A 57671-nucleotide genomic window follows, 5' to 3' on the forward strand; every position below is an offset into this window, starting at 1 on the left:
GGCGCAAACCCTTTAGAAACAAGGGGAAAAAGAAAACCCGTCACCCCGGAGAATGACCCCAGAGAGACGGGTTTGTCTTTTCTAAATGGTGGAGGCGGGGGGAATCGAACCCCCGTCCGAGAATCTTCAGCCGCGTGAGAACTACATGCTTATCCTGGTTTCTATCCCGCCGGCGACGATCTTACCAGGCAAACTCGCCGTCGGCCCGCCCCCTTTTTCTCGCCTGCGCGTCGGAGACAGCCGCGCAAGCCAGCCCGCTGAATGACGGTCAGCCCCTCCCCACGGGCGAGGGCGAGGTGACCGTGGTGCCTTTAATTAGGCAGCCAGAGCGAGGTTGTTGTTGGCAGCTATTTTAGCTTTCCCGATTTTTACGGGTCAGGAAACCCGGCATGCCTCACGGACCTCAATCACTCCCGTCGAAACCGGATCGCCCCCGTGTGTTCGACGCGTCCCGCCCCGCCGCCCTCGCTCCCGGCGCCGGGGCCTTTCAAAGAACCTGCCTTTATTATAGATGCGGTTGGGGGGAAAAGGTAGGGAAATCTCGCGTAGCTGCCGCGAAAAGGGGCCACGCCCGCGAACGGCGGGAGAAGGGGCCTCGCCCGCGAATCACGCGAATGAACGCGAATCAGAAATTGATGCGTTTGCAAAAAGTCGGGAAACGAAGAGCAAAGTGTATGTAAGGCCTTTGTTTGAGCCATCACCCAGAGGGTGATGGTACTTTTTATGGTGCCGTGAAACTTCGGGAAAACGGCGCCCTGTGCAGCAGAATCACGCCTATCCCTCCGGGATAGGATTTCCAGGTTTTTCGAGCAGGCAACGGCGGATTGACGCAACGGGGTTGACGCTCCCCGGCGTTGGGCGGCGTCATGCCTGGACCAAAGCGAAAAACGGGCGGCATCGGGCTGAAGCCGGCGCCCCGGCCGAGATGCAGGCGCAGCCGTGGAACAGGGCGGGACCGGGAAATCTTCCCACCTGTTCTGGAGATTGTCCCAGATTCAAATTCCGCGTCCCGCGCTATAGTGAAGCTGCAGACAAACCGAAGACCGCCGGGCGCTGCGACCCGGCGAAAACGGGACTATTTCGTCTCCAGGAGGAGTTATGCGCCAAAGCTTGATTGTGTCTTTTTTCCTGGCCCTCACGGCGGTTCTCTCCGCGGCGTCCGCGCCGCCCGGCGCCACCGCGGACCCCCTGTTCACAAGCTGGTCGCCCGTGGACTCCGCCCCGGCGCCCCTGCCGGAGCTGGTCCCGCCCGCGGTCCGTCACCTGGCGGCGAAACACGCCGGGGTGATGGACGCCGCGACGGTGACCTCGCTGCGGCCGCTCTTCGCGCCCGACGGCACCCGCGTGGAGTTCTACGAGGCCGTCTACGCCGACGACGCCGGGGCCTGCAAGGGCTATGCCGTCATCAGCGCCACCGAGCGCAACACCCCCGTCCCGGCCTTCTCCGAACGCGAGCCGCTCTCCGCCCGGTTCGACCGCCGGGTGAGCGTCCCCTACCGGATCGTCTGGTACGGTCCCGGTTACGCGGCCGCCGAGGACCTCTCCGGGAAGCTCCTGGCCGAGATCGGGGACCGCCCCGGCCGCCGGGTGGGTCCCGTGCGGCCCGGCACCGCCGCCGAACCCCTGGACTACGAGGAGATCAAGTCCCGGGCGCGGGCGGAAGGGATCGTCCTCTCCGCGCGGGCCCGCACCATCCGGGCGGAGTGGGACGCCCTCCGGGAACACCTCCGCAACGGGGCCCCCGCCCCGTCCACGGACGCGCTCCAAACCACCTGGATCTACGAGGCCATCGGCCGGGACGGGACCAACCGCTTCCGGCAGATCCCGCCCGACACCCACCCCAACGACCGGGATTTCTATTCCGGCTGCGGGCCCACGGCCTGGGTCAACCTCCTGGCCTGGTGGGACCTCAACGGGTGGGCCAACGTCCTCCCCAACCTCTGGATGGACAGCGAAGGCCACAGCGTCACCAGTCCGGACGACTACATCGGGCACCTCTCCATGGACCTGAGCTACCAGGTGGGGACCTGGAACCCGCCCACCACCGACGTCGGGTCCACCTGGCCCGACCGGATGCCGGACGCCCTCGACTACATCGAGGACACGCTGAACTACGACGTGGTCATGGACCACCGGATCGACATCGACCTGTTTTGCGAGAACGACGAGGAGACGCAGGAGATCCTGGGTCTCATCCGGGACGGCATCCAGGCCCACCGCAAACCCGTCATCATCGCCTACTTCCCCGGCGGGTCCTTCGACATCGCCAACTCCCACTACGACATCGGCTACAAGCTCAAGGACCACAACGGGAGCTACGGCTTCCACAGCTGGGTTTACACCGACCCGCACGGCTACATCAGCCGGAACAACGTGATCGCGGTGTACACGCCCTACGCGCTGGAGCGGGACGACAACTGGCTGCCCAACGGCGGTTTCGAGGAACTGGACCTCTCCGATTGGAGCATGTGGGCCAACAACCCGTGCTTCGCGGAGGGGTGGAGCACCTTCGGCGGCCCGGACGTCGCGGAGATCCGGACGAGCCAGGCCGCGGACGAGGGCCTCAACTGCGTCCGGCTGTGGAAGTCCGCGGATGGCAACGTCGGCGTCTACCGGGATTTCTTCCTTTTCCCCGGCAATTACGAGATCTCCGCCCGGGTCTACGCCACCGACACCGGGACGCTGGGGAAGCTGTCCCTCTCCAGCGGGTCCTTCTCCCGCACCCAGTGCTACAACGTGACGACGGCCACCGCCTTCAACCAGACCCAGGTGATGCGCCTGGTGGTCCCGAGCACGCTCCCCGACGCCTCGGACCTCCCGTGGATGCAGGGCTACAAGAAAGTCCGGCTGCAGGCGGGCCACTACAACGTCGGGCCCTTCGTGGTGCCGAACTACTTCATCGACAACGTCCGGGTGACCCTGGTCGCCGGCCCCATGGTGGACGACCCCGGCTTCGAGCAGCAGCTGACGTCCACCCTCACTGTCCCCTGGCATTTCCAGGGCAACGGCCGGCACGCGGGTTCCATCGTCAACAGCAGCTCCACGGCGGTTTCCGGGCTCAAGTGCGCCCGCATCGTCAGCACGCCCGGGGACGCCCAGTGGACGGTGGGCGATGTCTGGCAGGAGGTGAAGGTGAAACCCAACACCAACTACCGGGTCGGCGCCTGGGTGAAGACTTCCGCCGCGTATTACGTCGGGGCGGTCCGCGTGATGAGCCCCGGGACCGACTACGCTTTCGCCTCCACCGCCTTCGGGGGAAGCAGCGCCTGGAAGTACGTCACCGTGGACTTCAACTCCGGAAACCGGAGCGCCGTGAAGATTTCCGTGGCCAACCAGGGTTCCCCCTCCTCCGCCTCCAACACCCTCTTCATCGACAACGTCTCCATCAGCCAGCGCTGAGCGGAGCCCACCTCCCCCCCGGCGGCCGGCCCGCCGCCGGGGGGCCTTCCCCGCGCCGCGCCGCCCGGTCCTGGTCCGCCATCGCAAACCCGCTTCCCTATCCCGCGACCCCCCGCAGTCCGAGGCCATTTTCCCCGCGCCGCACCGCACCGGCTGAAGCCTCTGCCGCGGCGGCGCCGCGCCCGGAAAGAAGATGGGCCCGCGAACCGGTTGCCCGAACGGCGGACCCGCGGTAAAATGGAAAAGGAATTCATCCAGCGGGGCGCCGGGCGGGAGGTTGGCAGCTTGCGGTTCGAACCGGGAACGCACCTGGGACCGTACGTGATCACGGCCGGGATCGGCGCGGGGTCGATGGGCGAGGTCTACCGGGCCCACGACCCGCGCCTCAACCGGGACGTGGCGATCAAGGTCCTCCCCCCGGAGTTCGCCGACAGCCCCGAGCGGCGGGCCCGCTTCGAGAAGGAGGCGAAGGCCGCGGGGATGATCAACCACCCCAACGTCCTGGCGGTTCACGACTTCGGCGTTTCCGAAGGCAACCCCTACGTCGTGACGGAATTCCTGGAGGGCGGCAACCTGAGGAGTCACCTCGCCAAGGGCCCGCTCCCCTGGCGCAAGGCGGTCGATTTCGGCCTCCAGCTCGCGAAGGGCCTGGCCGCGGCCCACGGCAAGGCGCTGGTTCACCGGGACATCAAGCCGGAGAACATCTTCGTCACCGCGGACGGGACGCTGAAGGTCCTGGACTTCGGGCTGGCCAAGCGGGAGCGGGAGGGCAACGAACCCACCTTCACGCCGGGTTCGGAAACCTTCCCCGGGTCCGTCCGGACCGAGCCGGGGATGATGGTGGGGACCGTTGGGTACATGTCCCCCGAGCAGCTCCAGGGGGAGACGGTGGACCACCGGAGCGACCTCTTCGCCTTCGGCGCCGTCTTCCACGAGATGCTCTCCGGCCGCCGCGCCTTTGCCGGGGCCACGCCCGTGGACGTCATGTTCTCGATCCTGAACCGGTCGCCCGAGCCCCTGGGCGATGAACTTCACCTCCCGCCGGGGCTCGACCGGCTCGTGCTCCGCTGTCTGGAGAAGGAGCCCGGACAACGCTTCAAGACAGCCGAGGACCTCGCTTTCGCCCTGGAACTCTTCGCCGGCAGCGGCACCCGCGCGTACCGGCGGCGCCGTCGTCTGCGCGGCCGCTTCGTGCGCCGGCTGCTCCTGACGGGGGCGCCCGCGCTCCTGGGGTTGACGGCGATCGCCCTGTGGGTGTTCCTCCCGCCGCGGCAGGCAGCCCCGCCGGCGGTGGAGCGCGCGCCCGGCGCCGCCGTCTACCGCCAGCTGACCTTCCGCCGGGGGACCGTCTACTCGGGCCGCTTCGCCCCCGACGGGCGGACGGTCGTCTACAGCGCCTGCTGGGAGGGGGAGCCCCTCCAGGCGTACGCCACCCTGCCGGAAGGCGGCGGGTCGCGGTCCCTGGGCTGGACGTCCTCCGACGTCGCCTCGGTGCTCGACTCGAACGACGTGGTTTTGATCCGGCGACCGATGCCGGGGTTCTACCCCGGCACCCTGTCCGTCGCCCCCTTTTCGGGCGGCCCCCCGCGCGAGATCGCCGCGGGGGTTTCCTGGGCGGACCGGCTCCGGGACGGTTCCGACTTCGCGCTGGTCCGCCACGTCGGGGAAGGGTTCCAGCTCGAGTATCCTTCGGGACGCGTCGTGTACCGGACTCGGGGGCATCTGGGCTACCCCCGGATTTCGCCCGACGGCGCCCTCGTCGCGTTCATCGACCACCCGGACGACGACACGGACGCAGGTGACCTCGTCGTCGTGGACCGGCAGGGTGGCGCGAGGAAGCTCTCGGCCGGGTGGAAGAGCATCGAGGGCCTGTCCTGGGCGCCCGGGGGGAAGGAAGTCTGGTTCACCGCCACCCGCGAGGGGATGGCCCTCTCCCTTTTCGCCGTGGACCTCGCGGGGAGGGAACGGCGTCTTCTCAACGCCCCGGGGAGACTGGTGCTCCACGACATCTCCCGCAACGGGACGGTCCTGGCGGAGCGAAACTCCCTGCGCAGCTTCATCAGCCGCCAGGCCCGCGGGGAGAGCCGAACGGCGGACTTCTCCTGGCTGGACTTCTCTGAACTGGCGGATGTTTCCGCCGACGGCAGGACCCTCCTCTTCGGCGAGTCGGGCGACGGGGCCGGCAAACAACCCCTCGTCTGTCTGCGCCGCCTCGACGACAGCCTCCCGGTGCAACTCGGAAAGGGAGTTCCCCTGGCCCTGTCGCCCGACGGCCGCCAGGCCCTGGTCCTCCGGACCCGGCTGGAGCCGGACCTTGTCCTGCTGCCCACCGGGGCGGGCGACTCCCGCCCCCTCCCCCGCGGCGAACTCGCCGACGTCCTGTCGGCGGCTTGGTTTCCCGACAGCCGGCGGGTCCTGCTGCGCGGGACCCGCGGCGACGGGCAGACCCTCCTGTGCACCCTCGACACCGTGGAGGGGACCCTCCGCCGCGTGGGCCCCGGCCGACCCGCCTCCGCTTCCTCCCTCCCCGCTTTCGACGGCACGTCCGTGCTGGCGGCGGACGGCGACGGTTTCGCCCTCTTCCCGCTCGACGGCGGGCCCCCCCGTCGGCTGGGTTGTCTCACCCCGACGGACAGGCCCCTGGGATGGACGAGGGACGGACGGTCGCTCTTCGTCCGGGACGGCAGGGGAATCCCGGCCCGGGTCGTCCGCGTGGACCTGCGCTCCGGGGCCCGGGAACCCTGGATGGACGTGGGACCGCCGGACCTGGCGGGGGTGATGGCCATCTCCCGGGTCTGGATCTCGCCCGACGGGAAGGAGAGCTTTTTCGGGACCTACCGTCTCCTCTCGGACCTCCACCTGGTCGACAACGTACGGTAAGAGAAGACTCGATCGGCGGTTATTACGATTTCGCTGGAAAACAGCCCGTCTTCCCAGTAGAATACGCCGCTTGAAACCGGCCGCGATTTCCGGCGTATAGACGCCGAGGTGGCCGGAAGACGCGGGTGAGGAAATCCGGCGCATGAACCCGGCCACCGAAAAACGAAGGATACTGCTGATCGCGCTCATGTGCATTCTTTTCCTGGGCACCGCCGCCGTCACGCTCACCGACCTCGGGTGCACGTACCGGTCCACCGTGGCCAAGGCCTTCGACCGGCTGGAGAAGGAGTTCCACGCCGCCCTGGTCCGCTGCCTGGACGACGACCCCCGGGTGCCGGCCGAGCAGGGGGCCCTCCTCCGCGAGCAGCTGAACCGGTTCCCGACCCTGGCGGCGCGCCTGGAGAAAGCCTACTCGCCGATGACTCCCCCGGCCTTCCGCTTCGTCGAGGGCCACCGCCCGTCCCCGCGGTGCACCGTCTTTCTCGAGGCCGTCAAGAGGGCGGAACGCGACGGCCTCGAACCCGCCCTGTTCCGCTACGACGAGCTGAACGCCCGGGCGAAGGCGCTGCGGGAGCGGCCCCTGGCCCTCCCCGTCCCCGTCCTCGACCCGGAGGAGCGCGCCGCCATGATCAGCGCTGTCGCCGAGGGCGCCGCGGACCTCCCCGACCTGGAGCCCGCATCCCTTTTGAAGTGGCTGGCGCTCCCGGCCCGGAACGGGAAGTACCCCCGGTTCCGGGCGGCCTGCGAGAAAGCGTGGCTCGCCTTCCGGGACCGTGCCCGCGAGGAGTGCCAGGCGGAACTGGATTTCGCCGTGGAGTTCTTCCGTTACCTGGAGGAGATGGGGACCCCGGCGGACCGCATGGAGGAGAGCTGGCGGGAGGCCGCCGGGGACATGGCCCGGATCCTCGAGGGCCTGGCCCCTTCGGATACGCGCTACGTGCGGCTCCGGGCGGAACTGGCCCGCTACCGGCAGCTGGCGGAGGCTCACCCCGACGTCCCCCGGCTCCGCGTGGCCCCGGACGGCAAGCTCAAGCCCGGGACCTCGGGGTCCGACGTGGCGGCCCTGCAGGAGCGACTGGCCCTGGAAGGGTACTTCCGCGGGACGGCCAGCGGCTTCTACGACGAGGAGACGCGGGACGCCGTCAAGGCCTTCCAGCGGAACCACCAGGTTGCCGACGACGGCGTCACCGGCAAGGACACCGTGGACTCCCTCAACGTCCCCTTCGGGCGGCGCGTGGACCAGATCCGCCTCGCGATGTCGAAGCTGCGGAAATCCCCCACCCGCCGGGAGCCTTTCTACGTCCGGGTGAACATCCCCGAGTACATCGTCGAGGTGGTGGAAAAGGGCCGGGTCCTGCGGACCCACCGGGTGGTGGTGGGGAACCTGCAGGAGGAGAACCACACGCCCGAGCTGCAGTCCACCATCGAGAAGATCGTGTACAACCCCGCCTGGTACATCACCAAGCGGATCTTCGAGAAGGAGGAGTACGTCAGCTACCTCAAGGACAAGAACTATTTCGCCAAGAAGGGCTACGTCGTCAAGTACTCCGCCTCGGGGCGGCCGGTCAGCGCCTTCGAGCCGCCCGGCCCCGGAAACGCCCTCGGGAAGGTGAAGATCCTGTTCCCGAACAAGTACGACGTGTACATGCACGACACGCCGAAGAAGGCCCTCTTCGCCACGGTGAACCGGGCCTACTCCCACGGCTGCATCCGGCTGCAGAACCCGCTGGAGCTGGTGACGGACCTGCTCCGCCGGGAAAACAACCCGGTCCTGCCCAAGGTCCCCAAGATCCTGGAGGGCAAGAACACCCACTGGGTGACCCTGAAGCAGAAGATCCCCATCTTCCTCGAGTACTGCACGGTCTCCGTGGGCGCCGACGGGCGGGCCCTGTTCCTTCGGGACGTGTACAAGCGGGAGCAGCCGAAGCTCGCCGAGATGGAGCTTCGACGGGAGAAAATCGTCGCGGCGCCATAATCGGCTTGACAGATATGGAATGATGGGTTAAAAATCGACGGTCGATCTGATCCGCGGGCAACGAAGCGAAGCGTCGAGACTGTCACCAGCCCGTCGGAAAATCATTCTCAGGGGGATCGATGAAGCGAAAACCAGGACCGTTGCTCCTTCTGCTGTGGAGCACCTTCCTCTTTTTTGCCTGGGGCCTGGCCAAGGATGACCACCCGGCGGTCCCCGACCGGGAGGATTACGACAACGGGGACATCATCGAGGATGACGTCCCGGAAAACGAGGAGAAGGCAACCGGCCTGCCCAACCCGTACGACATCGACCTGACGGGCCAGGACCTGACGGAGCTCCCCTGCCTCTCCTGCGGCTCCCCGAACCGGGGCCGGCTCATCAACGGCATCAAGATGCAGTCCGAGCAGGGCATCCGGGTCCGGAACGAGGACCGGACCTGGGGGACGCCGGAGACCATCGCCGCCATCCGTTTCGCCGTGGCCAAGGTTCACCAGGAGTTCCCCGGCACCCCCGACATCCTGGTGGGGGACATCTCCCGCGAAAACGGCGGCCGCCTCGGCACCCACAAGTCCCACCAGTCGGGGCGGGACGTGGACCTGAGCTATTACCCCTCGGACGGCTCCGACCGGCAGTTCTTCTTCAACGCCAACGAGAAGAACATGGACGTTCCCCGGACCTGGAAGCTGATCGAGGGCCTGATGGCGGACGACAAGACCCAGTACATCTTCATCGACCGCAGCGTCCAGAAGGTCCTGTACAAGTACGTCCGGGACGAGCTGCAACTCCCAGAGGACGAACTGCAGTCCATCTTCGGCGCCGTCTCCAGGAGCAAGTCCGCCAAGATCCGCCACGCCCGGGGGCACAAGAACCACATCCACGTCCGGTTCACCTCCCCGGAAGCCGTCATGGCTGCCATGCAGGGCAATTTCGACTTCAGAGGCCACAAGCACTACCCGACGCGGATCAACGCGTCCTTCGACATGCGGCTGTCCCAGGCCCAACCCGCGCCCCACATGGTGTCCGAGGACACGCCCGCGGGGGCGGTCGAAAAGGTCCAGCGGATCCGGTGGGCGAAGGTGCGAAAGGGGGACAATCTCTGGCTCATCGCCCGCCGCAACGACACCACGGTGGAGAAACTCTGCAAGCTCAACGGAATTTCCAAAAAGGCCCGGTTGCAGCCCGGTAAGAGCCTGAAGGTGAAGGTCTACACCGAGTACGTCTCCACCGGAAACACGTCGAAGGTGGCGTCGAAAAAGTCCGGCAAGTCGGACAAGACCGGGAAAGGGTCCCGTGCCGACGCCCGGCGGGCTTCCGACCGGCTGGCCCGGTCCGGGGCCCCGCACCTCCCCGCCGGCGGTGACCCCGCGGGCCCGGACAGCGAGTCTTCCGCCTACTACGTGGTGAGAGGGCAGCGGCTGTACTCCATCACGCCCCTCTTCGGGATGCGGGTGTCGGACGACTGCCGCTGGCTCCTGTTCTCCAACACTCTCAACTGAGCGCGCGGGGGCGCGGCGGCCTCGCGCGGTCGGCCGCCCGGCGCGACGACGGGACGGCACCATGACAGTTTCCACGTCCAGCCCCCTTTTCTTCCCGGCAGGCCGCCGGGGGCGCCGGCGCTTCGCGTCGGCCGCCCCGTTCCTGCTCGCGGTTTTCCTCCTGGCCGCCCCCCCGCGGCTGCCCGCCGCCGAGACCGCCTTCACCTCGCCCCTCGCGGCCGGCGCCCCCCTGACCTCGAACTTCGGGGAGTACCGGATCAACCACTTCCACAGCGGGATCGACCTGGGCACCGGGGGTGAAACGGGCCTCCCGGTCTTCGCCGCCGCCGACGGGCGGGTCGCCGTCATCAAGGCGTCGCCCGCCGGGTACGGCAAGGTGGCCTACCTGGAGCACGAGGGCGGGTCGGTGACGGTTTACGCCCACCTCTCGGAGTTTTCGGAAACCCTGGACCCGGTCGCCCGGCAGTGCCAGCGCGCAGCGGGCCGTTACACCTTCGAGAAGGCCTGGAAGGGGGACGGCCCCCGGGTGAAGGCCGGCGACGTCGTCGGCTACTCGGGCTCGACGGGCACCTCCGTTCCCCACCTCCACTTCGAGATCCGCCGGGGCGGGCTGCCCCTCAACCCCCTGACCAACGGTTTCCCCTACCCGGACCACGTGCCCCCCCGGATCACCCGGATTGCCGTGATCCCCCTCTCGGCGGCGGCGCACGTCGAGGGGTTGCCGGACCTCCGCGTTTTCAACGCGCCCGCGGCCGGGGACGTCCTCCGCCTGGCGGCCGGCGGGCGCTTCGGCCTGGCGGTGGAGTGCACCGACGCCGTGGACGGCGGCACCTTCCGGCTGGAGCCCTACGGTCTCCGGATGGCGGTGGATGGGAAGGCCGTCTACGGGGTGCGTTTCGAACGCTTCGACTACGCCGAGCGGGCCGTGTCGGAACTGAACTACCTCTACGAGATGAAGGAGGAGAAGGTCGGGGCCTTCCACCGGCTGTTCTACCACGCCGAACCGTCCCTGTTCCACGACGGGGAGTCGCCCGGCGAGGTCGAGCCGTGGGGGCCGGGCCTCCACCGGGTGGAGATCACGGCCCTCGACGCTGCGGGAAACGCGTCGAGGGTCGACCTGGTCGTCGAGGTGGTGCCGCCGCTTCCCCTCCTCCCCGTCTACCATGCCCGGGGCGTCGAAACGGCCTTCACCCCCACCCGCACCCAGGTGGAGCTGAAGGGGTCCCGGCTCTCCCTCCGCCTCGCGCCCGTCCCCGCCGGGGACACGGTGGTGTCGGCCGCCGCCCGGTTCCCGGGTTCCGGTGAACCCCCCGCGGCCTGCACGGTCCTGCCGCTCAAGGACGGGCCTGCCCTTCGCTGCGACGTCCCTGCCGGGTTCCAGGGGCAGGCGCTGATTTTCTGGCAGTCCGCCTCGGGGAAGGCCTGGGCCGCCTCGGTCCCCGTCCAGTCGGCCGCGGCGGGCGCCACGCTCACCAGCCCGGACGGGGCCGCCACGGTGACACTGGGACCGGAAGCCGTCTTCCGGCCGTTCCCGACGGCGGCCTGGAAGGACGCCCCCCGCAGCGGGCGGGGTCTCGTCCCGGTGTCGGACCTCTACGTGTTCGAACAGCCGTGGGAGCCGCTCCGCCGAAAGGTGAAGGTGTCGATCCGGCCCACCGCGGAAGGGAAGGGGAAACCCGACACGGGCATCTACCTTTTCGACCGGGGGACCCTCTGGTTCCTGGACGTCGGAACCTCCGCCCTGGTCACCCACCTGGGGGCCTTCCTCCTGATGCGGGACACCCTCCCGCCCGTGGTGGGGAACTGCCGGACTCCCGTGGCCCGCGGCCGCCGGATCCTCTTCGTGTCCTGTTCCGACGCGGGCTCCGGGCTCACGGACGACGGGCTCCGGATGAGCGTGGACGGGCACCCCGTCATCGGCGAGCTGAACCCGGCCACCGGCGGCGTCTACTACTACCCGGTCCGACCCCTGAAGAAAGGGTTGCACTCCGTCTCCCTGTCGGTGGCGGACCGGGCGGGTCACCGGACGACCCGGACCTTCAAGGTCCGCATCCCCTGAGGCCCCATGCCCACGGTGCTCAAGTGCCCCTCCTGCGGGGCCTCCCTGGAAGCCGACGGGATCAAGCCGGTGGTGAAGTGCGGCTACTGCGGGAACCGGGTGAAGGTCGGGGAGGCGCCTCCGGCCCCCGCCCCGCCCTACACCGCCACGGCGCACCGCCGGGTGGCCCCCGAGCCGCCGTCACCCTTCCAGCAGCGGCTGACCGCCCTCCTGCGGGCGCTGACGGCCGCTGGCATGGGGTACCTGGCCTGCGAGGTCCACTGGTCTTTCCGCACCCCCAAGTCGGAGCCGCTGCCCACGGCCCTGCTCGCCGGCCTGGTCGCCCTCCTCGCCGTCACCCTCGGCAACCGCCTCCTCGGGGCCCTCTTCGCCGCCTGGTGCGGGCTGCTCCTCGCTTCCAAACCCTGGCTGTCCCCCATCCCCAGCAGCTTGGGCGGGACCATGTCCCCCACCTCGGAGACGGCGCAGTACTTCCTCGTCCCCGGCATCCTCTTCCTGGTGATGGCGCTGCTGGGTTTCCTCTCGGTGCGGCGGGAGACGGTCCGCAGCCTTCGGCCCCTCTCCGGGACGCGCCTCCTCCACCTCCTCCTCTTTGCGGGAGGGGTCGCCCTGGGGATCTGGGCCACTACCGGCACCACGCGGATGGACCTCTACGCGAAGTACCGGGGGGATTTCGAGCGGGTGCGCACCCGCCTGGCCCGGGTCGCCGAGGCCATCGAGGCCGGACCGGAGCTGCCGGCCCGGGTTTCGGGCCTCTCCCCGGTCCCCGCCTACGACAAACGGTCCCCCGGGTCCAACACCGCCATCCTCCCCTTCGAGAACCTCCGGAAGCCCGACGAGGATCCCGTTTACGAACTCTACCTGAGTTACCCCTACCTCCGTTGCTTCAAGCTGACGGCGCCGGGCCGCCGGGAAGTTCACAAGGCGGATTTCCTTTTCGCTTCCGGGGAGGACGAAGCGGAAATCCGGGCCGTGCTGGACACCCGGTACCTGGCCGTCTACCAGGCGGTTTCCGAAAACCCCGAACCCGGGGACCCGCCCCGGGACCGTTCACCCTGGCACGGGGGCGTCCGGGTCACCGTCTGGCTGGCCGATCTCCCCAGCGGGAAGCTCCTCCTCCGGGTCCCCCTCCCCGATCCCGCCGACCGCTACGACGCGGTGCGGCGACGGATCCTGGAAGCCCTGCGCACCGCAACCGGCGGCACCTTCCGGGACCAGGACTGACGCGGCGCGGGTCACCGGGAGAAGTGTTCCCCAGACAGGGGTTCTCCTTCTGGGACGCCCAAATCTGGGCCTGCGCACGTTTGAACCAGGTTCCGACCCTCTTCAGCGAGGATTTCCGCCACGGGAGCGTCGTCGAGGGCATTCGTCTCATCAACCCGTTCCGGGAACAAGGGCATCCCCGTAGAATGAGCCCTCGCCCTCCGGGCAAGCACGACCTCGTTCGTTTCGAGGCCGCCGTTCTTTGCGAGCTTGGCGCCTTGGCGTGACCGACCCGGAGTGGATCTCGCAAAGGCGCCAGGCTCGCAGAAGGGAACGGATTGCTGACGCGCGCGGCGCTGACTCAGACGTCGATCGCCCCCGGATCCGGGTCCGACGCGGCGTTTTCCGCCAGGCGGATGGCGTCCCGGGCCAGTTGGTCGCAGCGGGCGTTCTCGGGGTGGGATGCCAGCGGGTCGTTGTGGTGGGCGGGAATCCAGACCCACTGCACCTCGTGTTTGCGGCACAGTTCCCGGAGCTCCATCCAGAGCGCCTGGTTGGCCACGGCCTTCCCGCCGGCGGTGCGCCAGTTCTTGCGGACCCAGGCGCTCATCCACTCGGTCATGCCCTTCACGAGGTACTGGCTGTCGGAGCGCAGGGTCACCCGGCAGGGCCGCTTGAGCTGGCGAAGCCCCTCGATGGCGGCGGTGAGTTCCATGACATTGTTGGTGGTGAGGGTGCGCCCGCCGCTGACCTCCTTCCGGTGCGCCCCCATCACCAGGACCGCGGCCCAGCCGCCCGGGCCGGGGTTGCCGCTGCAGGCGCCGTCGGTGAAAAGGTCGACGTGGGGGCGGGCGGTGCTCATCGGGAACGCTTGTCCACTTCGAGGGACGCGTAGGCGGAGTGGTTGTGGATGCTCTCGAAATTCTCGGCCTCGATGGCGTACCAGATGACCCGGGGGTCCTCCTCGAGGCGGACGGCCACGTCCCGTGCCAGGTCCTCCACGAAGACGGGGTTTTCGTAGGCCCGCTCGGTGACGAATTTCTCGTCCTCCCGCTTGAGGAGGGAGTAGAGTTCGCAGCTGGCGGCCTGTTCCACGATCCCGATGAGTTCCTCCAGCCAGACGAACTCGGTGGTCCGGACGGCCACGGTGACGTGGGATCGCTGGTTGTGGGCGCCGAAACGGCTGATCTCCCGGGAGCAGGGGCACAGGCTCGTGACGGGCACCCGCACGCCCATCACGAAGTCGAGATCGTGGTTGATGGTCCCGAGGAAACGGCAGGTGTAGTCCATCAGGGAGCGGGCGCGGCTGACGGGCGCCTCCTTCTCGATGAAGTACGGGAATTCCAGCTCCAGGTGGGCTTTCTCGGCCCCCAGGCGTTCCCGCATCTCCCGGAGGATCTCGGGCATCTTGTACATGGTCATCTCGCCCCGGTACTGGTTCAGGACCTCGAGGAACCGGGACATGTGGGTCCCCTTGAAGTCGTGGGGGAGGTCCACGTACATATTCACGGTGGCCACGGTGGACTGGTGCCGGTCGTGCCGGTCCAGCACGATGATGGGGTAGGTGATGCCCTTCACGCCCACCTTGTCCAGGCCGATCCTCCGGTTGTCCTTGTATTGCTGTACGTCGATCATGGTTTTCCCGTGGGTGATCCCCGGGGGCCGGACCGCCGGGGCGGGCCCCTTCGCCGGGGGCGGGCGCTTCCGGCGACGCGCCGTCACACCCGGAGGCTGAGCACCTGGCGCCGGACCAGTTCGTCCCCCACGCGGTACCGGTTGCGCCGGGCGCTGTTCATCATCTCCAGTTCGTTGGAGGGGACGGCCCGGAACTCGGCGGAGAGGGCCTTGAGGTAGAGGTAGAAGTTCTCCGCGGGGAAGGCGCTCCGGTACAGGGTGAACTTCAGGCGGTGGGGGAAAAAGGTGCGCAAAAAGCGGAGCAGGATGTCCCAGCGGAGGGCGATGCCGGGGTCGGGCTCGAAGAGGCCGCGGACGGGCGGCCGGCCATCCCGCGTGTCGCCGGTGAAGCGGAAGCGGGCCGGATGCCAGGCCGTCTCCCCCCGCTGGAAACAGTTGAACCCGTCCAGGACGACGCAGCCTCCCCCCGGTTCGGGGAGGGGCTCGTCGTCCCGCCCGGGGCCCAGGGCGCACATCAACCGGGAATCGATGGCGAAGGGAATGCCCTGGAGCAGGTGGTTGTACACCTCGTGCTGCTGAACCAGGAAGGGGTCCTGGTCCAGGCAGATCTCCATGGGGTAGTTCGCCGACTCGCAGAAGATGCGGACGTGCTCCGTCACCGTCAACCGGTTGCTGGGCACCAGGATGGGTTGCACCTCGAGGCTCATGGCCCTCGCTCCTCCCCGCGGGTCCTCACCGGGCGTTTCAAACGCGGCCGGCGAGACCCTTGGCGACCCGGGCCGTGTCGATGGCGATCATCAGCTCCTCGTTGGTGGGGATGGCCATGACCTTCACCGGGGAGCCGTCGGTGGACACGATGGCTTCCTTCCCCCGGACCCGGTTCTTCTCGGGGTCCACGTGGACACCCATGAACTCCAGGCCCTGGCAGACTTCCCAGCGGGTCTCGGGGGAGTTCTCGCCGATGCCCGCGGTGAAGATGACGGCGTCCAGCCGGCCGCCCAGGTTGGTGGCCAGCGCGGCGACGTACTTGCGCGCGATGTGGAAGAACACGTCCAGGGCCAGCTGGGCCCGATGGTTGCCCTCCGCCGCGGCCTTCTCGGTGTCGCGCATGTCGTTGGTGAGGCCGCTCAGCCCCTTGAACCCGGACTTCTTGTAGAGCAGGTCGTGGACCTCCTTCGTGCTCATCCCCAGGTCGTCGATCAGGTAGAGGATGATGGCGGGGTCCACGTCGCCCGCGCGGGTCCCCATGGGAACGCCGCACATGGTGCCGAAGCCCAGGGTGGTGTCCATGGACCGGCCCCCCTTGACGGCGGTCAGGGAGACGCCGTTGCCCATGTGGCAGGTCACGCAGTTGAAGTCCTCCAGGGGCATCCCGAGGATCTCGGCCCCGCGCATGGCCACGTACTGGTGGGAGGTGCCGTGGAAGCCGAAGCGGCGGATGCCGTGCTTGCCGTAGCAGTCGTAGTCCAGGGCGTAAATGTAGGACGGCTCCGGCATGGTGGCGTGGAAGGCCGTGTCGAAGACCCCGACGTGGGGGATGTCGGGCAGGTAGGCCTTCACCGCCTCGACGCCCATGAGGTTGGGCGGGTTGTGGAGCGGGGCCAGCTTGGAGCAGTCGCGGATGACCTCGACGACGTCGTCGCTCAGCAGTTCGGAGTGCTTGATCCGCTCCCCGCCGTGGACGATCCGGTGGCCCACGGCGTCGATCTCGTCGAGGGATGCGATCACGCCGTGCTGGGGTGACGTGATGGCCTCGAGCACCATGGCGATCCCGGCCTTGTGGGTGGGGATGTCCCGGGTTTCCTTGATGCGGGGCTTGCCCGTCGGCTCGTAGTTGAAGATGCCGTCGGCGATGCCGATCCGTTCCAGGAGACCCTTGCAGAGCACGTCGCGCTTCTCGGGGTTCACGAGCTGGAACTTGATGGAGGAACTCCCGCTGTTGATGACCAGTATGTCCATTTCACACTCCTTGGTGTTTGCATGAGATTGCGCCCGGTTTCGGCATCGGGTGCGGCAGGCAACAGGGCATTTTAGCGGGAATGCCCATTCCGTGCAAGTACAATTCAGCCGTTGCGCACGCCGGGGGACCTGCGGTATCATTTCACCGAGGCGTTTCATGGTTCATCGTCGAGCGTTGCAAGAGATACCCCCTCCCGCCGTCTCCCGGACGCTGGCCGGGCTCCGCCGGGTGTCCCCGGGGGCCGCGGTCCGCCTGGTCGCCCTCTGGGTGCTGGCGGCCTTCCTCGCGGCGGTTCCGGCGGGGGCGGAACCCGAGGCGGGGAATGCCGGGATCGCCCTGGCCCCCTACGACATCAGCTGCTGGACCACCGACAACGGCCTCCCCCAGAACTCGGTGAACGACCTGGTCCAGAGCCTCGAGGGCTACCTCTGGATTGCCACCTACAACGGCCTCGCCCGCTTCGACGGGGTGCGTTTCATCGTCTACGACAAGTCCAACACGCCCGCCTTCGGGCACAATGCCGTCAACAGTCTGCACCTCGACGAGGCCGGCTCCCTCTGGATCGGCACGTCCGGGGGGCTGGTCCGGTGGCGGCGGGGGGGCAGCCCCGAGTTCGAGGCGGTGCCGCAGCTGTCCGGGCAGACGGTGCTGTCGCTGTGCGGCGACGCGGCGGGGAACCTCTGGGTCGGAACGACGGACGGCCTCTGGCAGGTGGGCGCGGGCGGGGTGACCCGGCGGTTCGGGACCCGGGAGGGCCTCCCGGCCGCCCCCATCTCCAACCTCCAGGACGCCGGGGCGGAAGGGCTGTGGATCGGCAGCCTGGGCGGCGGCGCCGGCCGGTTCTCGGGGGGGCGGTACTACCCCCTCACGACCCGGGAGGGGCTCCCGGACGACAACATCCACGCCCTGTTCCGGGACCGTGACGGCAATCTCTGGATCGGGACGGAGAACGGCCTCGTCCGTCGCAACCGGGACGGCCTCACCGTGCTTTCCACCGCCGACGGCCTGGCGGACTCGGACATCCGGGCCATCTTCCGCGACCGCCGCCGGCGGTTGTGGGTAGGGACCAACAAGGGCGGGGTCAACCGCCTCGACCAGGACGTCTTCATCCAGGTCCCCCTGAAATCCTTCACCGCCAACGACTCCCCCCGCTCCTTCCTCGAGGACCGGGAGGGGAGCCTCTGGATCGGGTTCAAGGGCGGGCTCGTCCAGCTGAAGCCGGGGAAGTTCCAGACCTACGACCGCCGGCGGGGGTTGCCGGCCGACGAGGTGCGGGCCGTGGTCCAGGACCCCGACGGCGGCCTCTGGATCGGTACCGTCGGCTCGGGCCTGGTGCACTTCGACGGTCGCGGCTTCACCGTTTACGGGCGGGAGAACGGGTTGCTCAACGACCGGGTGTGGTCCCTCTCCCTGGCCCCCAACGGCGACCTGTGGCTGGGGACCTACGGCGGCGGCGCCTACCGCTTCAGCGGCGGGGTGTTCGAGCGGTTCGACCGCTCCCGCGGCCTGTCCAGCGACAGCGTCCGGGTGGTCTTCGCCGACAGCCGGGGCTGGGTCTGGGTCGGGACCAACGGGGGTGGGCTCAACGTCATCCGGGACGGCCGCATCGACCACTACACGGCCGCGGACGGCCTCGCCGGCGACATCATCTACGCGGTGGCCGAGAGCGCACCGGGAACCATCTGGGTGGGGGCCTTCAGCGGGGGCCTGTCCCGGCTCGAGAACGGGAGGATCACCACCTTCGGGAAGGAGGCGGGCCTGCGGGAGCACGCCGTCTGGGCGCTGCACCCCGACGCCGCCGGCGACCTCTGGATCGGGACCAACGAGCACGGGCTCGTCCGGTTCCGTGACGGGCAGTGCCGCTACTTCACCACCGCCGACGGGCTGGCGGAGGACATCGCCTTCCAGGTGCTCGAGGACGACTCCGGGGCCCTCTGGATGAACGGCAACGCCGGCCTCTACCGGGTCGCCAAGGCGGATCTTCTCCGCTACGAGCGGGGGGAGATCTCCCGCATCCCCTCGCAGACGCTGGGCAAGGCCGACGGATTCCCCAACCTGAGCTGCGGCGGGCCGGGCCAGCCGGCGGGTTGCCAGGGGACGGAAGGCCGTTTCTGGTTCGCCACCGCCCGGGGCGTCGTGGCCATCAACCCGCGGCGGATCCCCGTCAACCGGGTCGCCCCCCGGTTGATCGTGGACAAGGTCACCATCGACGAGCGGGAGTACTCGGGGATCGACCCCATCGAGGCGCCGCCCGGGGACGGGAACGTGGAGATCGCCTACACGGGGGCCAGTTTCATCTCCCCGGAACGGATGCTGTTCCAGTACCGCCTGGAGGGCTACGACCGGGACTGGGTGAGGGCGGGCACCCGGCGGGCCGCTTTCTACACCAACCTGCCGCCCGGCGAGTACACCTTCCACGTCATCGCCTGCAACGGCGACGGGCTGTGGAACTGGGAGGGGATCCGTCTGAAGTTCCGGATCCGACCCTTCTACTACCAGACGGTCTGGTTCTATGCCGGGCTGGTCTGCCTGATGGCGCTGTGCCTGTGGACGTACCACGGGTGGCGGGTCCGCAACATGAGGGCCCGGGCCCGGCGCCTGCAGGCCCTGGTGGACGAGCGTACCCGGGAGCTCGACGAGGCCCGGAGGGAGTTGGAGGCGCAGAACGCCAAGCTCCGCGAGCTGGACCGCCTCAAGACCGAGTTCCTCGCGGCCGTCTCCCACGAGCTGCGGACGCCCATCACCTCCATCTTCGGCTTCGCCAAGGTCACCCAGAAGCAGTTCCAGCGCATCAGCGCCGCCCTGGACGAGCACGTGACCGACCCCACGGTCCGCGGGCACATCCCCAAGGTGGGGGCGAACCTCGACATCATCACCGTGGAGGGGGAGCGGCTGGTCCGGCTGATCAGCGACGGCCTGGACCTCACGAAAATCGAGGCCGGCCTGATGCAGTGGGACGACGCGGACTGGGACGCCGGCGACCTTCTGGCCCTCGCGGCCCGGGCGGTCCAGGGCTTCTTCATCGAGCACCGGGAGCCGCGCTTCCTCGTGGAGGTGGAGGAGATCCGCCGGACGATCCGCATCGACAAGGACCGGTTCGTCCAGGTGGTTTCCAACCTGGTGTCCAACGCGGCCAAACACACCCGGAGAGGTCACGTGCGCCTGGGCGCCCGGGCCGATTCCGACCGGCTCCGGGTGAGCGTCGAGGACACGGGGGCCGGCATCCCCGCCGAGGAGTGCGACCGCGTCTTCGACAAGTTCTACCAGTCCAGCCGCCAGGACAACCGCGCCGCCGGGGGGTCCGGCCTCGGGCTGTTCATCTGCCGGCAGATCGTGGAGCACTACGGGGGAACCATCGGGGTCGAGAGCCGCCCCGGCCAGGGAAGCCGGTTCTTCTTCGACCTGCCCCTGCTCCCCGCCCCCTGATTGCCAACAAAGTTCGTACGCGTCGTCCCGACGCGGACCCAAGCGGTTCGTACGCGTCGTCCCGACGCGGACCAATGAAGTTCCTGCGCGTCGTCCCGACGCGGACCCAGGAGGTTCCTGCGCATCGTCCCAACGTGGCTGCTGGCGGCGAACTCCCGTAGAGGGAGGGGTTTTTAAAGCTATTGATCCCCTGGCGGAGATCAGGCCCCGTGGACAGTGCCGTGGGCATCATTGAACGGGAATGTCGGGAGTTCAAACGCCTCCAAGCGTCCGCCGGAGGAGGTGATAGTCCAGGATGTCCACGGCGCCGTCACCGTTGAGGTCCCCGCACCCGGGCCCGCAGGGAAGTTCCAGGCACGTTCCCGCCAGGTAATCCGCCAGCGCCTGGCTGTCCAGGACGTCCACCTCCCCGTCCCCGTTCAGGTCGAAGGCCGCGTCGAACACCAGCACCGTGGCCGTCAGGGAATCAACCTGCCCGCACGCGTTGGTGATCCGCACCCAGTAGGACGTGGTCTCGTACAGCGGCCCCGTGCTGTACGTCGTTTCGTCGGCCCCCACGGGCGCCGCGGTGTCGCCCGCCACCCCCCGGTACCACTGGTACGACCGGGGTGCGCTCCCCGAGGCGCTCACCATGAGGGTGATCCCCTGCCCCTCCAGCACGGAGCGCGACAGCGGCTCTCCGGTCACGGCCGGGGGGAAGCACGGCGCCTGGGTGATCGCCGAGACCTGGGCGCTCGCCGGGCTCGTCAGGGCGCTCTGCTGGTCGCCGTGGGTCTCCGTTCGCGTCTGCACCATGAAGGAGTACAAGGTGGAGGGGTTCAACCCGGTGGCGTCGAGATGATCCGCGAGCTTGTCGGCGGTGGCGCCGACGTAGAACAGGGCGCCGTCCACGCCAAGCCGGCCGTAGACGCGGTAGCAACCCGTGTCCTCCGAGTAGGGGACAGGCGTCCAGGACACCCGGATGGACGAGGAGGAGAGGGCCTCCGCCCCCAGGCCCGACGGCGGGACGGTCTGCGTCTGGTCCCAGTCAGGGTCCTTCTCGGCCAGGAATGCCTGCAAGGCCGGGTCGGTGGCGTAAAGCAGGTTGTAGCCGAAATCGGTGCCGTCGGGAAGCAGGCCCGCCAGGGCCGTAAGACCGGCGGGCAGGGGACCGTACAGGTTGTTGGAGTGCAGGTCCAGATGAAGCAACCGGGACAAATTCGCGAGCTGGGACGGGACCGTTCCCGCCAGTCGGTTGGCCCCCAGATTCAGTCGGTAAAGGCGCGTGAGGTTTCCGAGTTGGGACGGGATGTTTCCCGTCAGGCAGTTCCCCGACAGTTTCAACGTATCGAGGTGGACGAGATTCCCGGTCTCGACGGGGATGGCGCCCGACAAGCGGTTTCCCGACAGGTCCAGGATTACGAGATTCGCCAGCATCCCGACCTGGGTGGGGATCGTGCCCGTGAGGTCGTTGTCCGAGAGGTTCAGGTTGAGCAGCGCCGTCAGGTTCCCCAATTCGACGGGAATACCGCCCGTGAACTGGTTCCCGTTGAGGTCGAGGACTTGCAGTTGGCTCAGCAGGCCGAGGGTGGCGGGCAGGGTCCCGGAGAAGAGGTTTTCCCCCAGGAACAGGGCCCTGAGGGAGGACATGCTGCCGATCTCGGGGGGGAGGGTCCCGGAGAACTGGTTGTCAACCAGCCACAGGTGGGTCAGGGCCGTGGCGTTGGCGACGGTGGCCGGCAGGCTCCCCGTAAGCTGGTTGCTCGCCAGGCAGAGAACCTGGAGGACGGTGTTGTTCCAGATCTGTGGGGGAATGGGCCCGGATAGGGCGTTGTCGTTCAACCAGAGGGTCCGGAGAGCCGGCATCCCGGTCAATGCCGTCGGGATGGGGCCGCTGAACTGGTTATCCGTGAGTTCCAGGTCGACGAGGGTCGACAAGTTGCCGATTTCCGGCGGGATGGCCCCGGAAAACTGGTTGTAGCTCAAGTGGAGCGTCTGGATGGCCGGAAGCCCGCCGATGGCGGCAGGGAGGCTCCCGGAAAGCTGGGTCCGGTAGATTTTCAGCGACTGGAGGGCAGGCAGGCTCCAGAGGGTGGTGGGGACGGAACCTGTCAACGGGCTGTCCCCGAGTTCCATCGAGATCAAGGCCGCCAGGTTCCCCATCTGGGAGGGGATCGCTCCGGAAAGCTTGTTGTTCCGCAGCGAGAGATACTTCAGATGGGAGAGGTTTCCGATCTCCCCCGGGATCGATCCCGAAATTTGGCAGTTGGTGATGAACAACCCTTCGAGAGAAGCCAGCAGGCCGATCTCGGGGGGGATGGCGCCGGCGAGCGGGTTGCCTCCGATCTCGAGCGTCTTCAGGCTCAGAAACTTGCCGATCTCCGGCGGGAGGACCCCCACAAGGTTGTTGGATGAAAGGTTGATCCGGACGACATGGTCGCCCATCACCGTGACGCCGTGCCAGGTCCCCTCGGTGCCCGGAAACGCGAATCCGTCGGTGTGGAGGGGCGGGGTCTTCCACCCCGTGTTGTCGCTCCAATTCGCCCCGCCGGTGGAGTTGTACAGGATGATCAGCGCGTCGCGCTCGGTGCCGGGGATGGCGCCCCGAAGCGGCGCCGTGAAAAGCAAGACCAGCATCAATCCGATCGACCCCGTCCTGACCGCGTGCTGCATGCGACACCTCCCTCGATCCTGAGGCGATCTTAACCCCGGGCTTTCCGCTGCACCAGTCCCGTGGATCGTTGATTTGCCGGGAAGAATCACAGGTGGGGGAGTGTTCGATTCAAAACCCGGATCAAAAAACGCAGGCGCGGAGACGCAAGGAAAGCAGTCCAATTGTGAGGAAACGGCTTTCCGCTTGACGAATCAGAACTCGCCCCAGGCCTTGAGGACGTTAAAGGCGGCCTCCCGGGGGTCGGGGGCGCCGCAGATGGCGCTGGAGACGGCCACGCCGGCCAGGCCCAGCCCCCGGAGAAGGGCCGCGTTCCCCGCGTGGATGCCCCCGATGGCCACCACGGGGAGCCGGGTGGCGGCCCGGATCCGGCCCAGGCTCTCCGGGGTCTGGGGGGCGCCCGTGTCGCGCTTCGTGGTGGTGTGGAAGGCGGGGCCCGCGCCGATGTAGTCCGCCCCGTCCGCCTCGGCGGCTTCCGCCTCCTCGGGCGTGTGCGCCGAGACGCCGATGATACGGTCCGGCCCCAGCAGCTTCCGTGCGACGCGGACGGGGAGGTCCTCCTGCCCCAGGTGGACGCCCGCCCCCGGGACCAGGGCGGCCAGGTCCACCCGGTCGTTGACGATGAAGGGGACCCCGCGCAGCGCCAGCATCTCCCCGAGCGCCAACGCGTCGTGGTAGAAGTCGCGGGCGGACAGGGTCTTGGCCCGGAGCTGGACCAGGGTCACGCCGCCCCGCACGGCCTCGCGGACCCTTTCGCAGAGCGGCTCGGTTCCCCCCTCGCCCCGCTGGGCCACCAGATACAGCTTCAGACGATCCTTCAGCCCGGGAATCATGCGTCCCTCCTTCCATGGGTGCTGGGGTGCCTTCCGGGGCGCCCCGCGTGCAATGCCGCCGGAAGAGCCGCAGGGCCGCGCGGCCCGGGGATGGCCACCGATACGAACCCTCGGCGGTTTCGGACATTAAACCACTAATGACACGAATCTTCACTATTATTCTTTTTCGGAAAATGGCCCGATCGGTGCATGATACCCCTCAGAATGACAAGTTGAGACGGTCGTCAAAAGCCCGGATGATGAACACGGATGGACACGGATCATCCGGACGCTCCAGAATAAAAAAAGCAGGCGGTCTCAACAGAGCTGACAGAACTTTTTTGCGGGGAACTCGGTGTTGGCGGGGAAGCGGTATCTTCCGTGATGATCTTGTGGGTTCGGCGCTCGCTGACGGCAGGGGGAGACGCCCGTGACCGGGGCTGAAACCGGTTGACAGCCCGGGGAAAATGGACCATAGTGCTTCCCTTTGCCGGGGACACCCGGGGGGGAGAGCGCATGAATCCCATCGACATCGTGGACACTCACGCACACCTCGAGATGCCGGCGTTCGACGCCGACCGGGAAGCGGTCATCGACCGGGCGCGCGATGCGGGGGTCATCCGCATCCTGTCCGTCGGAAACGCCCGCCCGGAGGAGCGGTCCATGGAAAAATCCCTGGACCTGTGCAGCCGCTTCCCCGGGCTCTCCACGTCGGTGGGCATCCACCCCCACGACGCCTCCCTCGCGTCGGAGGCGTGGTACCGCCGGTTCGAGGACTACGCGGCCTCCCCCCACGTCTGGGCGCTGGGGGAGATCGGGCTCGACTACCACTACGACCTGTCGCCCCGGGACGTGCAGTGCCGGGTCTTCGCCGAGCAGCTCGACCTGGCCCGCGCCCTGGACCTGCCGGTCATCGTGCACAGCCGCGAGGCGGCGGAGGACACTTGCCGCCTTCTCGAGGCGCACTGGGCCCCGCCCAACCCCGGAGGGATCCTGCACTGTTTCGCCGGGGACGGCGCCATGGCGAGGCGCTGCATGGCCCTCGGTTTCCACGTGTCCTTTGCCGGCAACATCACCTTCCCCAGGGCCCAGGGGCTGCGGGACGCCCTGGCCGAGGTCCCGGACGACCGCCTGCTGCTGGAGACCGATTCCCCCTACCTCTCGCCGGTGCCTCACCGCGGGAAGCGCAACGAACCGGCCCGCGTGGCGGAGGTCTTCCGGGAGGCGGCCCGGCTGCGCGGGTGCGGCTACACGGAGGTGGCCGGCCGGGTGATGCACAATTTCAAAAATGTATTTTCGAAATGGTTCCCGACCGTGCTATAATTCACGGTTCGGTACCCGTGGAGCGGTGATGGACAAAGAGCGCGCCCACACTTTCCTGGCCATGGTGATGCCCGACCTCGAGCGGGTGCGGGAGATTTTCCTCTCGCTCACCCGTTCGATCGACAGCGTGGTGGAGCGCATCGGCGGGCTGGTCCGCGAAAACGCGGGGAAGATGCTCCGCCCGGCGCTGATGCTCCTGTCCCACCGGATGCTGGACGGAGACGGGGCGGAACGGCGCTGCGAGGCCCGGGAGGCCCCGCCGGACCCGGTGCTCCGGCTGGCCGCCGTCATCGAGCTTCTGCACACCGCCACCCTGGTGCACGACGATGTCATCGACGAGGCGGACATGCGCCGGGGTTCCCCCAGCCTCAACGCCCTCTGCGGCAACGAGGTTTCGGTGCTGGCGGGCGACTGGTGCTACATCACGGCCCTGCAGGCCGCCGTCGAACTCCGGAACTTCCAGGTGCTGGACATCCTCCTCGACGTGGTCCGCCGCATGGTGGAGGGGGAACTGATCCAGCTGGATTTCATCGGCCGGATCGACATCACGCGGGAGGAGAGCCTGGACATCGCCTCCCGCAAGACCGCCCACCTCTTTTCCTCCTGCACGCGCCTGGCGGGGGTGCTTCGCGGCCGTGAGCGAGCGGAGATCGACGCCCTCTTCCGGATCGGTTTCGACCTGGGCATGGCTTTCCAGCTCATGGACGACGTTCTGGACTTCACGGCGGCCGAGGCGAAGCTGGGCAAGCCCATCATGAACGACCTCCGGGAAGGCAAGGTCACCCTGCCGGTCATCCATCTCCTGGAGGGGGGAGATCCCCGGCATCGCCACCTGGTGAAGACCGTGCTGGCGGAAAAGGATTTCCGGACCGTCCAGGCGGAGGAATTCCGGCATCTCCTCACCGAGAACGGGTGCATCGCCAGAACCGTCTCCCTGGCCGAGACGTATATACACTCCGGGAAAGCGTGCCTGGGCGCCTATCCCCCGTCCCCCTGCCGGGACGCGCTGCTGGGAATCGCGGATTTCATTCTGACCCGCGGCTACTGATCGGGGAAACATGTGCCGGCTGCGAGACCGAATTCAACCTTTTCCCGGGTTCGCCCATCCAATGATGGGGACCATCGCGCGCGTCTCGGCCTGAGCCGGTCCCAAGGGGTCTGATCCAGCCATGCGAAAGATCATTCAAGCCATCACCGAACGACTTCCCTTCGGGTCTCCCGACGCGAGGTCGGACTACAACCTGCTTCTGAAAGGCGCCCTGAATCCGCCACACCCGGCCGCCCCCCACGGCGGGAACGGGAAGGGGCCGCACGCGGCACCGCCCGCACCGTCCGTGCCGATGGGGGGCGAAGCCCCCGGCATGCCCCCCGGCCCGCCGCCGAAGCCTCGCATCGACCCGCGGACCCTCGAGCTTCCCATGACCCGGCTCCTCGTCAGCCGGGCCGCCCCCTCTCCCGAGGAACGCCTCACCCTGAAGCGATCCGCGGAAATCTCCTTCGGGCTCCACGCGGGGATCATCCTGGTGGTTGCCTTCGTCCTGATCATCCTGCCCCTGATCAAGCCCGAGCAGCTCACCGAGCTGATCCTCACCCTGCAGGCGCCTCCCGCGCCCCAGACCGAGCAGTTCCCCGAGGCCGACATCCACAAGGACACCACGGTCTACAAGGAAGAGAGCCTGGTCAAGGAAGCGGGGCAGTCCGGGGGCGCCAAGGAGTCGAAACCGGGCGGCGGCGGGGGCGGAGGCGGCTCCCTTCCCGACGTCAAGCCCCAGAGCCATGACTACGGGGACGCCAAGGGCTTCGTCCCCAAGCCCATCAAGGACGCCTTCGACATGCCCGAACTGGAACCGGACGCGCCCATCCTCCCTACGGGCATGGCCGTTCCCCCGCCCCCCAACATCAGCAACCTGATGCCCAGCAACAAGCTGGTGGACGGCCCCATCGTGCCCGACCACGTTCCCGAGGTCATCGGCGGCGGGACCGGCACCGGGGTCGGCTCCGGCCGGGGCAGCGGTTACGGCCCGGGGAGCGGCGGCGGCTGGGGCGGCGGGACCGGCGGCGGACGGGGCCCGGGCACGGGTCGCGGCAGCGGCCCCGGCGACGGCGACGGCATCGGGTACGCCAAGGCGGGCGACCCCGGGGTGCAGGCCCCCCAGGCCATCTTCAAGCCCAACCCCAAGTTCACCGACGAGGCCATCCAGCGCCGGGTGACGGGCGTCGTCCTGCTCGTGGGGATCGTCCGCGAGAACGGCCGGATGGACACCATCCGCGTCCTCCGGGGCCTGGGCTACGGCCTGGACGAGTCGGCCCAGCAGACGGTGCTCTCCAAGTGGAAGTTCAAGCCCGGCATGAAGGACGGCCGCCCGGTCGCCTGCCAGGTCACCATCGAGGTGGTCTTCCAGCTCTACTGATTTCCCAGGTTCCGCTCCGCGCACGGAAACCGGGCGCCGCGGGCCCGTCGCGCGTTTGCCCGCTCCCCCGGCGGGTGCCGGGTGAATCCGGCCTCCCCGGGCGGACGTTCCCGATCGCCCGAAGGCCGCCCTCCCGGGCGTCAGGCGAGGTCCTTCTCCCGGAGGTTCGAGAGGAACGCGTGCACGTCCCGCCGGATCCCGTCGGGATCCGTCGAGGAAAAACCGGACAGGATCTCCTCGACGATCTCGTCCTCCGTTTTGCCCTCGGCGTGCTTCCGGAAGATGTAGAGCCCGGTGGCGTTGAGACTGTGGACGTGGTCGGTGTCCGGGTCGTAGAGCAAGAGCCCGTCGTCGGTTTCGGTCTCCAGGAATCGTTTCATGGGCCCTCCGTGGGCAGCTTCCGCCGGGGAGGGGACGTGCCCCCTCCCGGCGCGCGGTCGTTCCGGGTCAGGGAAAGGGGATGGCCCCGGTCAGGATGCCCTGTGCCCGCAGCAGGTCCAGAGCGTCCAGATGCAGGTTCCGGTTGAAGTCCCCCGCCGCCGGGACGGTGCACGGGGGGACGCCCTCCCGGACCACCCCCGCCATCGCCTGCGCCATGACGAGCAGGTCCTCCGCGTTGAGGACGCCGTCGGCGTTGACGTCTCCCTCGGGGACGGTCCGGAGCCTCATGACGGGGTCCCCGAAGAGTTCGTAGGTGTCCACGGCGAGCATCGTGGCCCCGTTCCGGTACGCCTCGAGCCGGGCCTGGAGCGTCAGGGGGCCCAGGAGGGCGGACCCGTTCCGGAAGAGGTTGCGGAAGAACCGGAGGTCGATTTCCTGATTTTCCCAGTCGTAGGTCAGGCCGCTGGACATGAAGCAGCCCGCCGCCCCCTTGCCGGGGACCGCGAGGAAGCTCTCGGCGAGGCAGTAGGAGGACAGAAGCCCGATGTGGCCGTTCAAACAGGCGGTGGACACCATGAACATCAGGGGCATCCCGGCCTGGAGGCGGCCCATGTCCGAGATGGAATCGACGACCCCGGACCAGTAGAACAGGCTCCCGTGACCCACCCAGTTGGCGATGACCGCGCCGGCGTTGAAACCGGCGTACAGGTCGTTCTTGGCCAGGTTGGTGCTGGCGTACTCGGAGAGGTAGACCTTGTCCTGGGCGAAATTGGGCGGGATCAACTGTGAGACCTGCTCGGAGACCTGCTCGAAAGACGGGTCGTCCTTGTGGGCGGAGAGGACGATGGTCGGCGGGGCCGACGCGAGCCGGCCCTCGTAGCCGACGATTTTCTCCACGACCTCCGTCACCGCGGCCGAGCCCACCGCCGGGATGCGCCCGATGAACATTTCGGGGAAGGGGTCGTCGCCCTCGAGGCAGACGTACCAGTTGTCGACGGGGGTGAGGCCGAGGCCGGCGGTGTACTTCGGGTAGAGCGGGACCCGGCTCGGGTGGGTCTCGGGCAGGTACCCCCGGTAGTCGAAATTGGCGTCGCCGAGGAGCAGGACATAGGCGGGGCGGGGTGGCTGCCACTGGCGGTAGGCGGTCCGAAGGAAGTCCCGTATGGCCCCGGGGTGGACGACGCCATGGTTGAACGCGTCGTAGACGGCTTCCACCGACACCGGGAAGACCCTCATCCCCTGTCCCCGCCGGAAGTCCACCAGCGGGGCGAGGGCCGGAAGGAACTCCTCCGCGGTGACGATCAGCAGGTCGGCCCCGTTGGCGGGGGACCCCAGGTGCTGCGGGTGCCGGAGCTGCAGCCGGGCCGGGGGGGGCACGACGTTTTCCGCCAGGGCGACGAATTTCCGGGCGCCCGCCTCGCGACAGGCGAACCTCGCCTTGAAGCCGGCCCCGGCGGGAAGCACCTCGACTCCCGTGATCTCCACGGCGTGGTCGGCGTCCGTGACGTCGAAGACCCGGATGGGCGGGACGGTGAAACCGTCCACCTCGAACACGACCGGGCCCTGGACCGCGTAGTCGAAGTCGAGCCGGTCGTTCTCCGCCCGCAGCCGGGACCGGTAGATCATCTCGATCCGGTTCAGGTAGATGATGTCCACGTCGAACCCATCGCCTCCGGGCAGCTGGATGGACAGGGTGTTCGCCCCGTCCTTGACCAGGGCCATGGGGGGGGTGAGCGAGGCCGTGTAGTCGGTGACGCCGTCCCAGAAGATCTCGGTGGAGGACGAGGTGTTGAAGGTGACCACGGTGTGGTGGTTGGGGTGGGGGGACGTGTCGGAGCGCCCCAGCAGGTTGACGTAAACCTGGGCGATCCCGCCCTGGTTGGTGACGGGAGAGGGGACCTGGAGGGTGTAGCTCGCCGTGACCGGCGCCGTCAGCTTCTGCCAGAGCCAGTAATCGGATTCAGGCGCCCCGGGTGCGATGCTCCAGTACAGGTTGTTCTGCTCGAACCGGATGGAACGGTAGAACTGGTCCACCAGGGGCTCGCTGCCGTCGGGTGCACCGTCCCGCGTTTCCAGGCGGGGGCCGGGCGTCCCGCCCCAGGTCAGCCAATAGACGTTCGTGTCGGTGTAGATGGTGTCCAGCGCCCGACCGCCGAACAGGAGCGCGTCGCCGGGGCCGAAGCCCCCCCCCTCGCCGGAGGTCTGGAATGCCACGGGCAACCCCCCGCACGACAGGCTCAGGGTCGCGGGGTCGATCTCGCCCAGTGGGGCCCCTGCGGCGGCCAGGGCGTCGTAGGTGACGCGGACCACGCCGTCCCGGCGCACGTCCATCCGGACCGCGTCCGTTTCGAGCCCCGGGGCGGCCGGCAGGGGCTGCTCCGCCGGGGAAACGGGGATGTCGGCGTCCGGCGTCCGGTTCGGGAGGAGGTCCCGCTTGATGCCCTCGAAGAGGGCTTCCCCCGCCGAGGTCGGGGCGTCGGGCGGGAGGCCCGCACGGTTGCCGCCCAGGGCTTGGTCGAACCGGACGTCGATCACCGTGCGGCCCGCTTTCAGGAGCGACCGGGTGCGGGAGTCCCAGCGAAAAGGGAAGACCGTCAGTCGCACGAGACAGGTGCCGCGGAAGTGCTCGCGGGGGCCCAGGAGGAAACCCGAGGCGGGGTAGGTTCCCGGGGGGGGCTCCGGGAGCGGCCGGGCCTCCGGGGCGCCCGGGCGTCCCCCGTCCCCGGAGACCTCGAGCCGGGGGGTGATGACGGGCGAGAAGCCGGGGAACTCCTCGGGGTCGAACGACTCGACGTTCACCCGGACCTCCCCTTCGGGAGGGACCTGGAGGAACGTCGTCCAGGCGGGCAGGTCCGGTTCACCGGGAACGCCCGTCCTTCCCCAGCCGTCGACGACCAGCCTCGACCCCGCCCCGTCAGCCGGGGAAACGACGTGATGGGCGGGTGTCCGAATCTCGAGCTGCAGACCATCGGGACCGGACGAGAGAAAAGTCGTGCCTGCCGGGAGGGGCGAGGGGGACGGCACGGCTCCCCGGCAGCACGGAACCAGGGCCAGGATCAGCAGAAAGGTTCGGGTGATTGTCATGCTATCCTCCTGGAGCAGGTGCTCCGTGGGTTCACGTCGGTCGGAAGAGGGACAGGACCAGTTGCGCGGACCGCTCGAGCTGCCCGACGCGAAGTCGCCAGCACGGCACGCCGGCCAGGTTCTTCACCAGGTCGAAGAAGAGGCGCCCGGGTGTCCGGGCGTCAGGGTTCCCCGTCTCCTCCGGGGTTTCCGTCACGCTTTGATGTTTCATCTCCCGGAGGAGGAGCATGACCGCTTCCGTGAGTGTCAGGGGGGAGAGGACGGGCTCCCCACGGAAGTCGGGGCTGGGGTCGGGCTCCCGGATCACGCTCCAGAACAGGGCACGGTTGTCCCGGACCCACCGCCGGGTTGCGGAGACGGAGGCCGGTCCCGGTCGGAAGGCGACTTTCCGGTTCTCTCCGCCCAGGTCGACGACCCGGGGGGCGTCTGCCTCCAGGATCCGGGCCAGTTCCGCGACGCGCGTCGCCGCACCTGGCTTTCCGATGAGGACCAGGACCTGCTCGCCGGCGGGCGGGCGTCCGGCCGGGAGATCCGGGGCATTGACAGTGGCGGCCCCGCCGGGTGCCACTTCACCCGGGGAAAGGCACACGATGGCCGAAGGGCGGGACGGCGCCCCGCCCACCCGTGCGCAGACCTGCCGGGGCGGGACGGACACCTTCCCCGCCGGGCGTCCCTCGCCTTCCGTCGCGACCGACACGTGAAGGGCCCGCGGGAAGGGGTGAACCTTGCCGGTCTCCCGGTGCAGCGGGCAGAAGTCGTCGGAGAAAAAAGCCCCGCCCTGTTCCAGGATCGCCCTGGCCAGGGTGGTTTTCCCGATGTTCGGGGGGCCCGCCAGGACCACCAGGCCGGCGCCCCGCTTCACGACGGCCCCGTGAAGCAGGTGAAAGCGTTTCACCTTCTCGGAAAGGGCCTGCATGAAGGCCTGCTGGGCACAGAAAATCGGGCAGGGGCCCCCGCGCAGGGAGACAGCCCTCCCGTCGACGGCCAGGAAGGGGTCAGCCCCCCACAGGCGGGCCTCCAGGACGAAGCGGTCCCGGCCGGCGGGCCCGGGGGAGGCGAAAAGCCCGAACTCGGCCTCGACGGCCCGGACGACCTCCATCCGGTCCGAGACGAGGCCCGCATCGACATCCAGGATTCGAAACCATCGCCGGTGACGCTTCATGTCACGTTTCCGCCAGGAACCGCTCGAGGAGGCGGTCGAAAGTCTTCTCGTACAGGGAAATCCGGTAGGCACAATCGCCGTCGGGCGCCGCCGTGGAGCCGCGGTCGTGCAGGGCCATCCCCAGGCAGCCACCCTGGCAGAGCCCCCTCCAGCGGCATTCCCGGCAGGCCGGGCTCCGGTCGACGCGCTCGGCCAGGGTCCGGCAGGTCGCTGCCAACCGGGGGGACGCCAGCAGGGCCTTCAGCGAATCGGTGTGGAAATTCCCCAGCCGGTATTCCGGACCGGTCAGGAAGCTGCACGGGTACACGTCCCCGTCGAACGACGCCCAGAGCTGCCGGCCCAGGGGACACCAGGTTTCGTCGGGAGCGCCGCTTTCCGGGGAAAGCACGTAGCCGGTCAGCCCGCACTCCAGTTCGACGGGTAGGGAACGGGACCGGCCGTAGCCCATGATGCGCTCGTAGAAGGCGGTTTTCCGCTCCGCAGGGAGGGCTTCCCCGGCGCGGGTCCCCGGCCGGGACGCCTCCCCCATCCTCCGCAACGGCAGGAACCGCACCCGTTTCACCCCCAGGCGCGAGGCCAGCTCCACCATGCTTTCCGCCGTGTCGAGATTGCCCTCCATCAAGGTGAAAGCCAGGCTTATCCGCTCGCCGAGCCCGGCGTCGAGCAGGAACCGGAGGCCTCGCAGGGCGGCCTCGAAGGCGCCCTCTCCCCGGATCCGGTCGTTGACCTCCGCGTCCGGACCGTCCAGGCTGACCTGGATGACCTTGACGTGCCGCTTCAGCGCGGAAGCCCAGCCTTCGTCCACCAGGGTCCCGTTCGTGAGGAGGGTGACGTCGGAGCGCGAGGCGGCGTGTGCGAGGATGCGCTTCAATTCGGGGTGCAGGAGGGGCTCCCCCCCGGACAGGACCGTCTCCCGGAACCCGAGCCCGGCTGCTTCCCTCAGCAGACGCCGGAGCGTGGTGAAGGGCAGGTCCCTCGGGGAAGCGACGGAAGGGCAGCCGGCGTAGCAGTGAGGGCATCGGAGGTTGCATCGCTCCGTGACGTGGACCTGCAGGGATTCGAGGGCGGGGGTGCGGGGCGACGGCGACCCGGCGGGCCCGTCCATCCCTGCGGCGTGCCACTGCTCGCGGAAGGACCGGACGTCGGGGAGGATGGCGGCGGGCTCTGCCTCGAAGGACCCGGCCAGGGCCTCGGACACGGCCTCGTCGTCAAGCCCCCGGCAGAGGAGCTTCGCCGTCGCGAAGCCGGTGTCGTTCACGAGGGTCCACCGCGGCCGCGTGGGGTGCAGGATCGCGTGGGCGGTGAGTTGGCCGCTGCCCGGAAAAGTCCGGCTGTAGACGGGGAAGGGGAAGGAGGCCCCCGGCGGGCCGTCGTCCACCCGCTTCCGGCGCTTCCGGAAAAAGGCCTGCAGGAGGGCTCGGCACTCCGCGTCCCGCACGCCGCCGGTGACCACGAAGGTGTGGTTGAACAGGCCCGGGGCGCCGAGGTCCACCTTCGAGCCGAGACAGCCCCAGCGGACGTCCCGGGTGCCGTGGACCAGGCGGTCCACGCGCGCCTGCACGACGGCCCCGACGCACATCGCGCACGGTTCCAGCGTGACGTAGAGGGTGCAACCCCCCAGCCGGTGGTTCCCCGCCGCGAGGGCCGCTGCCCGGAGGGCCTCCATCTCGGCGTGGGCGGTCGGGTCGCGACGGCCGATGGTTCGATTCCGGCCCGTGGCCAGAAGTTCATCCCCCCGGATGATCACGGCGCCCACGGGGACTTCTCCCTCCGCTTCCGCCGCCCTCGCCTCGGCCAGGGCCATCGCCATCCAGTACTCGTCCCGGTTCGGTGGGAGTTTGCTCATCGTAATTTTCCGAGGTCCCTCGCGCTGGCCTTTCCCGGCCTCGAAGCCGCTTCCAGGGGCCATTGTCCGGTCCGGCCCGGGAATTGTCAAGCGGGTTGTCTGTGCTCTTCCTGACCTGGCTGTTCCGCCTCCTGACCGGAACTGAACCTGGAGGATCCCGAAAAAAGATAAGGCGGCCGGGAGGCCGCCTCGTTGGCATGTTGGTGAAATCGAGTCCGGCCGCCGGGCGGCCGGGCGGAATCCGTCAGTTGACGCCGCAGGCGTACCAGGCGTCCTTCACGCGCTGGACCTCGGTGCTGGAGGCGCCGTAGAGCTGGGTGGCGGCGTTGACGCAGGCGGCGCGGGCCTGGGCGAAGGTGCAGGTGGAGCTCATGTAGCCGGTCAGGGCCACGTACCAGATCCGCTCGGCCTTGGCGATGCCGATGCCGCTCACGCTGACCTTGGAGGTGTCGTTGGTCCCGCCGTTGGCCAGGAGGTAAAAGACGTTGTTGGCCAGGCCGGAGCTGTAGTGGACGTCCAGGCCGCTGTAGTAGTCGGAGTAGTGGTCGATGCTGTAGCCGTCCTTCGTCGGGTGGTCCATGTAGCGCAGGGCCGTGCCGCGCAGGTAGATCGTCTCGCCGATCAGCCAGTCGGGGCGGTCGCTCGGGTTGTTGGCGAAAAATTCCACGCAGCAGCCGAAGATGTCGGAGTTGGACTCGTTCAGGCCGCCGGACTCGCCGCTGTAGGCCAGCTTCGCGGTGGCGGCGCAGAGCCCGTGGCTCATCTCGTGGGCCGCCACGTCGATACAGGCCAGGGGGGTGAAGTAGTACCCGTCCCCGTCGCCGTAGGTCATGCATCTGCAGGAGTCGGACCAGAAGGCGTTGTTGTAGGACCGGGAGTAGTGGACGCGGGAGTAGACCCCGGTGCCGTTGTTCCAGAGGCCGTTGCGCCCGTGGACGTTCTTGAAGTAGTCGTAGGTGTAGGTCATGCCCAGGTGGGCGTCGACGCCGACGGAAGTCTTGTCGGACGTGGAGCCGTTGCCCCAGACGTTGTCCGTGTCGGTGAAGAGCGTCCCGCTCCGGGTGCCGTTGTTCATGTTGATGGTGTAGCTGTTGCCGGCGTGCTTGTCCACCATGCCGTAGGTCGCGGCGGAAGCGTAGAACTCGGTGTTCATGGCGATGGTGCCCAGGTAGAGGGATCGCCCGGAACCCGTGGCCGCCGTCCCGGAACCGGGGTTGGTTCCGCCCCCGCTGGGTTTGCCGGTGTGCAGGTTGTCCCAGGAGGTGACGATGTTGCCCGTGAAGGCGTCGATGACGAACATCCGGGCCACCGGGCCCGGAAGGCTGTCGTCCTCGATGAAGGCGTCAACCAGCCAGGCCAGCTGGAAGTCCTTCCCGGAGGGGTAGAAAACCAGTTCGGCCGGCGGGAGGTCCCTGGTCAGGAACGGCAGGTCGAGATTCCACAACGCGATCTGGGAGGCCTCGTTGGCCTGGACGACCGGGATGCTCTCGGTGGCCTTCACCACCGGGTGGAAGTTGGACAGGCCGACCGCCCTGCCCTGTTTCTGGTCCACGTGGACGATGACTTCGCCCCCGTACACCCGGACCCCGTTGACGTGTGAATCGTAGCGGACGTGGGCGAAGCCCGAACCGTCCTCGTTGACCGAGCGCGGGACGAAATTCTCGCGGCCGGACAGGTTCACGTGTCTCCCGGCCTCGGCCGTCAGGTAATCCGAAGCGGTCGTCAGCGCGGCCTCGCCGGCGGATACCGCCACGCGCGGGACATCTGTCGCGCCCTTTTCGGCGAAAGCGGCGAAAACCGCAACCCCCATCACCACCACAGTCAGAACCAATCTCCCCCAATTTTTCATGTACAACCTCACAAAAAATCTTGATGTTGTGATTATCGTCATAGTTTTTGACGAATTCAATCCGACCCAGGGTGGAGAATAGGTTGGATATTCCTCGGCCCGAGGGTGGGCCGGCATCCACCGGAAGGCGCAGAGGTGCAGGCCGGGGGCGGGTCAGAAGAGGAGTTTCCTTTCGTAGGCCAGGTTGATGGCCTGGAGGCGGGTTTCGGCCCCGAGTTTCCGGAAGATGTTGTTCACGTGGGTTTTGACCGTCTTCTCGCTGATGAAGAGTTTCTCCCCGATGGCCTTGTTCTTCATGCCCCGGGCGAGGCATCGAAGGATTTCCTTCTCCCGGGCGGTCAACACCCCCTCCGTTTCCTCCGGGGCCGGGGAGGTGGAGAGGTTGCTTCGGGCGTAGAAGTCAGCCAGCTCGGCGATGGCCCGGGACAGCACGTTGGGCTCGACCCGGATCTCGCCGCGGTGGATGTCCAGGAGGGCTTTCTCCATCTCGCCGTCCGGGAGGTTCGTCTCGAGGAACCCGGCTGTCCCGCGCTTGATGAGCTCGGTGCGGGTCTCCTCCGGGTAATCGACGTTGAAGAGGACGACCCGGAGGCTGGGCAGGTCCTTCCGGATCGTGGCGACGCTCCCGATCGCCTCCTCCTCGTCCCGGAACGAGCACTGGGCGCAGACGAGCAGGAGACCCTCCCGGTTGATCTCCGGCGTGTGGAGGAGGACGGGAAGGCTGGGGAAGAAGTTGACGAGCTGGAAGTGCTCGCTGCGGGAGAGGAACTGGAGGATCCCGTGCCGGGTGAGGGTGTTGTGGCAGACCACGATCAGGCGGATCGACCCCTCGCGATACCCCGACACCCCGCTCTGGAACAGCTTCAGCTCCCGCTGGGCCAAGGCCTCCCGGAGGGTCTCCAGGATGGTTTCGGTCTCCGAAGTCTTGGCCAGGTAGTCGAAGGCCCCGATCTTCATGGCGCGGACCGCGGTTTCGTGGGATGGATAGCCGGTGATGATGATCACCTCGAGGAAGGGGTCCATCTCCTTGAGGACCGATGCCACTTCGATCCCGTTTTCATTCTTGATTTTGAGATCGACCAGGGCCACCGGCGGCGTGTGCTCCATCATCCGGCTGCGGGCCTCGTCCCCGTTCACGGCCGTGACCGGGGTGAAGCCGGCCACCGAGAGCATGAACATGTAGCTGTGCAGGATCGCGGGGTCGTCGTCCACGACGAGAATGGCCGGTTTGTCTCTCAGGGTCATGTGGATTCCCCCTTGTCGCGGGTCGGCAGCACGATGACAAAGCAGGCCCCGGGTTTGTACTCGGGGTCCACGTAGATCCGGCCGCCGTAGCTGTTGACGATGGTGTAGGATATGGAGAGGCCCAGCCCCATCCCCCGCTCCTTGTCGCTGGAGAACGGGTAGAAGATGGTGTCGAGCTTCGTGGTTTCGATGCCCAGGCCCTCGTCCATGACGCGGACGGTCACCTGGTCGTCGCCGGGCTGGATCTCGATGGTCACGACACCCCGGAACCCCATGGCCTCACAGGCGTTCTTGATCACGTTGAAGAAAACCTGCTTGATCCGGGACGGGTTCCCCAGCATGGGGACCGGGACCTCGTTGCCGACCACGTGGATCCGGCAGTCGGAGTCCTGGAGAAACGCCGCCTCGATGGAGAGGAGGGTGTCGTCGATGACGTCGTTGAGCAGGTACTCGGTGGTGTCGCTCTCGTCGACCCGGGAGAGGTGGGTCAGGCGGTCGGTGATGTTGCCGAGGTGCCGGATCTCGCTGTTGAGAAGGTCGATGTACTTCGGGGCCGAATCGGGGTCGTTCTCCAGGGCCCAGAGACAGTTCTTGATCACCCGGATGGGGTTGTTGATCTCGTGGAGGATGCCGGCGGTGACCTTGCCGGCGGTGGCCATCTTGGCCATGAGGATCATCCGCTTCTCGATGTCCTCCCGTCGGCTCTCCTCGGTGCGAATCCGCCGGATCATGTGGTTGTAGTTCCGCTGCAGGAGGGTGATCTCGTCGTTCTCGTCCTCCCCGCACTCCGTCAGGTTCGACCCCCGGGAGGCGTTCTCGTCGATCAGGCTGGAGAGTCTGCGGATCCTTCGGAGTACGCGGCGCTCGAAGGTCCAGACCAGGAGGAACAGGACCAGGGAGAACGAGACGACCAGGGCGACGATGTAGGCGAGCGTCGAGTTGAAGATGACGAAGAACAGGGTCCGCCCGACCTCGGTGCGGAGGAAGACGACCGGTTTGCCCCGGAGGTCCCGGAGGGGGTAGGTCAGGACCATCCGGTCGGAGAGGATCTCGGTCCGGGGGGCGGGGTTCGCTTCCGCGGCGGCCGGGGTTTCCTCCGGGGCGATGTGGACTTCGCGGCGGAGGATGTCGTAAACCGCCCGGAACAGCCTGGGCCCGATCCGGCGCCCCACGAGGAGGTTCCCCCGCGGCGGGCCGGTCAGGTCGCTCCGGAGGATGGGGTTTAAGCACAGGAAGAACGGGCCGTCGGAAAGGTGGACGAAACCCGACCGGGTCAAGGTTTCCCGGCGCTTCAGGATGGCCTGGATGGTGTCGTCGGGGGTGTAGGGCCCGATGACGTCCTTCCCCTTCTCGTCCCGACGGTAGCGGGAGTAGAGGACCTCGCCCCGGGAGTCGACGACGATGATCAGGTCGAGGTCCGATTGGGTGAAGGCGGTGTTCGGGAAAGCCACCCGCTCGAAATCGCCCGTCCAGTTCACCGAGGCCTCGTACAGGTCATCCCAGGCCGACCAGTCGGCGGCGATGACCTGGCAGCTCTTGAGGACGTAGTCGATGGAGGTGTAGATCTGCTGGATGAGCTGGTCCCCGAACTCCTTTTCCATGTTGATGAAGGCAGGGTGGAGGAACACCGCCAGCAGGAGGACGGAGAGGGCGGTGAAGATGGAGAAAACCCAGATCGGAAGCCGGATGATCCGGCTGAGGATGGAACGTGAGCAGGGCCTGGGGGGCGGTGCGGGGATGTTCATCGGGCCTCTCCATCTCCGGGCCGGGGTGGGCTCAGGGCCCGTTTCCCGGCTCCGGTTCCCGCTCCAGGAGCTGCCGGGCTTCGAGCAGGGACGCCCGGTGCTCGTCGGTGGGTCGAGGGTAGTGCAGGTCGAGCTTTTTCAGGTTCCGGACGATGATGTCAGCCACGGTCAGCCGGGTGAACCACTTGTTGTCCGCCGGGATGACGTGCCAGGGGGCCCACGGCGTGCTGGTGCGGGTGAAGACGTCCCCGTAGGCCGCCATGTAGTCTTTCCAGTGAGCCCGCTCCGCGACGTCGGAGCCCGAGAACTTCCAGTTCTTCTCCGGCGTGTCGATCCGCTCGAGGAAACGCCGTTTCTGTTCGGCCTTCGAGAGGTGGAGAAAGAACTTCAGGATGATCACGCCGTTGTTGACGAGGTAGCGCTCGAAGTGGTTGATGTCCTCGAACCGGCGTTTCCAGAGGGCGTCGCCCGAAGGGCGCGGCGGAAGGTTCTGGGATTTGAGGATCCGGGGGTGGACGCGGACCACCAGGACCTCCTCGTAATAAGACCGGTTGAAGATGCCGATTCGCCCCCGCTCCGGGAGTGCCTTGTGGCACCGCCAGAGGAAATCGTGGTCCAGTTCCTCGGCGGAGGGCGCCTTGAAACTGTAAACCTGGCAGCCCTGGGGATTCACCCCGGACATCACGTGCTTGACGGTCCCGTCCTTCCCGGCGGCGTCCATGGCCTGGAAGATGAGGAGGACGGCGTACCGGTTCTGGGCATAGAGAACGTCCTGCAACCGGGAGAGCGTGGCGATGTCCTTCCGGAGTTTGTCCTCCGCTTCGCCCTTCTCGCGAAAACGGCCGGTGAAGGCCGGGTCGTGGTCCTCGAACCGGAAGCGTTTCCCCGGGGGGACGATAAAGCGCCGTTCGTTCATGGTTTCACCTCTTCGGGGGGGACGCCGGCCCTTCCCCGCGGCGTGGGGGTTCAGCGCAGGGCCGGACGATCTCGAAACGGTTCCTCTCCGTCTCGCGGAGCCCGACCTTCCGGATCGGCAGGCCGGGGGCCGCCGTGCTCAGGCGGTCCAGGATCCAGCGGCAGACGTTTTCCGAGGTGGCCGTGGCGTACCCGGCGGCCCGGAGGACCGGGAGGAGATCCCGGTGGTCCAGGCGATCCAGGACCTCGGCCCGCACGACGCGGTCCAGTCCCGTGCGGTCCGCGACCAACCCGGTTTCCGGGTCCGGCGTTCCGCACACGGTGACCTCGAGACGGTAGTTGTGGCCATGGCCCTCCGGACGAGCGCACTTTCCGAAAGCCTGGTCGTTGCGGCCGTCGTCCCACCCCCGGACAAAGAGGCGGTGAGCGGCCGAAAATGCGTAGCAGCGTGTCACGGAGAGCATATGGGCCCCTCCTCCCATTCCACGGCGTCGTCTTCGGTTTCCCACAGGCGGACCCGGTGGAGGCGGGCCCCGGGAAAGGCGCCCTCGAGCCGATCGACGATGTACAGGACCAGGGCCTCGGGGGTGGGGAGGGCATGCGCGAAACGCGGGATGTCCTGGTTGAGGTAGCGGTTTTCCAGGTGGTCCACAACCCGCTGCCGGACGACCGTATTCACGTCCCGGAGGTTGATCACCATCCCGGTGACGGGGTCGGGGTCTCCCCGCAGGGTGACCTCGAGGCGATACTCCCGGGCCGTCGGGTAGGGTCGGGCGGCAATCCCGAACGCCTCCCGGTTGCGTTCCTCGGTCCAGTCCTCCCGGTAGAGGCGTGAAGCGGCGGAGAAACGGACGACTCGGGTGACGGCGATCAATCTCACCTCCGCCGGCGACCGGGTTTCCTCCCGCGGCGACGGGGGGCGGGCCGGGAACAGTTCCGTTGGATATCTTATACCCTGATGTTTTTACGGGCAATATTTTTCCGGGAGAACTGTTGACACCCTCGGGGAGTTAAGATATAATATCAACTTTAAGGTTCTTGATAATCAGTCGGTTAGGAGGCGCGCTCATGGATCCGTCGGGAATGACCACCAACGCCAGACTTTTGGCCTGGGTGAAGGAGATCGAGGAGCTCTGTCAGCCCTCGGCCGTCCACTGGTGTGACGGTTCGGAAGAGGAATATGTGCAGATCGCTGGAAAGGCCGAGAAGCGGGGCACTTTCCTGAAGCTTGACCCGGAGAAGCGGCCCAACAGCTACTACGCCCGGTCGGACGTGGGCGACGTGGCCCGGGTCGAGGACCGCACCTTCATCTGTTCCCGCCTGCGGGAGGACGCGGGCCCCACCAACAACTGGAGGGACCCGGAGGAGATGAAGGCCACCCTGCGGGGGCACTACCGGGGTTGCATGCGCGGCCGTACCCTCTACGTGATTCCCTTCAGCATGGGCCCGCTGGGGTCGCGGATCGCCCACATCGGGGTGGAGATCACCGACTCGGAATACGTGGTCTGCAACATGAAGATCATGACCCGGATGGGGAAGAAGGTGCTGGATGTCCTGGGGCCCGACGGGGAGTTCGTCCCCTGCCTCCACTCGGTGGGCAAACCGCTGTCCCCGGGCGAGGCGGACACGTTCTGGCCCTGCGACCCGCAGAACAAGTACATCGTGCATTTCCCCGAAGACAAGATGATCTGGTCCTACGGTTCGGGTTACGGTGGGAATGCGCTCCTCGGGAAGAAGTGCTTCGCTCTCCGGATCGCCTCGGTCATGGCCCGGGAGCAGGGGTGGCTCGCCGAACACATGCTCATCCTCGGGATCACGCCTCCCGGAGGTGAGAAGAAGTTCGTGGCGGCGGCGTTCCCCAGCGCCTGCGGCAAGACCAACCTGGCCATGCTCATTCCCACCATCCCCGGGTGGAAGGTGGAGTGCGTCGGCGACGACATCGCCTGGATGAAGTTCGGCCCCGACGGGCGGCTTTACGCCATCAACCCGGAGTACGGTTTCTTCGGCGTCGCCCCGGGAACGTCCTACAAGTCCAACCAGAATGCCATGCTGTCGATCCTCGGGAACGCCATTTTCACCAACACGGCCCTGACGCCCGACGGCGACGTGTGGTGGGAACAGATGACGGACGAACTCCCCCCCCGCCTGACGGACTGGAAAAACAACCCCTGGACGCCCGAGTCCGGGACGCCCGCGGCCAATCCCAACGCCCGCTTCACGGCCCCTGCCGTCCAGTGCCCCGTCATCGACCCCGCCTTCGACGACCCCAACGGCGTGCCCATCTCCGCCATCCTCTTCGGCGGGCGCAGAACGTCCGTGGTACCCCTGGTTCACGAATCCTTCAGCTGGAACCACGGGGTTTTTCTCGGGTCGACCATGTCCAGCGAAACTACGGCCGCGGCGGCCGGCTCCGTCGGGCGCCTGCGCCGGGACCCCTTTGCCATGCTGCCGTTCTGCGGGTACAACATGGCGGATTACTTCCGGCACTGGATCGGGATCGGGACCCGCACCTCCCCGGACAAATTGCCGAAAATCTTTTACGTGAACTGGTTCCGAAAAACCCCGGAAGGTCGTTGGCTCTGGCCGGGCTACGGGGAGAACAGCCGGGTCCTGAAATGGGTCCTGGAGCGGGTTGCGGGGACCGGGGACGCGGTGAGCACCCCCATCGGCATCGTCCCCCCCGCGAAGGGGCTGGACCTCGCGGGCCTCGACATGGACCCCGAACAGCTCCGGCTGCTCCTGAGCGTCGACGTGGAGGAGTGGAAGCGGGAAATCCCGGGGATCCGGGAACATTTCGACCAGTTCGGCGACAGGCTTCCCCCGGAACTCGAAGCGGAGCTTCGGGAGCTTGAAAAGAGGCTGAACGGCTGACCGGAGGACAATGGGAAACACCCGGACCTGGAAACCGAGGCTGAGTGCTCTCCTGGCAACGGTTGCGGCCGTTCTGGCCGGGATGGCGGTTTACGGTCTGATCCAGTCCTTTCACCAGCGGCGGGCCGGCAGTGAAGCCCGGACCGCCCTCAATGCGCTTTCCGACGGGATCCGGAAACAGGGTCTCGGCATCGACCTCCGGGCGGTCAGTTCGCTGGCCGGTTCCCGAACGATCCGGGGCCTGGCCGACGGGAGCCTGGCCGCGGACTCGGCCGATGCCCGGGGAGTGCTGGAAACGGCGCGGTTCCTCCTGCAAGCCCGGGAAGTCTACCTGTGGAACGGCTCGGGGAACATCATCGCGTCCGACGTCGACCCGGAGAGCGTCTCCCTGAGCGAGAGCAGCGCCCAGTTCTCGCCCGAATTCCTGGCGTGGGTCCGGAACAAGCCCACGGCCTCGGTTTCCGCCGGTCCCGAACCGGGTTCGCTGAGCCTGCTGCTCAGCGCCCCGGTCCCCTTGCCCGACGGCAGCCCAGGGAGCATCCTTGGGGTGCGCATCAGCCTGCGGGAGGTCCAGACTCTGCTGGACTCGGAGATCGACCCGGCCTTCGTGATCTCCCCCGAAGGGGTCGTGGTTCTCACCAATCGCCCGGAGACCCGGTACGGCACCATGACCCCGGTCACCCCCGCCGACGAGGACCGGTTCCGCCGTGAACGGGGATATCCCCTGGAAGCCCAGTTCCCTCCCCTCCCATTCTCCCTTCGCCAGGACCAGATCGTACGGTTCGAAAGCGCCTCATGGCGGGTCTTCCTCCAACCCATGGACATTCCCGGCTGGTCCCTGGCCATGCTCCGCCCGGACGTCTTCCCCTGGGAAATGGTGTTGGCCTCGGAGGGCCTGGTGGTCCTGCTCCTCGTCCTCGTCCTGGTGGACATCCGGACGTCTTGGAAGCGCAAATGCCTGCAGCAGGCCGTGCTGGAGAAGGAGACGGCCGAACTGGCCACCCGTGGCCGCCTGCTTTTCGTGCAGAGCATCATCAACACCATCCCCAACCCCGTCTTCGCCATGGACCGGAACCACTGCTGGGTTCTGCTGAACGAGGCCATGTGCGAGATCACGGGCTGGCGCAAGGACAACAAGGACAGCCTGGTGGGGCGCCAGGACACGGGCACCCTCTCCCGTGAGGTCGTGGGGCGGATCCGGAGCCGCGAGGAGGACGTGTTCGCCTCGGACCGCCCCCTGGAAGACGAGGTGGATTACCTCGACAACCACCACATGCGCCGTTGGATGGTCATGCGACGGCGCGCGGGGGTCGACGACAAAGGCAACCCGGTCCTGGTGGGGGTGCTGACGGACATCACCGAGCGAAAGCTCGCCGAGGAGGAGATCCGGCTCAAATCGATGCTGGTGGACGCCTCCACCGACATGATTTCCCTGGTGAACCTGGAGGGGTTGATCGTCTATGCCAACGCCGGCCTGTGCCGTACCCTGGGCTTCAAGCAGTCCGATCTCACGGGCCGCAACATCTCGGAGCTCGAGGCGGTCGAAAACCCGATTTCCTTCAAGGATCGGCTCTCCGGCCTGGTGGACATGACGCACCTGGTCTACGAGACCCGGCTGAAGACCAAGGAAGGCCGCATCATCCACGCGGAGGTGGCCGCGAAGATGGTTCGGCACCGGGACTGCCCCTACCTGCTGATCTCCGCCCGTAACATCACGGAGCGGAAGGAGAGCGAGGAGGAGCGCAAGCGCCTGGAGGCCCAGATGCAGCAGGCGCAGAAACTCGAAAGCCTGGGCGTCCTGGCGGGAGGGATCGCCCACGATTTCAATAACCTCCTAATGGGGATCCTCGGCAACGCCGACCTCGCGCTCTATTCACTTCCCCAGGGTACCCGGGCCATCGACAACATCAAGGAGATCGAGAACGCCGCCCGCCGCGCGGCCGAGCTCTGCCGCCAGATGCTCGCCTACTCCGGCAAGGGGCGCTTCGTGCTGGAACAGGTCAACCTCTCCGACCTGATCGGGGAGATGACCCACATGATCGAGATCTCGATCTCCCGCAACGCGGTGCTCCGCCTGAACCTCCCCCGGGCGATCCCGTGCGTCACGGCGGACGCCACCCAGCTCCGCCAGCTCGTCATGAACCTGGTCATGAACGCGTCGGAGGCCGTTGCGGAGCCGAGTGGCGTCATCTCCATCTCGACGGGCGTGGTGGAATGCGACACCGAGTACCTCAAGAAGACCTGGCTCGATGACGACCTCCCCGAGGGGTTGTACGTTTTCCTGGAGGTCTCCGACACCGGGATCGGCATGGATGAGGCCACGCTCCAGAGGCTTTTCGAGCCCTTCTTCTCCACCAAGTTCATGGGGCGGGGGTTGGGGATGTCCGCCGTGCTCGGGATCGTCCGGAGCCACTCCGGGGCCATCAACGTCACGTCCGAACCCGGGCACGGGACCAGGGTGAAGATCTACCTGCCGGCTTCCGAGGAGATTCCCCAGGTCAAGGACGACCTCCTCGCCGTCATCGAGACGTCCTGGTGGGGAAATGGCCTGGTCCTGCTGGTGGACGACGAGGAGACCGTCCGCACCGTGGGCAAACGGATGCTCGAACACCTGGGGTTCAACGTGGAAACGGCGGGGGACGGGCGGGAAGCGGTCGAAAAGGTGACGACGCTGGGGAACGCTCTCCAGGTGGTGGTCCTCGACCTGACGATGCCGCACGTGAGCGGCGACGAGGCCTTCCGGGAAATCCGGAGGCTCCGGCCTGACCTGGCCATCGTCCTGTCCAGCGGCTACTCCGAACGGGAAGTGCGGATCCGGGTCGAGGGGATCGAAGGCGTCCCCTTCATCCAGAAGCCCTACCAGGTCCCCACCCTCCGGGACACGCTCCGGAGCGTCCTCGACCCCAAGCGAAAAGCCGGCGCCTGACCCCGGGGGCTTATTTCGGATGAAATCGCCACCAACGCGAGCGCCGGATTCCTGCCGACGTTCGGTTCCTGCATCGCAAGGGGTTGTCGGCAGGACGGCGGTGTTTCCCAACCCTTCATTTCTGCCTGGAAGCGAGTTCCCGCTTCATCTCCTGGAGTGACAGCTCGAAACGGCTCTGGTGATGTCGCCGCTCTTCCGGGAGGCGGATGACCATGACGGGGCACGGGGCGTGCTCGAGCACACTCAGGGCCGTGTGGCTCAGGGATTTGTCCTCGCTGGTCTCGGGGGAGCGGGCGGCCATCATGACAAGGTCGATTTCCGCCTCGTGGGCATAGCGGACCACCCCTCTCCAGATGTCGACGTCCTTGAGGTGAACCTTGATGAGATCGACCTGGTTGAGGGCCGTACGGGTGACGATGTTCTCGGTGTTCTCGCTGATGGCGAGGAAGAACTCGTTGAGGGCCTCGAAGTTGGGCGCCTCGTCCCGCGTGATCACGTGGAGGAGGTGAAGGCGGGCATGGAGGGATCGGGCGAACAGGATGGCGTATTCCAGGATGTCGATGGAATAGCGCGTGAACTGGGTGGGAAAGAGGATGTTCTTGATGATCTTCAAGGGCGAGCCTCCCGGTCATCGGTTTTACGTGATTCTAGTACGACCGGGGCGCATCCGCAAGTCCGAAGGTCCACGCCCGGACGCCCCCCGGGGAGAAACCGGCCCGGGACGGGGAGGCGGATGCATGATCTTGACAACTCTGTGAATCCGGGTTAATTTGAAACAAAGAAGGTGACGGAGGGGCCATGATCATTGCCAACCCGATCTACGACGTGGTGTTCAAGTACCTGATGGACGACAACCGGGTGGCCAGGCTTTTCCTGTCGGCCATCCTCGGGGAACAGATCGAGAGCCTGGAGTTTCGGCCCCAGGAGCGGAGTTTTTTCCTCGAGAAGCGCGGCCTGACGGTCTACCGCCTGGATTTCTCCGCCCGGATCCGCACGTCGGACGGGAGTTTCAAACAGGTGATCCTCGAGGTGCAAAAGGCAAAATTCCCCTCGGACATCATGCGTTTCCGCAAGTACCTGGGCGATCAGTACGGCAGCGATGACAATGTGCACGTCGTCCGGGAGGGCAGCCGGGAACGGAAGCAGGCGGTGCCGCTCGTGAGCATCTACTTCCTGGGGCACATGCTGGAACGGGTGAAGGCCCCGGTGGTGCGAATCCGGAGGACTTACACCGATGCGGCCACCGGGGAGGAAATCCTCGAGCGGGACGAGTTCATCGAAAGCCTGACCCACGACAGCGTCGTCATCCAGATCCCCGCTCTGAAGGAACAGCGGCGGACCGAGTTGGAGGCCCTGCTGAGCGTTTTCGACCAGAGTCGTCTCGGGCTCGATCACCACTTTCTGAACGTGGACCCCGGGGCGATCCCCCCGAAGTACCGGGCGGTTCTCCGGCGCCTGCAAGCCGCGGCCGTCGAGCCGGAGGTCCGACAGACCATGGAAGCGGAGGACGACATCCTGGAAGAACTGGACAACCTGGACCGCTCCATCGCCCGGCTGGAAGAAGAGGTGGCGATTCGGCAACGGGCTCTGGAACGGAAGGAGGACTGCATCGCGGCAGCCGAGAGATCCCTGAAGGAGAAGGCGGACCTGATCGCGGCAGCCGAGAAAGCCCTGGCGGAGAAGGAGGACCTGATCGCCGCGAAAAACGAGGTGATCGCCGAGAAAGTAGGGGTGATCGCCGAGAAGGAGGGGGTGATCGCCGAAAAAGAGGGAGTGATCGCCGAGAAGGAGGGAGTGATCGCCGAAAAAGAGGGAGTGATCGCCGAGAAGGAGGGAGTGATCGCCGAAAAAGAGGGAGCGATCTCCGTGAAGGAAGAGGAACTGAAGCAACAGCAACGTGAGATCGAGGCTCTGCGCGCTCGTCTCGCTGAACTCACGGGTGGGGGCGGGTGAAACCGGACCGGTGAGCGTTCATTCCCCGTCGCGCCAGCGGCGGCGTCCCGCACTGATCAGGCCGGGGATCAGCGCCAGGATCCATGCCCAGGACCACCAGTTCCGGCCCATTCGTTCCGTCCCTCCCAGGAAGGCGAACAACCCCGCGGCGGATGCGGTCAGAAGGCCGATCAGGGGAAGCATCAGCTTCCACATGGGGGTGTCCGGGTGCCGCCAGGGGGCAAGGGTCCGCACGAGAAGGGCGGAGACCGTGAAGCCGGCGATCATCACGAGGCCCGGAACGGTTCTCCCTTGCGCAAGAAGGACCCCGCCCAAGGCCGCGACCCACAGAAAGGCACCAATCCATCCCCATATCCAGCCCAGCCGCTCGCCTCTGCGGTCACCCATCGTCCACCTCCGTTCCGGTGTCGGCCCCGGGCCCTTCCCGCGTTTAACCGGCGGGTATTCCACTCTTATTCTAACGCAGCTTCTTCACACGTCAAGTGCTGTGAAGCACCACGGCCAGGATCGGCAGAAGCCCGTTCCCCGGGTGAAAAGATCGGCTCCGGGCTCCGGCAGGCAGCCCCCGTGGGGTCCGGAGGCAAGGCCGGTCCTGGAGGATCAGCCCAAAACAGGGGACAACCGGTTTCGGCCCGAGGCTTTCCCGTGTACAATGGGCTGGCGGGTGGTCCGACCACCCGACGCCCTACGACCCGGAGGCCCGATGCCGCTTGACGATCTGCGCGACTTCATCCGACGCCTGGAAAAACACGGTGAACTGGTGAGAGTGAAAACCCCCGTCAGCCCCGAGCTGGAGATCACCGAGATCACCGAACGGGTCGTCAAGGCCGGAGGCCCGGCGCTGCTGTTCGAAACGGTCGAGGGATCGGCATGCCCTCTCCTGATCAACGCTTTCGGGTCGGAGCGGCGAATGTGCCTGGCACTGGGGGTCGATGCCCTCGAGGAGGTTGCCGGGAAGCTGGAGGCCGTCCTGGACACCGACCCGCCCAAGTCGCTCCTGGACAAGGTCCGGATGCTCCCCCGCCTGGCGGACCTCTCCCGCATTTTCCCCCGGACCGTCCGGAAGGGTGCGTGCCAGGAGGTGGTCCTTGAAAGCGGGTTTTCGCTGGACGAATTCCCCATCCTCAAATGCTGGCCGGGGGACGGGGGCCGCTTCATCACCCTGCCGCTGGTTTTCACCCGGGACCCCGCGAACGGGAAGCCCAACTGCGGCATGTATCGCATGCAGGTTTACGACGGCCGGACGACAGGGATGCACTGGCAGACCCACAAGCACGGCGCCGCCCACTACCGCGAACAGGGGAGGCCGGGGGACCGGATGCCCGTGGCGGTGGCCATCGGCGCGGACCCGGCGGTCACCTTCGCCGCCACCCTGCCGCTTCCGGACGGCCTCGACGAGATGGTCGCGGCCGGATTCCTCCGGGGCGCCCCCGTGGAGAGGGTCCGCTGCCGGACCCTCGACCTGGAGGTCCCTGCCTCCGCGGAGATCGTCCTGGAGGGGTACGTGGTGTGCGGGGAGACCCGGACGGAGGGCCCTTTCGGCGACCATACCGGCTTTTATTCCCTCGAGGGCGAGTATCCCGTGTTCCACGTTCAGTGCGTGACCCGCCGGCGGGACCCCGTGTACCACGCGACGGTGGTGGGGCGCCCCCCCATGGAGGACTGCTGGATGGGAAAGGCCATCGAGCGCATCTTTCTGCCCCTGATGCGCAAACAACTTCCCGAGATCCGGGACATCCGCCTCCCCTTCGAGGGGGTCTTCCACAACCTGATGCTGGTGAGTATCCGGAAGGCGTACCCCGGGCATGCCCGCAAGGTCATGCACGCGATATGGGGACTCGGGCAGGCCATGTTCACCAAGTGCATCGTGGTGGTGGACCACGACGTGGACGTCCAGGACCTCTCGGCGACCGTCTGGACCGTGCTGAACCACATCGACCCCCAGCGGGACGTGGAGTTTGTCCTCGGCCCCGTGGACAGCCTGGACCACGCCGCACGCTTCCCGGACTTCGGCTCGAAGATGGGGATCGACGCCACCCGGAAAGGGCCGTCGGAAGGCTTCACCCGCCCTTGGCCCGAGCCGGTGGCCATGAGCCCCGACGTCCGCCGGCGGGTCACGGAAAAGTGGGCCGCCTACGGGATCCCTCTGCAGCCATGAGTCCATTCCGGACCGATATTGCGGAAAGCGGCCTCACGCCAAGGCGCGAAGCCGCCAAGCCTCGCAAAGAACTACGGTTAGGACTTCCTGGTTTCTCCTGGCGAGGCTTTGCGCCCTGCGTCTTCGCGTGAGGCCAGGAGAACCGACCGTCGCGTGTTCCTGCGCGTGGCGATCTATTGTTTCTCGTACTTCGACGGGCACTTGAGGATGAGGGCGGTTGAGGTGAAGACCCGGGTGGCGGGGTCGTAGCGACCCTCGGCGACAAGGGGCTTTCCCTCGCGGAAATTCTCGGGGCGCATCCCCCGGTGGACCACGGTGACCTCGACGGGCTGACGGTGGTCGCGCAGGCGGAACCGGAAGTCGCCGGACGCGGGGTCGAAGGACGCGGTCCCCGGAGGGACCGTCCCGCTCACGCGGATGGCAGCGAGGTCTCGGGGGTATTTCCCCGCCACGACCTCGCTCACGTGGAAGTAGTAGGCCCCGCCCTCACCCAGCCCCGAGACGATGAGCCAGGCGGCGACCCCCGCCAGGGCGACCCCGAAAGCGATCAGGAGCCCTCGATGCATCCCTGCCTCCGATGGATAGTACGGCCGATGGGGAATCTCTCCGGGACGATCCCCGCCCCTGAACCGTCCCGTTAGAGATAGCGGGGATAAGGGGAAAAAACAAGGGAAATCTCCATGCCGGGTGCGGTACCCGGTCGACAGGCTGAATTCTCTTGTTTTTCCGACGGTTTTAGCCTACTTTTGCCCCATGTTGACTCCTGGGGCTGGAAAAGGGATTCCGGCGAATGTCGGCGACCTCGGAAAAGGTCGATTCAACCACGGAGATGGCTTTTGGCCTGTTCACGGTCATTGGAAGCGCTTCTTCCCCGTGCCTCCGTGCCTTGGCGAGAGAAATTCCGGAAGGATCTCTCGCTGAGACAAAGGGACACGGAGGGGTCGCAACCCGAAAAGAATAGAAAAATCTTTGTATTTATGACAGATGAGGAGGATTCGAGATGGCACCAGGTAAAATCGTGTTCGTGGCCGTCACCCTGCTGTTCGTCCTCTTGGTGTGCGGAGCCGGGAGCAGTGCCCCCCCCAGGGTGATCGCGACCTTCCCCGCCAACGGCGCCCCGGACGTCGATCCGTCCACCCCCGAAATCTGGGTGAAATTCGACCGGCCCATGATGGACAACAGTTGGTCCTGGTGCTACGAGAAACGGTCCCAGTTCCCGGACCAGACCGCCGGCCCGCGGTACGAGGAGAACGGCACCAAGTGCATCCTGCCGGTCAGGCTCGAGCCCCGGAAAGAATACGTGATCTGGATCAACATGGCCAATCACGCCAACTTCAAGGACCGCAGCGGGACCCCGGCGGAACCGTACAAGTTCACCTTCACGACAAGGTGAGGCGGATATCGTCCGGCTCAGCCTCACGCAAAGGCGCCAAGCCGCCAAGCCTCGCAAAGAGGCCGTGAAGCCCTCTCGAAACGCTTTGCGAGGCTTTGTGCCTTTGCGTCTTTGCGTGAGACCTGGCGAGGGTTCCCGAACCCGGCTCTTTTTTGACCGGGCTGGGCGCCTGCCGCCCCGTGCTGACGGGATCCGGAAAAACGGCTTTGTTTCACGGGGCGATTCTGGTATCATGCGCGGCCGGCCGGCGGTTTCTCGCCCGGTCGAGGGGCCCCGCGAACTCTTTCGGTGAAGGTCGTCGGCCCGAGGGAGCCTGCAATGGATAACCGACTGGATCATATACGCAACTTCTCCATCATCGCCCACATCGACCACGGCAAATCCACCTTGGCAGACCGGATCCTGGAGATCACCGGGGCCCTCACCGAGCGCGAGATGGCGGCCCAGGTCCTCGACGACATGGACCTGGAGCGCGAGCGGGGCATCACCATCAAGGCCCACGCCGTCCGGCTCGCCTACCGGGCGGCGGACGGGCGCACCTACCAGTTCAACCTCATCGACACCCCCGGCCACGTGGACTTCACCTACGAGGTTTCCCGGAGCCTGGCCGCCTGCGAGGGCGCCATTCTGGTGGTGGACGCCTCCCAGGGCGTGGAGGCCCAGACCCTGGCCAACACCTACCTGGCCCTGGAGAACGACCTGGAACTGGTCCCCGTCCTCAACAAGATCGACCTGCCCGGGGCCGACGCCGAGCGGGCGGGCCTGCAGATCGAGCAGATCATCGGCCTCTCCCGGCAGGAGATCCTCCCCGCCAGCGCCAAGGAGGGCCGGGGCGTCCGGGAGATCCTGGAGGCCGTCATCGCCCGGGTCCCGCCGCCGAAGGGCGACCCCGACGGGGCGCTCAAGGCCCTCATCTTCGACTCCTGGTACGACGTCTACCGGGGCGTGGTGATGCTGACCCGCGTGGTGGACGGCCGGATCGCGAAGGGGATGAAGATCCGCTTCATGAGCACGGGGCGTGATTACGAGGTGGAGCAGACGGGGATCATCACCCCCAAGTACCAGATGGTGGATTCCCTGAGCGCCGGCGAGGTGGGCTTCATCATGGCCGGCGTGAAGAACCTCGACGACGCCAAGGTGGGCGACACCCTGACCGAGGCGGCCCGCCCCGCCGACGAGCCCCTGCCCGGCTTCCAGGAGCTCAAGCCCGTGGTCTTCTGCGGCATGTACCCCGTCACCTCGGAGCAGTACGAGGACTTCTCCGACGCCATGAAGAAGCTCCAGCTCAACGACAGCGCCTTCCGCTTCGAGAAGGAGACGTCGGCGGCCCTGGGCTTCGGCTTCCGGTGCGGCTTCCTGGGCTTGCTCCACATGGAGATCGTCCAGAGCCGGCTGGAGCGCGAGTTCAACCTGGACCTGATCTCCACGGCCCCCAGCGTCCGCTACCACGTGATCCGGACGGACGGCGACGAACTCTACGTCGAGAACCCGGCCCACCTGCCGCCCTTCTCCAACATCGCCGCCATCGAGGAGCCGGTCTACACCCTGGTGGTCATGACCATGGACGATTACCTCGGGCCGATCCTGAGCCTCCTGGAGGAGAAGCGGGGGGTCCAGCGGAAGTTCGAGTACGTCGGTGAGAAGCGGGTCATGCTCACCTACGAGGTCCCCCTCAACGAGATCGTGGTGGACTTCTACGACCGCCTCAAGTCCGTCAGCCGCGGCTACGCCTCCATGGACTACCACTTCCTGGGTTACCGGGAATCCGACCTGGTGCTCCTGGACATCCTGGTGAACGGCGAACCCGTGGACGCCCTCTCCGTCATCGTTCACCGGGACTTCGCCTACCGGCGCGGCCAGACGCTGGTCTCCCGCATGAAGGAGGTCATCCCCCGCCAGCTCTTCGAGGTGGCCATCCAGGCCGCCGTGGGGAACCGCATCATCGCCCGCGCCACCGTCAAACCGCTCCGGAAGAACGTCATCGCCAAGTGCTACGGCGGCGACATCACCCGCAAGCGCAAGCTCCTGGAGAAGCAGAAGGAAGGCAAGAAGCGCATGAAGCGCGTCGGCAAGGTGGAAATTCCCCAGGACGCCTTCCTGGCGATCCTCGACATCTCCAACGACTGACTCAACTCCAGTTTGCCGGCAGGTTCGCCCGCCAGGGGGACTCCCGCATCCGGACCAGTTCCTCGCGGAAGTCGATGCCGCGGTGGAACCGGGCCTGATCCAGGATGAAATCCCGGACGTCCAGCTTGAAGGCCCGGTCCACGGCGAAGAGCGCGTACCCGTCGTTCCACTCGAAGGCTGCACCCCGGGCCATCCGTGGCCGCAGCCAGTCGGCGGCGACACGCTTCATGCACGCCGCCACGTCGTCGGGCCCGCACTCCCCGTGGAGGGTGAGCAGGGCGTGAAGGTGGTCGTCCAGGGACGCCACGGCGACCGCGCAACCGTTGCAGGTCCGGATGCCCTCGGCCACGACGGCGGCCAGCTGCGAGCGGATTTCTCCCGGGGGGATCCGGGACCCCGAGCGGACCGTCAGAACCAGGTGAATCAGGTCTTTGCGAAAGGTCGTCAGCATCGTCCCACCTCCTTCGGCCTTTTACCCATATCAACGTTTTCGCCGGGAGATTTCCGAACTTTTTTTGGGGTGGGAACGAAAATAATCTACCCGGCGTGTCGGAAATCCGGTACCTTGACACCTGGAGCGGACCGACATCCCCCGTTTTCCCGGGGGATGAGAACCGGCCCTCTCCTCCGCGACTCAGGAGAAGGCCATGACGATCGCATTTGAAGAGCTAAGGCCGGAAGACCTCCAGATGAACGTCTTTTCCCGGATCGGCAGGGATTGGATGCTCATCACGGCCGGGCCCGTGGAGGACTGCAACACCATGACGGCGTCCTGGGGCGGCCTGGGGGTCCTGTGGCACCGGAACGTCTCGTTCGTCTTCGTCCGGCCGGTCCGGTGGACCTACCGGTTCATGGAGAAGCACCCGGTCTACACCCTTTCCTTCTTCGACGAGGAGCACCGCGGCGCCCTGCAGCTCTGCGGCAGCCGGTCGGGGCGGGACACCGACAAGATCCGCGACGCGGGGCTGACCCCCTTCCCGACGCCGGAGAACGGGACGGGCTTCACCCAGGCGCGCTTGGTGCTGGAGTGCCGGAAACTGCACAGCCAGGACCTCGACCCGTCCCGGTTCCTGGATCCGTCCATCCTGGGCAACTACCCCGACCGGGACTTTCACCGGCTCTACATCGGCGAAATCCTGAACTGCCTGACCCGGTGAGCCGTGGCGCCGGCTTCAGCCGGAGCGGAACCGGTTTGCCCCGGCGTGGGATGGAAAGGAAACGGCGGGTTTCGGGCCCGCCGTTTCCTTTCCTGAATGGAAAAGCCTAGATCCCGCCGGCGAAGACGGCGTGATTGCGTGTCTGCCAGGAGAGATCGACCGAGCCCAGCGACAGGGTGCCCGTGACGCCGGCTTCCGTGGTGAACCACAGGGTCACCTCGCCGGTGGCGGTGTTGCGCAGCAGGACGTCACTCTTCCCGTTGCCGTCGAGGTCGGCGATGCCCGCGACCTGCCAGTCGGGGGAAGGCAGCGTGGCCAGGTAGGGGGACCCGGTCACCGCCGCCCCGTTGAACAGCCACGCGATCAGGTCGCCGGTGGCGGTGTTGACCAGGAAGAGGTCGGCCTTGAGGTCGGCGTTCAGGTCGCCCAGGCCCGCGAGCTGCCAGACGGGGTCCAGCGACCCGGGGGTCATGTCGGATGCGAAGTTGCCGGCGGTGTTGATGAACCAGATGGACATGACGCCGCTGACGGCGTGGCGCCACAGCACGTCACGGGTCCGGTCGCCGTCGAAGTCGGCGATGCCCTCCACCTTCCAGTCGAGATCGCCGATGCCGCCGACGTAGGAGTTGCCCCGGTAGCCGCAGTCATCCACGAACCACAGGGACATCATCCCGGTGAGGGGCCCGGCGGCGTCATTGCGCCAGAAGACGTCGGCGCGGCAGTCGCCGTCCACGTCGCCCACGCCCACCACCTTCCAGTCGACGGGTGCACTGCCCAGGGTGGTGATACTCCCGGCGTACCCGGCGCTGCTCAGCAGCCACACGCTCATGTCCCCGGTGGTGGCGTGGCGGAGGAACACGTCGAAGAAGGAGTCGGCGTTGAAATCGCCGATCCCCGTAACCTGCCAATTCGGGTCGGCCAGGTTCCCGATGAAGGCGTCACCCACGACGCCGGCGCCGCTCAGGAACCAGGCGGCCAGGTTGCCGTCGGCGGTGGAGTACCACAGGATGTCGGACGTGAGGTCGCCGTTGATGTCCACGATCGCGGCGGGGTGCTCCGCGGTGGCGCAGGGCGTCACGCAGCAGGTCCGGGTGCCGGTGACGAGGTCCAGGCTCCAGCCGTTGGCGATGGAACCGCCGTCGGAACTGGCGGCGTCGTAGACGAAGAGTTTCCAGGTCCCGTTGGGGTCGGTGCCGTTGAAGGCGTCGAGGGTCGTCCCGTAGGGCAGCCCCGGCGCCGGGGAGGGAAGGGCGGTGCCGATGCTCCCGGTGGGCCGCCAGGTGCCCGATACCACGGGGCTCGGGACGGGGGCGGCGGCGGATTGGTCGAAGACGAGGGTGGCGTTCACTGCATCCGTCCCGCCGCCGGTGCTGGCGAGCAGCACGCAGCTCTGGCCGGCGGGCCCCACCAGCAGGATGCGCAGGTCGCCGGGGTAAGTGTGGCTGAGGCCGGCGAGGGTGGCTTTCACCTTCTGTACGGTTCCGCTCAGGCCGGTCACGGCGATTTCGGAGGGGTAGGGCGTGGCGGGGCTGACGGTGGTGGGGATGCTGATCGACCCGGTGTTGGCGAAGGCGGCGGTGGCGGTGAGGGTGGAGCCGAGCGTGAAGGTGTAGGTCTTGTACCCGAGGTCGGTGGCGCCGTCCACACAGTGGAGGGTGGCGGTGACGGTCCCGCCGCAGGCGGCTGCCGAGGAGACGATGAATTGGAAGGAGCGGGTGACCGTGGCGCCCCCCGCCGCCACCGCACCGTAGCTCTGGGGGGGGGTGGCGCACTGGACGCCGCCCGAGAGCTGCAGGTCGGCCACGAGGTCGGCGGTGCTGTCGGTCCCGACGTTTTTCAGCCCGAAGGCGACCGTGACGGTTTCCCCGGGGTCGAGGACGCCGTTCCCGGGAGCGCAGCCCTCGGAGACCAGGGCAGCGCCGTCGGCCTGGAGAATGGGGGTCCCCGCCTGGCCGCAGCAACCCACCAGGGCCACCTCGAAGGAGACGTCGTCGATGAAGCAGTTGTTGCCGTAGGCGGAGGTCCCGAGGAAGGCGATGCGGACGTCGGCATGGTTGCGGGCCGCGGCGGAGACGTCCACCGTGTGCGGGGACCAGCCGGCCGTCGCCCCGTAGCGGCTGACGGGGCTCCCGCAGGAGACCCAGGTGGCGCCGCCGTCGCTGGACACCTGCACCCGGACGTTGTCGTTGTTGGAGGTGTAGCCGGGGTCGTGGTACATGTAGAACTTGACGTAGAACATCGCCTGCCCGTAGGCCGTCGTGTCGATGCCGGAGGTCCGGTAGAGCCGGGCGGCATTCCCGGACGACGTGTTGTAGGAGTTGAACTTGCCCTGGTAGGACCCGGCGTGGGGCGTGTTGACCGGGTTGGTCCCCGCCCCGATGGCGGCCCATTCCGGGGTGGTGGTGCCGGAAACGGTCCCCACCGGGGTGGTAAGCCAGCCGGCGGGCGGGTTTGCCCCGGGCTCGAAGGTCTCGCTCAGAAGGACGGAAGTGCCGCCGGCGACGATGCCGGTGCTCCGGACCAGGGTCAGGGTCCCCAGGTCGGTGGCGCCATCCTGCAGCTGGAAGGTCAGGGTGATGGATTCGCCGCAGACCAGCGCGGGGTCCACCGTGAAGGTGAAGCTCCTAGTGATGCCGGCGCCGCCGGCCGTGAGGGCGCCGTAGGCCTGGGAGGCACCGGGGCTGGTCACGCCGCCGGTGGCCTGGAGGGTGGCCACCACGTCGGTGGTGTCCAGCGAGCCGACGTTGCGGAGGGTGATGTCCCACGTCATGGCCTCGCCGGGGTCGGGGAGGCTGTTGGCCGGCGAGCAGCCTTCCGCGGTGATGGCGCTGGTTTCCAGGGTGACCGCGGGGGCCGGGACCTCGCTGGCGTTGTAGATCACCAGGGCGAAGTCCTGGTCGGTGGTGCTGCCGTTGTACGGGACACCGTCGCCGGGGACGTTGTAGGCGTTGACCGTCACCTGGAACGCGGTCGAGGTCCAGGGCGGCGCCAGGTAGACGTTCTCGATGTTGTTCAGCCGGTCGGCGCTGCCGCCGGTGGCGGACAGGCCGCCGCTGAACACGTTGCCGAGGTAGGTGTTCGACCCGTTGACGACCGTGAGGTCCAGGTCGTTCACGAGCGCCGGGTTGGCCCCGGCCGCCCCGGCGGCATCGGACCAGACCAGGGAGATCCGCACGGGCTTGGCGGGGTCGTCGATGTAGAAAGTGTACCCCTTGGACTGCCCGGCGGCGGTGAAGACGTAGTTCTGGTCGTGGTACATGTTCTGGACGCCGTTCCCGATGACGTTCGCCAGGTCCACCCTCCCCCAGCCCTGGCTGTTGCTGGGGATGTTGCCGTTGACGCCGGACCCGCCCGCCATGTCCGTCGCGCCGTTGATCAGCAGCGCCTTGACCATGGCGGGGGACGGGACCCCGCGGCCCTCGTCGGCCCACCACTGGGCGAGGAGCGCCGACGAGCCCGAGACCAGCGGGCAGGCCATGCTGGTCCCCGAGCAGTAGCTGTAGTAGGCGCTCCCGGATCCCGACACGGCGCTGGTGCAGCTCGAGGTCCCGCTCGTGCTGCTCTTCCAGGAGACGGTCTGCTCGCCGGGGGCGGTGACGGTGGGCAGCGTCCGGCCGTCGAGGGCGGGCC

38 protein-coding genes and 1 other RNA gene (1 of these 39 running past the window's edge) are annotated in these 57671 nt (G+C 67.3%); 17 read left to right on the forward strand and 22 right to left on the reverse strand.

Annotation, left to right across the window (positions count from 1 at the left end; genetic code table 11):
- Positions 1-86: 86 nt before the first annotated feature.
- Positions 87-435, reverse strand: a transfer-messenger RNA (tmRNA) gene (gene ssrA, locus KA419_11275).
- Positions 436-1098: 663 nt separating this feature from the next.
- Between ssrA and KA419_11280 the strand changes: the two genes are divergently transcribed.
- From KA419_11280 to KA419_11305, 6 genes are all read left to right on the forward strand, one after another.
- Positions 1099-3399, forward strand: coding sequence for a carbohydrate binding domain-containing protein (locus tag KA419_11280; protein ID MBP7866522.1), 2301 nt, complete (start codon positions 1099-1101; stop codon positions 3397-3399).
- Between the two features lie 285 nt (positions 3400-3684).
- Positions 3685-6279 carry a serine/threonine-protein kinase gene (locus KA419_11285; GenBank protein MBP7866523.1) on the forward strand — a complete coding sequence of 865 codons (2595 nt, stop codon included), beginning with the start codon at positions 3685-3687 and terminating at the stop codon, positions 6277-6279.
- Between the two features lie 142 nt (positions 6280-6421).
- Positions 6422-8254 (forward strand): L,D-transpeptidase family protein, encoded by a 1833-nt coding sequence (locus KA419_11290; GenBank protein MBP7866524.1) that lies wholly within the window; start codon positions 6422-6424, stop codon positions 8252-8254.
- 119 nt (positions 8255-8373) lie between these two features.
- Positions 8374-9750 (forward strand): penicillin-insensitive murein endopeptidase, encoded by a 1377-nt coding sequence (locus KA419_11295; protein MBP7866525.1) that lies wholly within the window; start codon positions 8374-8376, stop codon positions 9748-9750.
- 61 nt (positions 9751-9811) lie between these two features.
- Positions 9812-11809 carry a M23 family metallopeptidase gene (locus tag KA419_11300; protein ID MBP7866526.1) on the forward strand — a complete coding sequence of 666 codons (1998 nt, stop codon included), beginning with the start codon at positions 9812-9814 and terminating at the stop codon, positions 11807-11809.
- 6 nt (positions 11810-11815) lie between these two features.
- Positions 11816-13033 (forward strand): hypothetical protein, encoded by a 1218-nt coding sequence (locus KA419_11305; GenBank protein ID MBP7866527.1) that lies wholly within the window; start codon positions 11816-11818, stop codon positions 13031-13033.
- 340 nt (positions 13034-13373) lie between these two features.
- On the opposite strand, the gene rnhA is transcribed toward KA419_11305, so the two are convergent.
- The 4 genes from rnhA to KA419_11325 all read right to left on the reverse strand — a co-directional run bounded on the left by rnhA (position 13374) and on the right by KA419_11325 (position 16606).
- Entirely contained in the window at positions 13374-13874 is a 501-nt protein-coding gene (gene rnhA, locus KA419_11310; protein ID MBP7866528.1) for a ribonuclease HI, read from the reverse strand.
- Positions 13871-14647 carry a GTP cyclohydrolase I FolE2 gene (locus KA419_11315; GenBank protein MBP7866529.1) on the reverse strand — a complete coding sequence of 259 codons (777 nt, stop codon included), beginning with the start codon at positions 14645-14647 and terminating at the stop codon, positions 13871-13873. The genes rnhA and KA419_11315 overlap by 4 nt, the downstream gene beginning before the upstream one ends.
- 83 nt (positions 14648-14730) lie before the next feature.
- Positions 14731-15354, reverse strand: a complete 624-nt coding sequence (locus tag KA419_11320; GenBank protein MBP7866530.1) for a hypothetical protein — start codon at positions 15352-15354, stop codon at positions 14731-14733.
- A 37-nt stretch (positions 15355-15391) separates the two neighbouring features.
- On the reverse strand, positions 15392-16606 hold the full coding sequence (locus tag KA419_11325) for an acetate kinase (GenBank protein MBP7866531.1): 1215 nt from the start codon (positions 16604-16606) through the stop codon (positions 15392-15394).
- A gap of 157 nt (positions 16607-16763) precedes the next feature.
- Between KA419_11325 and KA419_11330 the strand changes: the two genes are divergently transcribed.
- Positions 16764-20033 (forward strand): hypothetical protein, encoded by a 3270-nt coding sequence (locus tag KA419_11330; protein MBP7866532.1) that lies wholly within the window; start codon positions 16764-16766, stop codon positions 20031-20033.
- Positions 20034-20285: 252 nt separating this feature from the next.
- On the opposite strand, the gene KA419_11335 is transcribed toward KA419_11330, so the two are convergent.
- Together KA419_11335 and thiE are read right to left on the reverse strand one after the other, a co-directional pair.
- On the reverse strand, positions 20286-22685 hold the full coding sequence (locus tag KA419_11335) for a hypothetical protein (protein MBP7866533.1): 2400 nt from the start codon (positions 22683-22685) through the stop codon (positions 20286-20288).
- Between the two features lie 192 nt (positions 22686-22877).
- The gene (gene thiE, locus KA419_11340; protein MBP7866534.1) at positions 22878-23516 is read right to left on the reverse strand and encodes a thiamine phosphate synthase; all 639 of its coding nucleotides are present in this window, start codon (positions 23514-23516) and stop codon (positions 22878-22880) included.
- 495 nt (positions 23517-24011) lie between these two features.
- On the opposite strand from thiE, the gene KA419_11345 reads away from it, so the two are divergent.
- The 3 genes from KA419_11345 (at position 24012) to KA419_11355 (ending at position 27229) form a co-directional block, all read left to right on the forward strand.
- Entirely contained in the window at positions 24012-24818 is an 807-nt protein-coding gene (locus tag KA419_11345; protein ID MBP7866535.1) for a TatD family hydrolase, read from the forward strand.
- Between the two features lie 28 nt (positions 24819-24846).
- Positions 24847-25866 carry a polyprenyl synthetase family protein gene (locus tag KA419_11350; protein MBP7866536.1) on the forward strand — a complete coding sequence of 340 codons (1020 nt, stop codon included), beginning with the start codon at positions 24847-24849 and terminating at the stop codon, positions 25864-25866.
- 121 nt (positions 25867-25987) lie between these two features.
- On the forward strand, positions 25988-27229 hold the full coding sequence (locus tag KA419_11355) for an energy transducer TonB (protein MBP7866537.1): 1242 nt from the start codon (positions 25988-25990) through the stop codon (positions 27227-27229).
- A gap of 140 nt (positions 27230-27369) precedes the next feature.
- Here KA419_11355 and KA419_11360 read toward each other — a convergent pair whose 3' ends face one another.
- The 10 genes from KA419_11360 to KA419_11405 form a co-directional block, all read right to left on the reverse strand.
- A complete protein-coding gene (locus tag KA419_11360) occupies positions 27370-27609 on the reverse strand; it encodes a PqqD family protein (GenBank protein MBP7866538.1) in 240 nt (79 codons plus the stop codon).
- A 67-nt stretch (positions 27610-27676) separates the two neighbouring features.
- Positions 27677-30694 (reverse strand): hypothetical protein, encoded by a 3018-nt coding sequence (locus tag KA419_11365; protein MBP7866539.1) that lies wholly within the window; start codon positions 30692-30694, stop codon positions 27677-27679.
- Positions 30695-30725: 31 nt separating this feature from the next.
- A complete protein-coding gene (locus KA419_11370) occupies positions 30726-31856 on the reverse strand; it encodes a hypothetical protein (GenBank protein MBP7866540.1) in 1131 nt (376 codons plus the stop codon).
- A 1-nt stretch (position 31857) separates the two neighbouring features.
- Complete coding sequence (tadA, locus tag KA419_11375; GenBank protein MBP7866541.1) at positions 31858-33702, reverse strand: tRNA adenosine(34) deaminase TadA; 1845 nt, start codon at positions 33700-33702, stop codon at positions 31858-31860.
- A 244-nt stretch (positions 33703-33946) separates the two neighbouring features.
- Complete coding sequence (locus KA419_11380; GenBank protein ID MBP7866542.1) at positions 33947-35533, reverse strand: M4 family metallopeptidase; 1587 nt, start codon at positions 35531-35533, stop codon at positions 33947-33949.
- Positions 35534-35704: 171 nt separating this feature from the next.
- Entirely contained in the window at positions 35705-36796 is a 1092-nt protein-coding gene (locus KA419_11385) for a response regulator (protein MBP7866543.1), read from the reverse strand.
- Positions 36793-38541: a hypothetical protein gene (locus KA419_11390; protein MBP7866544.1), complete on the reverse strand. Its 1749-nt coding sequence runs from the start codon at positions 38539-38541 to the stop codon at positions 36793-36795. Before KA419_11390 ends, KA419_11385 begins: the two co-directional genes overlap by 4 nt.
- 31 nt (positions 38542-38572) lie before the next feature.
- Complete coding sequence (locus tag KA419_11395) at positions 38573-39457, reverse strand: polyphosphate kinase 2 family protein (protein MBP7866545.1); 885 nt, start codon at positions 39455-39457, stop codon at positions 38573-38575.
- A 4-nt stretch (positions 39458-39461) separates the two neighbouring features.
- A complete protein-coding gene (locus tag KA419_11400) occupies positions 39462-39920 on the reverse strand; it encodes a 6-carboxytetrahydropterin synthase (GenBank protein ID MBP7866546.1) in 459 nt (152 codons plus the stop codon).
- On the reverse strand, positions 39908-40330 hold the full coding sequence (locus KA419_11405; protein MBP7866547.1) for a 6-carboxytetrahydropterin synthase: 423 nt from the start codon (positions 40328-40330) through the stop codon (positions 39908-39910). The genes KA419_11400 and KA419_11405 overlap by 13 nt, the downstream gene beginning before the upstream one ends.
- 194 nt (positions 40331-40524) lie before the next feature.
- Here KA419_11405 and KA419_11410 point away from each other — a divergent pair, with 194 nt between their 5' ends.
- Entirely contained in the window at positions 40525-42327 is a 1803-nt protein-coding gene (locus tag KA419_11410; GenBank protein ID MBP7866548.1) for a phosphoenolpyruvate carboxykinase (GTP), read from the forward strand.
- 10 nt (positions 42328-42337) lie between these two features.
- Positions 42338-45253, forward strand: coding sequence for a PAS domain S-box protein (locus KA419_11415; GenBank protein MBP7866549.1), 2916 nt, complete (start codon positions 42338-42340; stop codon positions 45251-45253).
- A gap of 115 nt (positions 45254-45368) precedes the next feature.
- On the opposite strand, the gene KA419_11420 is transcribed toward KA419_11415, so the two are convergent.
- The gene (locus KA419_11420; GenBank protein MBP7866550.1) at positions 45369-45866 is read right to left on the reverse strand and encodes a universal stress protein; all 498 of its coding nucleotides are present in this window, start codon (positions 45864-45866) and stop codon (positions 45369-45371) included.
- Between the two features lie 185 nt (positions 45867-46051).
- Here KA419_11420 and KA419_11425 point away from each other — a divergent pair, with 185 nt between their 5' ends.
- Positions 46052-47206: a hypothetical protein gene (locus KA419_11425; protein ID MBP7866551.1), complete on the forward strand. Its 1155-nt coding sequence runs from the start codon at positions 46052-46054 to the stop codon at positions 47204-47206.
- An 18-nt stretch (positions 47207-47224) separates the two neighbouring features.
- On the opposite strand, the gene KA419_11430 is transcribed toward KA419_11425, so the two are convergent.
- Positions 47225-47593: a hypothetical protein gene (locus tag KA419_11430; protein ID MBP7866552.1), complete on the reverse strand. Its 369-nt coding sequence runs from the start codon at positions 47591-47593 to the stop codon at positions 47225-47227.
- A gap of 316 nt (positions 47594-47909) precedes the next feature.
- Here KA419_11430 and KA419_11435 point away from each other — a divergent pair, with 316 nt between their 5' ends.
- Positions 47910-49364: a menaquinone biosynthesis decarboxylase gene (locus KA419_11435; protein ID MBP7866553.1), complete on the forward strand. Its 1455-nt coding sequence runs from the start codon at positions 47910-47912 to the stop codon at positions 49362-49364.
- 173 nt (positions 49365-49537) lie between these two features.
- Here KA419_11435 and KA419_11440 read toward each other — a convergent pair whose 3' ends face one another.
- The gene (locus KA419_11440) at positions 49538-49930 is read right to left on the reverse strand and encodes a cytochrome c maturation protein CcmE (protein ID MBP7866554.1); all 393 of its coding nucleotides are present in this window, start codon (positions 49928-49930) and stop codon (positions 49538-49540) included.
- A 434-nt stretch (positions 49931-50364) separates the two neighbouring features.
- On the opposite strand from KA419_11440, the gene KA419_11445 reads away from it, so the two are divergent.
- Together KA419_11445 and lepA are read left to right on the forward strand one after the other, a co-directional pair.
- Positions 50365-50757 carry an Ig-like domain-containing protein gene (locus KA419_11445; protein ID MBP7866555.1) on the forward strand — a complete coding sequence of 131 codons (393 nt, stop codon included), beginning with the start codon at positions 50365-50367 and terminating at the stop codon, positions 50755-50757.
- Between the two features lie 318 nt (positions 50758-51075).
- The gene (gene lepA, locus KA419_11450; GenBank protein MBP7866556.1) at positions 51076-52884 is read left to right on the forward strand and encodes a translation elongation factor 4; all 1809 of its coding nucleotides are present in this window, start codon (positions 51076-51078) and stop codon (positions 52882-52884) included.
- Between the two features lies 1 nt (position 52885).
- Here the strand turns inward: lepA and KA419_11455 are convergent, their stop codons facing one another.
- Entirely contained in the window at positions 52886-53335 is a 450-nt protein-coding gene (locus tag KA419_11455) for a transposase (protein ID MBP7866557.1), read from the reverse strand.
- Positions 53336-53531: 196 nt separating this feature from the next.
- Between KA419_11455 and KA419_11460 the strand changes: the two genes are divergently transcribed.
- A complete protein-coding gene (locus KA419_11460) occupies positions 53532-54041 on the forward strand; it encodes a flavin reductase (GenBank protein MBP7866558.1) in 510 nt (169 codons plus the stop codon).
- A 106-nt stretch (positions 54042-54147) separates the two neighbouring features.
- On the opposite strand, the gene KA419_11465 is transcribed toward KA419_11460, so the two are convergent.
- Positions 54148-57671, reverse strand: the 3' portion of a protein-coding gene (locus KA419_11465; protein ID MBP7866559.1) for a S8 family serine peptidase. 1363 nt of this gene lie beyond the right edge of the window; 3524 of the gene's 4887 nt are visible here — the last part of the coding sequence; its start codon lies off the right edge, out of view; its stop codon occupies positions 54148-54150.

It is taken from the genome of Acidobacteriota bacterium, assembly GCA_018001935.1.
In the GTDB taxonomy this organism is placed as follows: Bacteria; Acidobacteriota; JAAYUB01; order JAAYUB01; family JAAYUB01; genus JAGNHB01.

What these genes read in the sequence shown, in the direction of transcription:
- KA419_11280 (MBP7866522.1), top strand. Translation starts at nt 1,099, where the DNA reads ATGCGCCAAAGCTTGATTGTGTCTTTTTTCCTGGCCCTCACGGCGGTT.
- KA419_11290 (MBP7866524.1), top strand. Translation starts at nt 6,422, where the DNA reads ATGAACCCGGCCACCGAAAAACGAAGGATACTGCTGATCGCGCTCATG.
- KA419_11295 (MBP7866525.1), top strand. Translation starts at nt 8,374, where the DNA reads ATGAAGCGAAAACCAGGACCGTTGCTCCTTCTGCTGTGGAGCACCTTC.
- KA419_11300 (MBP7866526.1), top strand. Translation starts at nt 9,812, where the DNA reads ATGACAGTTTCCACGTCCAGCCCCCTTTTCTTCCCGGCAGGCCGCCGG.
- KA419_11305 (MBP7866527.1), top strand. Translation starts at nt 11,816, where the DNA reads ATGCCCACGGTGCTCAAGTGCCCCTCCTGCGGGGCCTCCCTGGAAGCC.
- rnhA (MBP7866528.1), bottom strand. Translation starts at nt 13,874, where the DNA reads ATGAGCACCGCCCGCCCCCACGTCGACCTTTTCACCGACGGCGCCTGC.
- KA419_11315 (MBP7866529.1), bottom strand. Translation starts at nt 14,647, where the DNA reads ATGATCGACGTACAGCAATACAAGGACAACCGGAGGATCGGCCTGGAC.
- KA419_11320 (MBP7866530.1), bottom strand. Translation starts at nt 15,354, where the DNA reads ATGAGCCTCGAGGTGCAACCCATCCTGGTGCCCAGCAACCGGTTGACG.
- KA419_11325 (MBP7866531.1), bottom strand. Translation starts at nt 16,606, where the DNA reads ATGGACATACTGGTCATCAACAGCGGGAGTTCCTCCATCAAGTTCCAG.
- KA419_11330 (MBP7866532.1), top strand. Translation starts at nt 16,764, where the DNA reads ATGGTTCATCGTCGAGCGTTGCAAGAGATACCCCCTCCCGCCGTCTCC.
- KA419_11335 (MBP7866533.1), bottom strand. Translation starts at nt 22,685, where the DNA reads ATGCAGCACGCGGTCAGGACGGGGTCGATCGGATTGATGCTGGTCTTG.
- thiE (MBP7866534.1), bottom strand. Translation starts at nt 23,516, where the DNA reads ATGATTCCCGGGCTGAAGGATCGTCTGAAGCTGTATCTGGTGGCCCAG.
- KA419_11345 (MBP7866535.1), top strand. Translation starts at nt 24,012, where the DNA reads ATGAATCCCATCGACATCGTGGACACTCACGCACACCTCGAGATGCCG.
- KA419_11350 (MBP7866536.1), top strand. Translation starts at nt 24,847, where the DNA reads ATGGACAAAGAGCGCGCCCACACTTTCCTGGCCATGGTGATGCCCGAC.
- KA419_11355 (MBP7866537.1), top strand. Translation starts at nt 25,988, where the DNA reads ATGCGAAAGATCATTCAAGCCATCACCGAACGACTTCCCTTCGGGTCT.
- KA419_11360 (MBP7866538.1), bottom strand. Translation starts at nt 27,609, where the DNA reads ATGAAACGATTCCTGGAGACCGAAACCGACGACGGGCTCTTGCTCTAC.
- KA419_11365 (MBP7866539.1), bottom strand. Translation starts at nt 30,694, where the DNA reads ATGACAATCACCCGAACCTTTCTGCTGATCCTGGCCCTGGTTCCGTGC.
- KA419_11370 (MBP7866540.1), bottom strand. Translation starts at nt 31,856, where the DNA reads ATGAAGCGTCACCGGCGATGGTTTCGAATCCTGGATGTCGATGCGGGC.
- tadA (MBP7866541.1), bottom strand. Translation starts at nt 33,702, where the DNA reads ATGAGCAAACTCCCACCGAACCGGGACGAGTACTGGATGGCGATGGCC.
- KA419_11385 (MBP7866543.1), bottom strand. Translation starts at nt 36,796, where the DNA reads ATGACCCTGAGAGACAAACCGGCCATTCTCGTCGTGGACGACGACCCC.
- KA419_11390 (MBP7866544.1), bottom strand. Translation starts at nt 38,541, where the DNA reads ATGAACATCCCCGCACCGCCCCCCAGGCCCTGCTCACGTTCCATCCTC.
- KA419_11395 (MBP7866545.1), bottom strand. Translation starts at nt 39,457, where the DNA reads ATGAACGAACGGCGCTTTATCGTCCCCCCGGGGAAACGCTTCCGGTTC.
- KA419_11400 (MBP7866546.1), bottom strand. Translation starts at nt 39,920, where the DNA reads ATGCTCTCCGTGACACGCTGCTACGCATTTTCGGCCGCTCACCGCCTC.
- KA419_11410 (MBP7866548.1), top strand. Translation starts at nt 40,525, where the DNA reads ATGGATCCGTCGGGAATGACCACCAACGCCAGACTTTTGGCCTGGGTG.
- KA419_11415 (MBP7866549.1), top strand. Translation starts at nt 42,338, where the DNA reads ATGGGAAACACCCGGACCTGGAAACCGAGGCTGAGTGCTCTCCTGGCA.
- KA419_11425 (MBP7866551.1), top strand. Translation starts at nt 46,052, where the DNA reads ATGATCATTGCCAACCCGATCTACGACGTGGTGTTCAAGTACCTGATG.
- KA419_11430 (MBP7866552.1), bottom strand. Translation starts at nt 47,593, where the DNA reads ATGGGTGACCGCAGAGGCGAGCGGCTGGGCTGGATATGGGGATGGATT.
- KA419_11435 (MBP7866553.1), top strand. Translation starts at nt 47,910, where the DNA reads ATGCCGCTTGACGATCTGCGCGACTTCATCCGACGCCTGGAAAAACAC.
- KA419_11440 (MBP7866554.1), bottom strand. Translation starts at nt 49,930, where the DNA reads ATGCATCGAGGGCTCCTGATCGCTTTCGGGGTCGCCCTGGCGGGGGTC.
- KA419_11445 (MBP7866555.1), top strand. Translation starts at nt 50,365, where the DNA reads ATGGCACCAGGTAAAATCGTGTTCGTGGCCGTCACCCTGCTGTTCGTC.
- lepA (MBP7866556.1), top strand. Translation starts at nt 51,076, where the DNA reads ATGGATAACCGACTGGATCATATACGCAACTTCTCCATCATCGCCCAC.
- KA419_11455 (MBP7866557.1), bottom strand. Translation starts at nt 53,335, where the DNA reads ATGCTGACGACCTTTCGCAAAGACCTGATTCACCTGGTTCTGACGGTC.
- KA419_11460 (MBP7866558.1), top strand. Translation starts at nt 53,532, where the DNA reads ATGACGATCGCATTTGAAGAGCTAAGGCCGGAAGACCTCCAGATGAAC.